This window comes from Achromobacter sp. JUb104, from assembly GCF_024806975.1.
In the GTDB taxonomy this organism is placed as follows: domain Bacteria; phylum Pseudomonadota; class Gammaproteobacteria; order Burkholderiales; family Burkholderiaceae_B; genus Achromobacter; species Achromobacter spanius.
Window position 1 is genome coordinate 55,610 of record NZ_JANUEY010000001.1, and the last position, 57,671, is coordinate 113,280.

The 57,671-nt window shown below is 64.3% G+C and carries 47 protein-coding genes (2 of these 47 running past the window's edge); 19 read left to right on the forward strand and 28 right to left on the reverse strand.

Features of this window, described 5'->3' with window-relative positions; all coding sequences use genetic code 11:
* Both M2361_RS00270 and M2361_RS00275 read right to left on the reverse strand, forming a co-directional pair.
* Positions 1–281, reverse strand: partial view of a response regulator gene (locus M2361_RS00270; RefSeq protein WP_259245686.1) — the 5' portion only. The gene continues 97 nt to the left of window position 1, outside the view; only the first 281 of its 378 coding nucleotides appear in the window; its start codon is at positions 279–281; the stop codon falls past the left edge of the window.
* Entirely contained in the window at positions 274–3,429 is a 3,156-nt protein-coding gene (locus tag M2361_RS00275) for a CheR family methyltransferase (RefSeq protein ID WP_259245687.1), read from the reverse strand. Before M2361_RS00275 ends, M2361_RS00270 begins: the two co-directional genes overlap by 8 nt.
* A gap of 246 nt (positions 3,430–3,675) precedes the next feature.
* Here M2361_RS00275 and M2361_RS00280 point away from each other — a divergent pair, with 246 nt between their 5' ends.
* The 4 genes from M2361_RS00280 (at position 3,676) to M2361_RS00295 (ending at position 5,746) form a co-directional block, all read left to right on the forward strand.
* A complete protein-coding gene (locus M2361_RS00280; RefSeq protein WP_259245688.1) occupies positions 3,676–3,858 on the forward strand; it encodes a hypothetical protein in 183 nt (60 codons plus the stop codon).
* Positions 3,859–3,908: 50 nt separating this feature from the next.
* Positions 3,909–4,295, forward strand: coding sequence for a hypothetical protein (locus M2361_RS00285; RefSeq protein ID WP_259245689.1), 387 nt, complete (start codon positions 3,909–3,911; stop codon positions 4,293–4,295).
* Between the two features lie 30 nt (positions 4,296–4,325).
* On the forward strand, positions 4,326–5,339 hold the full coding sequence (locus M2361_RS00290) for a chemotaxis protein CheB (protein ID WP_259245690.1): 1,014 nt from the start codon (positions 4,326–4,328) through the stop codon (positions 5,337–5,339).
* A gap of 74 nt (positions 5,340–5,413) precedes the next feature.
* A complete protein-coding gene (locus M2361_RS00295; protein ID WP_259245691.1) occupies positions 5,414–5,746 on the forward strand; it encodes a four-helix bundle copper-binding protein in 333 nt (110 codons plus the stop codon).
* Positions 5,747–6,078: 332 nt separating this feature from the next.
* On the opposite strand, the gene M2361_RS00300 is transcribed toward M2361_RS00295, so the two are convergent.
* Positions 6,079–7,050 carry a DUF2243 domain-containing protein gene (locus M2361_RS00300; protein ID WP_259245692.1) on the reverse strand — a complete coding sequence of 324 codons (972 nt, stop codon included), beginning with the start codon at positions 7,048–7,050 and terminating at the stop codon, positions 6,079–6,081.
* Positions 7,047–7,262, reverse strand: a complete 216-nt coding sequence (locus M2361_RS00305; protein ID WP_259245693.1) for a hypothetical protein — start codon at positions 7,260–7,262, stop codon at positions 7,047–7,049. The genes M2361_RS00300 and M2361_RS00305 overlap by 4 nt, the downstream gene beginning before the upstream one ends.
* Before the next feature lie 214 nt (positions 7,263–7,476).
* Here M2361_RS00305 and galU point away from each other — a divergent pair, with 214 nt between their 5' ends.
* Entirely contained in the window at positions 7,477–8,310 is an 834-nt protein-coding gene (gene galU / locus M2361_RS00310; RefSeq protein WP_259245694.1) for a UTP--glucose-1-phosphate uridylyltransferase GalU, read from the forward strand.
* Positions 8,311–8,383: 73 nt separating this feature from the next.
* On the opposite strand, the gene nadE is transcribed toward galU, so the two are convergent.
* Positions 8,384–9,262: an ammonia-dependent NAD(+) synthetase gene (gene nadE / locus M2361_RS00315; RefSeq protein WP_259245695.1), complete on the reverse strand. Its 879-nt coding sequence runs from the start codon at positions 9,260–9,262 to the stop codon at positions 8,384–8,386.
* 146 nt (positions 9,263–9,408) lie between these two features.
* Positions 9,409–9,642 (reverse strand): CrpP-related protein, encoded by a 234-nt coding sequence (locus tag M2361_RS00320; RefSeq protein ID WP_259245696.1) that lies wholly within the window; start codon positions 9,640–9,642, stop codon positions 9,409–9,411.
* Positions 9,643–9,851: 209 nt separating this feature from the next.
* Between M2361_RS00320 and M2361_RS00325 the strand changes: the two genes are divergently transcribed.
* On the forward strand, positions 9,852–10,043 hold the full coding sequence (locus tag M2361_RS00325; RefSeq protein ID WP_259245697.1) for a hypothetical protein: 192 nt from the start codon (positions 9,852–9,854) through the stop codon (positions 10,041–10,043).
* Between the two features lie 28 nt (positions 10,044–10,071).
* Here M2361_RS00325 and M2361_RS00330 read toward each other — a convergent pair whose 3' ends face one another.
* Positions 10,072–14,199, reverse strand: a complete 4,128-nt coding sequence (locus M2361_RS00330) for a CheR family methyltransferase (RefSeq protein ID WP_259245698.1) — start codon at positions 14,197–14,199, stop codon at positions 10,072–10,074.
* A gap of 132 nt (positions 14,200–14,331) precedes the next feature.
* Between M2361_RS00330 and M2361_RS00335 the strand changes: the two genes are divergently transcribed.
* Together M2361_RS00335 and M2361_RS00340 are read left to right on the forward strand one after the other, a co-directional pair.
* Positions 14,332–15,066, forward strand: a complete 735-nt coding sequence (locus tag M2361_RS00335; protein WP_259245699.1) for a PIG-L deacetylase family protein — start codon at positions 14,332–14,334, stop codon at positions 15,064–15,066.
* A 123-nt stretch (positions 15,067–15,189) separates the two neighbouring features.
* Entirely contained in the window at positions 15,190–15,420 is a 231-nt protein-coding gene (locus M2361_RS00340) for a hypothetical protein (protein WP_259245700.1), read from the forward strand.
* Between the two features lie 100 nt (positions 15,421–15,520).
* Here M2361_RS00340 and M2361_RS00345 read toward each other — a convergent pair whose 3' ends face one another.
* The 8 genes from M2361_RS00345 to M2361_RS00380 form a co-directional block, all read right to left on the reverse strand.
* Positions 15,521–15,796: a hypothetical protein gene (locus M2361_RS00345; RefSeq protein WP_259245701.1), complete on the reverse strand. Its 276-nt coding sequence runs from the start codon at positions 15,794–15,796 to the stop codon at positions 15,521–15,523.
* 142 nt (positions 15,797–15,938) lie between these two features.
* Entirely contained in the window at positions 15,939–17,900 is a 1,962-nt protein-coding gene (locus M2361_RS00350; RefSeq protein WP_259245702.1) for an ATP-binding protein, read from the reverse strand.
* The gene (locus tag M2361_RS00355; protein ID WP_259245703.1) at positions 17,810–18,493 is read right to left on the reverse strand and encodes a response regulator transcription factor; all 684 of its coding nucleotides are present in this window, start codon (positions 18,491–18,493) and stop codon (positions 17,810–17,812) included. Before M2361_RS00355 ends, M2361_RS00350 begins: the two co-directional genes overlap by 91 nt.
* Positions 18,494–18,655: 162 nt before the next feature.
* On the reverse strand, positions 18,656–21,073 hold the full coding sequence (locus tag M2361_RS00360; RefSeq protein WP_259245704.1) for a TonB-dependent receptor: 2,418 nt from the start codon (positions 21,071–21,073) through the stop codon (positions 18,656–18,658).
* Positions 21,074–21,234: 161 nt separating this feature from the next.
* Positions 21,235–22,287 carry a FecR family protein gene (locus M2361_RS00365; RefSeq protein WP_259245705.1) on the reverse strand — a complete coding sequence of 351 codons (1,053 nt, stop codon included), beginning with the start codon at positions 22,285–22,287 and terminating at the stop codon, positions 21,235–21,237.
* Positions 22,274–22,774 (reverse strand): RNA polymerase sigma factor, encoded by a 501-nt coding sequence (locus M2361_RS00370; RefSeq protein WP_100856905.1) that lies wholly within the window; start codon positions 22,772–22,774, stop codon positions 22,274–22,276. The genes M2361_RS00365 and M2361_RS00370 overlap by 14 nt, the downstream gene beginning before the upstream one ends.
* A gap of 117 nt (positions 22,775–22,891) precedes the next feature.
* Positions 22,892–23,227, reverse strand: a complete 336-nt coding sequence (locus tag M2361_RS00375) for an antibiotic biosynthesis monooxygenase (protein ID WP_259245706.1) — start codon at positions 23,225–23,227, stop codon at positions 22,892–22,894.
* Positions 23,228–23,248: 21 nt separating this feature from the next.
* Positions 23,249–24,745, reverse strand: a complete 1,497-nt coding sequence (locus M2361_RS00380; protein WP_259249201.1) for a PLP-dependent aminotransferase family protein — start codon at positions 24,743–24,745, stop codon at positions 23,249–23,251.
* Positions 24,746–24,851: 106 nt separating this feature from the next.
* On the opposite strand from M2361_RS00380, the gene M2361_RS00385 reads away from it, so the two are divergent.
* From M2361_RS00385 to M2361_RS00405, 5 genes are all read left to right on the forward strand, one after another.
* Positions 24,852–25,484: an FMN-binding negative transcriptional regulator gene (locus M2361_RS00385; protein WP_259245707.1), complete on the forward strand. Its 633-nt coding sequence runs from the start codon at positions 24,852–24,854 to the stop codon at positions 25,482–25,484.
* 109 nt (positions 25,485–25,593) lie between these two features.
* On the forward strand, positions 25,594–26,460 hold the full coding sequence (locus tag M2361_RS00390; protein ID WP_259249202.1) for a LysR family transcriptional regulator: 867 nt from the start codon (positions 25,594–25,596) through the stop codon (positions 26,458–26,460).
* 89 nt (positions 26,461–26,549) lie between these two features.
* Positions 26,550–27,323, forward strand: a complete 774-nt coding sequence (locus M2361_RS00395) for an aldolase (RefSeq protein WP_259245708.1) — start codon at positions 26,550–26,552, stop codon at positions 27,321–27,323.
* A 31-nt stretch (positions 27,324–27,354) separates the two neighbouring features.
* Positions 27,355–28,689: an MFS transporter gene (locus M2361_RS00400; protein ID WP_259245709.1), complete on the forward strand. Its 1,335-nt coding sequence runs from the start codon at positions 27,355–27,357 to the stop codon at positions 28,687–28,689.
* Positions 28,690–28,692: 3 nt separating this feature from the next.
* A complete protein-coding gene (locus M2361_RS00405) occupies positions 28,693–29,298 on the forward strand; it encodes a 2-hydroxychromene-2-carboxylate isomerase (protein WP_259245710.1) in 606 nt (201 codons plus the stop codon).
* Positions 29,299–29,307: 9 nt separating this feature from the next.
* Here the strand turns inward: M2361_RS00405 and M2361_RS00410 are convergent, their stop codons facing one another.
* From M2361_RS00410 to M2361_RS00420, 3 genes are read right to left on the reverse strand one after another with little or no spacing between them, the layout of a single operon-like run.
* Positions 29,308–30,507, reverse strand: a complete 1,200-nt coding sequence (locus tag M2361_RS00410; protein ID WP_259245711.1) for a PLP-dependent aspartate aminotransferase family protein — start codon at positions 30,505–30,507, stop codon at positions 29,308–29,310.
* A gap of 22 nt (positions 30,508–30,529) precedes the next feature.
* Complete coding sequence (locus M2361_RS00415; RefSeq protein WP_259245712.1) at positions 30,530–31,513, reverse strand: MDR family oxidoreductase; 984 nt, start codon at positions 31,511–31,513, stop codon at positions 30,530–30,532.
* A gap of 36 nt (positions 31,514–31,549) precedes the next feature.
* Positions 31,550–32,185: a TetR/AcrR family transcriptional regulator gene (locus M2361_RS00420; protein WP_259245713.1), complete on the reverse strand. Its 636-nt coding sequence runs from the start codon at positions 32,183–32,185 to the stop codon at positions 31,550–31,552.
* Positions 32,186–32,455: 270 nt separating this feature from the next.
* On the opposite strand from M2361_RS00420, the gene M2361_RS00425 reads away from it, so the two are divergent.
* The 6 genes from M2361_RS00425 (at position 32,456) to M2361_RS00450 (ending at position 37,429) form a co-directional block, all read left to right on the forward strand.
* Positions 32,456–33,436 (forward strand): tripartite tricarboxylate transporter substrate binding protein, encoded by a 981-nt coding sequence (locus M2361_RS00425; RefSeq protein ID WP_259245714.1) that lies wholly within the window; start codon positions 32,456–32,458, stop codon positions 33,434–33,436.
* A 50-nt stretch (positions 33,437–33,486) separates the two neighbouring features.
* Positions 33,487–34,695 (forward strand): acyl-CoA dehydrogenase family protein, encoded by a 1,209-nt coding sequence (locus M2361_RS00430; RefSeq protein WP_259245715.1) that lies wholly within the window; start codon positions 33,487–33,489, stop codon positions 34,693–34,695.
* 4 nt (positions 34,696–34,699) lie between these two features.
* Entirely contained in the window at positions 34,700–35,362 is a 663-nt protein-coding gene (locus M2361_RS00435; RefSeq protein WP_404976223.1) for a CoA transferase subunit A, read from the forward strand.
* On the forward strand, positions 35,359–36,051 hold the full coding sequence (locus M2361_RS00440; protein WP_259245717.1) for a 3-oxoacid CoA-transferase subunit B: 693 nt from the start codon (positions 35,359–35,361) through the stop codon (positions 36,049–36,051). The genes M2361_RS00435 and M2361_RS00440 overlap by 4 nt, the downstream gene beginning before the upstream one ends.
* Positions 36,052–36,188: 137 nt before the next feature.
* Positions 36,189–36,740 (forward strand): helix-turn-helix domain-containing protein, encoded by a 552-nt coding sequence (locus M2361_RS00445; protein WP_259245718.1) that lies wholly within the window; start codon positions 36,189–36,191, stop codon positions 36,738–36,740.
* Positions 36,741–36,805: 65 nt separating this feature from the next.
* On the forward strand, positions 36,806–37,429 hold the full coding sequence (locus M2361_RS00450) for a LysE family translocator (RefSeq protein ID WP_259245719.1): 624 nt from the start codon (positions 36,806–36,808) through the stop codon (positions 37,427–37,429).
* 53 nt (positions 37,430–37,482) lie between these two features.
* On the opposite strand, the gene M2361_RS00455 is transcribed toward M2361_RS00450, so the two are convergent.
* From M2361_RS00455 to M2361_RS00500, 10 genes are all read right to left on the reverse strand, one after another.
* Complete coding sequence (locus tag M2361_RS00455) at positions 37,483–37,842, reverse strand: VOC family protein (RefSeq protein WP_259245720.1); 360 nt, start codon at positions 37,840–37,842, stop codon at positions 37,483–37,485.
* A gap of 129 nt (positions 37,843–37,971) precedes the next feature.
* Positions 37,972–50,361, reverse strand: a complete 12,390-nt coding sequence (locus M2361_RS00460) for a filamentous haemagglutinin family protein (RefSeq protein WP_259245721.1) — start codon at positions 50,359–50,361, stop codon at positions 37,972–37,974.
* 143 nt (positions 50,362–50,504) lie between these two features.
* On the reverse strand, positions 50,505–51,485 hold the full coding sequence (locus M2361_RS00465; RefSeq protein ID WP_259245722.1) for a FecR domain-containing protein: 981 nt from the start codon (positions 51,483–51,485) through the stop codon (positions 50,505–50,507).
* Between the two features lie 105 nt (positions 51,486–51,590).
* A complete protein-coding gene (locus tag M2361_RS00470) occupies positions 51,591–52,106 on the reverse strand; it encodes a sigma-70 family RNA polymerase sigma factor (RefSeq protein WP_259245723.1) in 516 nt (171 codons plus the stop codon).
* Positions 52,103–52,756 carry an STN domain-containing protein gene (locus M2361_RS00475; RefSeq protein WP_259245724.1) on the reverse strand — a complete coding sequence of 218 codons (654 nt, stop codon included), beginning with the start codon at positions 52,754–52,756 and terminating at the stop codon, positions 52,103–52,105. The genes M2361_RS00470 and M2361_RS00475 overlap by 4 nt, the downstream gene beginning before the upstream one ends.
* 66 nt (positions 52,757–52,822) lie before the next feature.
* Complete coding sequence (locus M2361_RS00480) at positions 52,823–53,695, reverse strand: L,D-transpeptidase (RefSeq protein ID WP_259245725.1); 873 nt, start codon at positions 53,693–53,695, stop codon at positions 52,823–52,825.
* On the reverse strand, positions 53,695–54,795 hold the full coding sequence (locus tag M2361_RS00485) for an NAD(P)-dependent alcohol dehydrogenase (RefSeq protein WP_259245726.1): 1,101 nt from the start codon (positions 54,793–54,795) through the stop codon (positions 53,695–53,697). The genes M2361_RS00480 and M2361_RS00485 overlap by 1 nt, the downstream gene beginning before the upstream one ends.
* A gap of 170 nt (positions 54,796–54,965) precedes the next feature.
* Positions 54,966–55,970 carry a transketolase family protein gene (locus tag M2361_RS00490; protein ID WP_259245727.1) on the reverse strand — a complete coding sequence of 335 codons (1,005 nt, stop codon included), beginning with the start codon at positions 55,968–55,970 and terminating at the stop codon, positions 54,966–54,968.
* The gene (locus M2361_RS00495) at positions 55,967–56,821 is read right to left on the reverse strand and encodes a transketolase (RefSeq protein WP_259249203.1); all 855 of its coding nucleotides are present in this window, start codon (positions 56,819–56,821) and stop codon (positions 55,967–55,969) included. The genes M2361_RS00490 and M2361_RS00495 overlap by 4 nt, the downstream gene beginning before the upstream one ends.
* Before the next feature lie 31 nt (positions 56,822–56,852).
* Positions 56,853–57,671: the 3' portion of a TRAP transporter large permease gene (locus tag M2361_RS00500; protein ID WP_259245728.1), read on the reverse strand. 441 nt of this gene lie beyond the right edge of the window; 819 of the gene's 1,260 nt are visible here — the last part of the coding sequence; the start codon falls outside the window, past its right edge — the gene reads right to left on this strand; it ends in the stop codon at positions 56,853–56,855.

Consider the following 57,671-nt stretch of genomic DNA (forward strand, 5'->3'; position numbering starts at 1 on the left):
TCCACGCCAAAGCCCGTCAACAACACCACGTGTATCCCTTGCGCGGACAGCAGGTCGATCAAGGGGTAGGACAGCGTGCCATGCAAGTTGATGTCCACCACCGCGCAATTGAATTCCCCTGCGTGCGCGCTGGCGAAGTGCGTTGCTTCATTCAGCCAGCCGATTACCCCGACGATCGTGGCGCCGGCGTCTCGCATCGCTTCGGCCAGCGTTTCGGCAATGACGTATTCGTCTTCGACGATCAGCAAGCGGCACGCGGAAAGGGGAAGGGCATCAACCATGGTGATCGGCTGCCTCCGATGCGGCAGTGGCCCGAGGGGATGGGCGTAGCGGCACTTCGATGCGGCAGCGCAGGCCGTCCGGCTGAAAATCCATGGTGGTGCGTGCTTGCAGCGTGAAACCCAAGGCTTGTTCGATCAACTCGCGTCCGTAGCCCTTGCGCTGCGCGTCCGGGGCCGTGGGCAAGCCGGATTCCAGCCAGTCGATGACCAGCGTTTTCTCGTCGTCCTGCGTTTGCGTGTGCCAGTGCACCGCGAGTTCGCCGCCCGCGTGCTTCAAGGCACCGTGCTTGACGGCGTTGGTGCCCAGTTCGTGCAGCGCCAAGGCTAGCGACTGGCTGCATTCCGCGCTGATGAAGGTGGGCTCGCCTTGCACCGAGACATGCTGCCCGTGCCCCACCGCGTCCAGTTCGCGGCGCACGATTTCCGCGAAATCGATGGCCTCGGGTGAACCGTCGCTTAGCAATCCCTGCACTCGGCTCAGCGCCGACAGCCGGCTGTTCAGGCGATCAAACGGTTCGCCACGGCCCAGCGTGCGAAACGCAATGCTCTGCACCAGCGCCAGCAAATTGCGGGTGCGATGCTGGAGTTCGGCGATCAAGATGCGGTGCCGTTTTTCAGCCTGCGTGATCTGCGTGATGTCGATGAAGGTGACCACGACCCCATCCACGCGGTTGTTGGAATCGCGGTACGGCGCCAGGCGCAGCAAATATTGCTTGGCATCGTCGCTGCCGTCGATGCGGCGCTCAATGATGGTTTGCGCGCGGAACACCTCTTGGATGTCTTGCGCGAACGAGGGCAGCGGCACCCGGCTAGCCAGGTCGGTGATCGGGCGGCCGCGGTCGCTAGGCAAGATCCGGAAGACTTCACAGACGGGCGGCGTGAAGCTGCGGATGACCAGGTTGCCGTCCAGGAACAGCGTCGCGAAGGCGGTGCTATCAAACAGGTTGTGCAGGTCGCTGTTGCTGCGATCAAGCTCATCCACCTTGCCTTGCAGTTCCGCATTTACGGTGTGCAGCTCTTCGTTGAGCGACACCAGTTCTTCCTTGGATGCTTCCAATTCTTCGTTGGACGACTGCAACTCTTCGTTCACCGACACCAGTTCTTCATTCGACGACTTCAATTCCTCGAGCGCGGTTTCGTATTCTTCGATGGTCGATTGCAGGCGGTCGCGAGTTTCGCGCAGTTCGCTTTCGATCTGCTCGGCCATGCCCGTGTGCTTGGCATGCAGATAGATGTTTGCTTCTTCACGGCTGACCGGCGGGCCGTCATCAGCGAACAGCACCAGGAACAGGGGCTCGCCTTCGCGGTTGTCGAGCAGCGGGTCCACCGTCAGGCGCAGCAGTTGGACGCGGCCGTCGTCGCCCTCTATCGCTACGTTGCGGCGCGTGGCGGACGCACCGCTGGCCATGGCGTCGCTGAGCAAGGCACGCAGGTCCAGGCGCAGGTCTTTGCGGGCCAGCGCCAGGATCTGCCGCGTGGGCACGCCCGCGGCCGCTTCCAGGTACTTGCCGGTACGGCCGGAGTAATACACCACGTCGCCGTCTTTGTTGACCAGTACATGCGGCGGCGCATGCTGTCCCAGCACTTGCGAGTCGATGGATTGGCGCAGGCCGGCTGAGCTTGGCGGCACACGGCGTTGCAGCAAGTCCTGGGCGTTCGGGATGCCGGTGGAGGGCAAACTGAAATGGGGGCGAGGCCGAACGCCGATGTCGCTGCGGCGCTGGAAGATGCGGTGCTTTTTATCGACGGAGCCGAACATGTCGGAAAACTGCGTAGTGTTTTCCGACATGCCCAGGAACAGATAGCCGCCGCTGCGCAGCGCATAGTGGAACGTCGGGATGACCTGCTTTTGAATGTTGCCGCCGAAATAGATCAGCAGGTTGCGGCAGGACACCAGGTCAATACGGGAAAAGGGCGGATCGCGCAGCACGTTGTGCGGCGAAAAAATGCAGAGTTCCCGCACCTGCTTGCTGACGATATAGCTTTCGCCGTCGGCGATGAAGAAGCGCTCGCGTCGTTCGGGTGTCACGCTATCGAGCAATGCCGCCGGATAGCGCGCGGCCCGCGCGACGCTGAGCGCGCGTTCGTCGATATCGGTGGCGAACAACTGCACGCGCGGCGGCAGGTCCATCTTGTCCATCTGCTCGCGCAGCAGAATCGCCAGCGAATAGACCTCTTCGCCGGTGGCGCAACCGGGCACCCACACCCTGACGGTATCCGCCACGCCACGGCCTTCAAGCAACTGCGGGATGACTTGCTGCGAAAGGGCCTCGAAGGCATCGGGGTCGCGAAAGAAATCCGTCACGCTGATCAGCAGATCGCGGAACAGGGCGCCCGCTTCCTGCGGCGTCTGGCGCAGGAATTCAAGATAGCCCTCCAGCGTTTTGGACTGGTTCACTTTCATGCGGCGATGCACGCGGCGCATGAAGGTCTTGCTTTTATAGCCGCTGAAATCGTGGCCGGTCCGGGTCAGCAGCAGTTCGTAGATCTCTGCCTTGACGGCTTCCATTTCAGGGGGCAATGCGCTGCCGTCTTCTTCCGCGATTATGGTGCCGAAAGTGATGTCGAAATCAGTGTCCAACTGGGCAAGGCGGGCGCCCATGTCGGCGGCGGGCAGGGCAAAGTCGATAATGCCCGCGCTGATGGCGCTGCCGGGCATTTCGGCATAGGCAGGCCCCTTGCCGTTGGACGCTTGGGCCATGGTGATGCCGCCGTATTCCTTGATGGCTTTCAGCCCCAACGTGCCGTCGGAATCGCTGCCGGACAGGACGATGCCCACCGCGCGCTGGCCGTGGTCTTTGGCCAGCGAGGTAAAGAACTGGTCGATTGGCCGACGGCCCTTGCGGTGGCCGGAGGAGGGCATCACTTTGATCCGCCCTTCGCTAAGCGAAATATCCGTGTCTTCGCCCTGCACATAGACCTGGTTGATCTCGATGGGCATGTCGTCTTGCATGGTGAGCACCGGCAGGGACGTGTGCCGCGCGATGACCTCGGGCATATGGCTCTTACGGTCAGGCCCCAGGTGTGTCACCACAATAAAGGCCATGCCCGGAGATTGCGGAATTCCTGCGAAAAAATCCTCCAGCGCTTCAACGCCTCCGGCCGAGGCGCCGATACCTACGACATACGCAGTGCGGGGAAGAGTCATGGTAGTTGGAATGTGAGAAACCGAAATGATATTCGACGACCTTAGCATGGCGAATTGCGGGGTGTCCGCATCGGGAAAATTTACATACTTGTGCGGTGTTATGCGGGCGAAGCGGCGAAAAGCGCTGACTTCTACCGCTTTGAAACGTCCTGTTTCGGGAATGCTGCTTGCTGGGTGATGGACGTACACACCGGGGTTCATACCGGGGTTCACACTGAGGTTCACACCGTTCCAGGGAGCATTTCAATGAAGCCCAAAGACACTGCTAAACCCAACCCCTCGTCCGACGACACACCGCGCGAGGCGCAAGCCAGTCACGGCGACACGCAGAACCGCACCAAGAAAGAAGGCCACGTCACACAGATCGGCTCCGGGCAGGACCAGCAAAGCCAACGCAATCGTGGCCCGGGGGCTCGCGGCAAACCCTGATGCCGCGCGCAGCGCCGCGCGACAAGCAACATAGTGCTTGGGAGAACAACATGAGACATTCTCGGCAGGTATTGCCTTGCGCCGTGGCGCCGTTGCTGGCCCTGACCTTGGCGGCCGGTCTGACCTGGAGCGGCTCGGGGTTCGCGCAATCGGCCGGCGGCCCCGCCGGCCCGGCCGGGCCGGGCGGCCCGCCGCCTTCCGGCACACCCGCGCCCCAGGGGACGACGCCCGATAGCGGGGCGCCCGCGCCTTCGCGGGGCGACCCGTCCGGGCCTCCGCCCACCTTTCCGCAAGCCGCGCCAGGCGAAAAGCCCTCGCAGCCGGTGCAGGGCCAGGGCACCGTCAAGGGGTCCTCCGCCAACCCGGCGCCGGACGGCCGCATTCCGGGCGGCAAGGCTGGCTCGGGCGGGCACAAGACCAATGAATTTGGTCGGTAGCGGGGCATAGGATCCCAACATCGGGGGCACATGATGCAGAACCGAGACGTGGTGGTCGTGGCCGTTTCCACAGGTGGCCTGGCCGCGCTGGAGGAATTGCTGGGCGACCTTGACCCATCCTTGCCGGCGTCCGTATTCGTGGCCATGCATGTGGATGGCTACCGCAGCGTGTTGCCCACCCTGCTGAGGCGCCGCACCCGCTGGCGCGTGCAGCATGCCGTTGATGGTGAACCCTTTGCCCACGGCGTCGTCTATGTTGCGCCGCCGGACAGGCATCTGATCCTGCAGCACGACACCACGGTACTGACGCGCGGGCCCAAGGAAAACTTCACGCGGCCCGCGGCCGATCCGCTGTTTCGGTCGGCGGCCATGCATTATGGGGCGCGCGTGGTCGGTATCGTTCTGACCGGCCGTCTGGATGACGGCGCGGCGGGCTTGAAGTTGGTGAAGGCGTGCGGCGGTGTCGCCATCGTGCAGGACCCCGCCGACAGCGTTGCCCAGGACATGCCGGCCAACGCGATCGCGGCGGTGCCATCAGCGCTGGTGCTGCCTTTGCGGCAGATAGGGCAGGCGATGGCAAGCGCCGTCGAGGCCTCGATCCCGCTGAATTCCGTGGCAACGGGCAGCCCATCGGATATCTTGCGCGCCGAAGCCCGCATGACGGAAACCGGCCAATCGTCCGCGTCCGTGCTTGAGCGCATCGGGCATCAGGCCGGGCTGACTTGTCCCGAGTGCGGCGGCGCCATCTGGCGAGTCGACACGGGGCTGCCTGTTCGCTACCGCTGCCACACCGGGCACGCATTTTCGTCTGTATCGCTGCACGCCGCGCACGCGGAAAAGGTGGACGACGCCTTGTGGTCCGCCGCGCGCCTGCTGCGTGAACGCATCATCCTGGCCGGCGAGGAAATCGCGACTGGCGGCGCGTCCAGCGAAGCCACCATTCGGCTGCGCGGGGCGATGGGGCGGTGGGAGACGGCGTACCAGCAACTACGCGCCTTGGCCGCCTTGACGGATAGCCCCTTGGCGGACACCGACACGGTGTAGCCGGGTTTGGCGGCGGGCATGCGGATTGCGGCGCTGATTGGCCCGTTCCGGGTCACCCTCAAAGGAGATCAATGATGACCCCCACCAACCAAGACATGGAATCCTGCATTGATAGTTGCCTGGCTTGCTATCGCCGCTGCCTGCAAACGGCCGCGAACCACTGCCTGGAGGCAGGGGGCGAGCACGTCGCCCCCGAGCATTTCAGGCTGATGATGGCCTGTGCGGAAATCTGCCGCACGGCCGCGCATACGATGATGGTCGGCGTTGCGCAGCACACCCGTATCTGTGGCGCATGCGCGGAAGTATGCGCCGCCTGCGCGGACAGTTGCGAAGGCCTGGACGGCATGGAAGACTGCGCCGCGACCTGCCGCCGTTGCGCGGAAAGCTGCCGCAAGATGGCGGCGTAACGGTGCCCCGCGTGTTGGCTCGATGGCTTGCGCCCGGGTTCGCCCAGGCGCTGCCGGCCACCGCTCTGTTGTCGCTACCCCAATAACTGCGACGCCAGCCATAGGGTCAGAAGCAGGGTGCCGGCTACTGTCCAGAACACGACCGCCAACAGTAGCCCCAGCGACAGCCGGGTTGAGGTTGGAGCGCCGGTCATCGGCAGGTGCACGGCTTGGGAAGCGGGGGGAGTGATGGGGGAGTCCATGGCTGATCCTGTATCCGAAGACGTGTGTTGACGGAACCCGCCCACGCCATGCGGGTGATAGCGACACCAAGCGGCGCAAGCCGCCGTGCCTTACAGCAAGTGCCGTGCCCGACCGCGCCAGACAGCGGCCAAGGCAAGCCCCGACGACGCGCGCCCCGCCTTGGTCGTTAGGGGTATTGTGCGGTCCGACTCGACCAACCATGCCGAGCACCCGGCCGGCGCGGTCGCGCCGCTGACATACAACGCGCCCGCGCCAAATAGCGACACCAGCGTGGTACGGGGCGCGTCAGCCAGCACCCACACCCCGCCCGAGGCATCGGCCCACATGATGCGGGCCGGGGTTCCGTCCAGCGCCGCCAGCAGGCCGGCGGCGCTCGCGCCGGGCCGCAATACCACCACCGAGGTGTCCTGGGCTGGCGACGACAGCGGATAGAGGTTCAGCACGGCCGCTGTGGTGATGGCAACGGCCAGCACCACGGAAAGCCGGGAGGCCGGCTTGCTCGAACCGAGGCCGGAGCCGTTACCCGGGCCACTCCCCAAGCCGCTATCCGATCCGCCACCCGATCCGCTCCCTGAGTCCCCGCTGCCCGGCGGATTCGGCCGCCGCATCAGGAGGCCCGCCGCCAGGGGCAACACGCCGAACACGCCTACCCAGGCCAGCTCCCAGGGCAGGGGATCGGCCACGTCCATGCGCAGCCGGTGAATGCCGATCAACCAGTGCGAGAGCACGGCGTCAATCACGTGCCAGGCGCCAAATCCTACGAAGAAGCTGGCCAGCAACGCTCGGCGCGGCGGCGCCGACGCGCCACGCGACCGGTACAGGCTCCATAAGCCCGCAGCCGCCACGGCGTACATCAAGGCATGGAAGACGCCATCGGCCACCACCTGCACGCGCAGATCGCCGGCACGCCCACCCAGACCGGAAAGAAGGTGATGCCATTGCAAAATCTGATGCAGCAGGATGCCGTCAAAGAACCCGCCCATGCCAACGCCCAGCAGAAAACCCGCCCAGGGTCGGCGGCGCGGCAGGATGGCGGCGGTGCTCGCGGGCGCGGTGTTCATGTCGACTCCGGGTGCGAGGGCTTGGGCACCACGGTCGGCGCCTGCGCGTCGGGATCGACGATCGAGACCGTCTCGTTCGGATACTGCGCCTTGGCGGCTTGCACGGCCGCTTCGCAGGTGGGATACGCGCGGGCGTCCTGTTGCACGCCCAGCATCGCAATCCCGCGAAAGCTCCACATGCCGTCGGCGCGCTGAAAGGCTTCGATGATCATTTCGGATTCCTTGGTCGATGGCGCGGGCCGCCGCGTGCGCGACGGGCCGAGCCGCAAAGATTCGCCGCGCGGGCCCGGCAAGCAAATCGCCAGCAAGCAATTCGCGTTCCCGCCCGGTCATTCCACGAGGGAGCGCCTTCGCGCGGGCACGTCACTTGCTAATGCGACAGCACGACATCCGTCCTGGGCTGTCTTCCACTACAAGAGCCAAGCCATGCTTCCCATACGCAAAGCGGTATTTCCCGTCGCCGGCCTGGGCACACGCTTTCTTCCGGCCACGAAGGCCATGCCGAAAGAAATGCTGCCCATCGTCGACCGGCCCTTGATTCAATATGCCGTCGAAGAAGCCGTGGCGGCGGGCATTACTGAACTGATCTTTATCACCGGGCGCAACAAGCGCGCCATCGAAGACCATTTCGACCGAGTGCCGGAACTGGAACGTGACCTGGAACTGAAGAACAAGGGCGCGCTGCTGGACAGCGTGCGCAACGTTATCCCCGACTCGGTGAAATGCGTGTACACCCGCCAGCCCGCCGCATTGGGGCTGGGGCACGCGGTTCTGTGCGCCGCATCCATCGTTGGCGACGAGCCGTTTGCCGTGCTGCTGGCCGATGACCTGATCGACGCGGACACCCCTGTGATCGGCGAGATGATGAAGGTGGCGCGTGAATTCGACGGCAGCGTCCTGGCCGTGCAGCAAGTGCCGCGCAGTCAGACCAACCAGTACGGCATTGTGTCCGGCACACAGGCTTCGCAAGCGGTGATTCGGGTATCCGGAATGGTTGAAAAGCCGGACCCGGACGTGGCGCCGAGCGACCTGGCCGTCGTAGGACGCTACATTCTTGAGCCCCAGATTTTCGCCGCGTTGGAAGCCACCCAGCCTGGCGTGGGCGGCGAAATTCAGCTGACCGACGGCATCGCCGCCTTGCTGGAAGGCAGAAAGGTGTTCGGCTACGAATACGAAGGGGTGCGCTATGACTGCGGCAGCAAAGAAGGTTTTTACCGCGCCACCATGGAAATCGGTCGCAAGTATCACGGCATGAAATAGTCCGGGTCCGCCGGCGCGCGTTCACCAGGATCCGACGGGACCCGCCCTGCGGCGGGTCCGATTGCTTCAGGCGCTACTCGCCGCCGCAGCCGTTCGAGCCATTCGAACCGTTCGCGCCATCGGGTGCCGCGGGCGGCTGGCGCTTGTGCGCGGTGGCCCGGTATTGATCCAGTACCGTTTGCACCGCAGCGTCGCGGACCGGGCGCCCCTCAAGAAAGTCGTCAATCTCGTCATAACTGACGCCTAACGCCACCTCGTCGGGCAGGCCGGGGCGCATGGATTCCAGGTCGGCCGTGGGCGCCTTGGTGATCAGCTTGGCAGGTACACCCAGCACCACGCCAAGCGCGCGCACCCGGCGCTTGGTCAAGCCGCGCAGCGGCAGCAGGTCGGCCGCGCCGTCGCCATGCTTGGTAAAAAATCCCATCAAGGCTTCGGCCGCCTGGTCCGTGCCGATGACCAGGCAGTCCATCGCGCCCGCGATCGCGTACTGCGTCACCATGCGCTGGCGCGCCTTGATGTTGCCGGCCACGAAGTCTTCGGCGGCCGGGTCGCTGAAGATCAAGCCCGCCGCCGCCAGAGAGTCGCGCTGGGCATCCACTGCGGGTTTGATGTCGACCTGCATCACATGGTCTGCGCGGATGAAGTCCAGCGCGCGGCTGGCGTCTTCTTCATCGTGTTGTTGCCCATACGGCAGGCGCACCGCCACGAAGAATGCGCGGCGTCCTTTCAGGCGCAGGCGCTCGGTGGCTAGTTGCGCCATTCTTCCCGCCACCGTGGAATCCACGCCCCCGCTGATACCCAGCACATAGCCGGATTTACCTGTTGCCAATAAATAGTCTTCCAGGAATGCGATCCGGCTTTCAAGTTCAAGCCCCGAATTGAAACCTTCCTGAACGCCAAGGTCACACGCTATGGCGGCTTGCCGATCCTGCGTGTTGGTCTTCTGAGCCATGATCAGATCTCCCTCCACTGTTCCGAAGGGGGCAAACAAGCGTTCGCCCCGCACTTGAGGGGAGGCGTAGCAATTTCCGGACCTGAACGGGGGGATCGTCCTTTGGCAACCCACTAACGCAAAGGCAGCGGCTTCACCCTATGCCTTCAGTGAAGGGCCTGTGTGTCGTCGCGCGTGATGCTGGGCGGTTGGGAACGACCCAGCCAGCTTTCCACTTCGGCTTTCCAGCCCGCTTCCCAAGCCGCCACTTTTGCGCTCCATTGCGCGATGGGTTCGCCCGTATGGCCTGGCATTTCATGGGCCCGCAAGTAGGGGCAATCGAACAGGCTCCATCCGTTCCGGGCGGCCTGTGCACCCTGATCATGGATGTCGTTTTTCATTGAGGATTCCCCCGGTTGATGTGAGTAAAAAGTATGAGCGCAGAGGAGGGCTCCTGCAATAGTGTGTCAGTACTACCGGGTATAGCGTGGCGGAACCCCCTGGCGTTCGGCTTGGGCACGGCACGTGCTGGAGGCCTCGCATCAAGCACCGCATGGGGTGGTGGCGATCTGGCTGCGATAGCGGCCCATTCCTGTTGAGGGTGAGCCGTATGCGAGTCACCAACGAATGGTTGCAGCGATGGCAGACCGCGGGCGGTGGCCATAACCAGAAGCAGTTGGCGTTGCTGGGGGTGTCCTGGCCGCCGAAGTCCGACTGGCAGCAAGAGGTGGTGGCCAAGGAAATTCCGGACGATGTGGCGCGCGCCTTCCAGGTGCTGGCGGGCCTGCGGCAGGTGGACTGACGGCAAGCGCCGTCACCCCGCCTGACCCTCAAGCCTGTTCGCGCAGCCGCCGCACGATATCCAGCAGATTGTCCAGCGACACCGGCTTGCTGATGTGCGCGGTGTAGCCGGCCTGTAGCGCCTGGTTCATGTCGTCCTTCGACCCGAAGCCGGTCAGCGCGATGGCGGGCATGGCCAGGTCGGGATACTTTTCGCGCACGGCGCGAATCAGCGCATAGCCATCCATGCCGGGCATGCCGATATCGGACAGCAGCAGATCGAACGCGGAATTATCAAGCGCATCCAGCGCTTCCCGCCCGCTGCCCACCGCGGTGACGCAGGCCTCTTCCATGTCGAGCAGCTCGCGCATGATGTGAAGAATGTCTTCCGAGTCGTCGACGATCAGCACCTTCATGCCCTTCAACGGGCTGTCGCCGGGCAGCGCCAACTGCTGTTCCTCCTGTTGCGCGTGCGCCAAGGCCATGCGCACGGTGAAGCGGGCGCCGTGGCCCTGGCCATCGGAATGGGCTTGGATGGTGCCGCCGTGGGCCTTGACCAGTTCGCTTGCAACCGCCAGGCCGATGCCCAGGCCGGGGCTGGCCAGGTTGCGCTGGCGCACGTCCGCCTGGCTGAACATGTCGAACACCTTGCCCAGGAACGAGGGGTCGATGCCATGGCCGGTGTCAATCACATCCAGCCGCATGCGCGAGTCTTCCACCGCCAGCTTCAGCGTGACCGAGCCGCCGGGCGGCGTGAACTTGATGCCGTTGTTCAGCAGGTTCCAGATGATCTGTTCAACCCGCAGCGGGTCGGCGTTCAGGTGGATGGCCTGGTTGGCGTCAAACTCGCTGTGCAGCGTCAGGCCGGCCGCGCTGGCCACGGGGCGCAGCACGTCAAGAATATTCGTGGTGATGGCGGTGACGTCAAAAATCGACTGGTTCAACGCCAGTTTCCCGGTACGCACGCGCGACAGATCCAACAGGTCGTCGATGATGCGCGCCTGGCCTTTGACGGACCGTTGGATCAGGTCGGCCGAGCGCGCGGCGGCCGGCGAATTGCGCACGGCCGGGGTGCGCGCCAGCAGTTCGGCATTCAGTTGGATCAGGTTGAGCGGGTGCTTCAGTTCGTGCGACACCATGGCGAAGAACTCGTCTTTCAGCACGTTGTCGGCGCGGGCGCGGTCCAGGCGTGACTCTTGTTCCGCGTCGCGCAGCTTCAGGTCGGTGACGTCGCGCACGATCTTCGCGAACCCGCGTATGGTCGGGTCGTCCATGCGGTTGACGCCGCCCGTGCAGAAGATCAGGCCGCCGTCCTTGCGCCGATGCCAGCGCTCGTCGGGGGCATAGCCGATCTGCCTGGCGCGTTCCAGTTCCAGCTGCGGCCGGCCCGCCTGGATGTCGGCGTCGGTAAATATGATGGAGAACGACTTGCCGACCGCTTCGGCGCGGGTATAGCCGAACATGGTCTCGGCGCCGATGTTCCAGTTGGTGATCACGCCATCGTGGTCCAGCGTCAGGATGCCGAAGTCGCGCGCGCTTTCGGTCATCAGCTTCAGGTGCGCTTCGCCCAGGCGGACGCGGTCTTCCGCCTTGCGCCGGTCGGTGATGTCGATGAAGGTCAGCACCGCGCCTTCGATGCGGTGCTCGGCGCTACGGTAGGGCAGAAGCCGCGCCAGGTACCAGCGGTCGGCATCGCTACGCACCTCGCGTTCCACGGCGCGCAGCGATTCAAACACGCCGGCCGCGTCGCGCGCCAGGTCGGGGTAATCAAGCCGGTGCGTGATGTCCAGCAAGGACCGGCCCGCGTCGCTGGTAATGACGTTGAACACGTCGGCCGCGCGCGGCGTGAACCATTGGATGTGCATCTTGCGGTCGACAAACAGCGTGGCGATGTCGGTGGACGCAATCAGGTTTTGCAGGTCGTCATTGATCTTGGCCGTTTCGTCCACCTTGGCCTTGAGCTCGGCATTCACGGTGATCAGTTCTTCATTCACCGACTGCAATTCTTCCTTGCCCGTTTCCAGCTCTTCCGTGGCCGAGCGCAGCTCTTCATTGATGGCCTGCAACTCTTCGTTGGACGCCTTCAGTTCTTCGGTGGACGTTTGCGACTGCTCGATGGTCGTTTGCAACTGGTCCTTCGTGCCTTGCAGCTCGGCTTCCAATTGCGTCATTACAGCCGAGGCGCCCACGGTGGGCGCCACGCCTTCGGGGCTCATCACGTCTTCCACTTCGTCGAACAGCACCAACATATAGTCGTTGGACGTTTCCTCGTGGCGAAACGGCCGCACCACCATGTTGACGTAGGTCTGGCGCTCGCCGATCTTCATCTTCACGCGGCGCGCCTCGACGCTCTTGCGGGTATGCAGCGCCTGGAACATCGCGGTGCGCAATTCCATGCGCAGCTCGGGGTGGACCAGCGACGGCAGGTTGCGCGAGGGTTCGCCGCCCGCGTGGCGCAGGAACCGGCCCGCGCGTTCGGACATGTGCACGATGTCGCTTTCCGCGTCCACGATGACGCTGGGCGGCGCGTACATTTCCAGCGCGCGCTGATGGACCTCGGCGTACGAAATCTTGTTATGGCGGTTGCGCGCCATAGCGGCCGGGGCGGCGCTGGGGCGTTCAAAGGCATGGGCGGCCGGCAACGCGGGCACATTGCGAAGCTGGGTGGGCGTTTCCTTGGCCACGTAGATGCGATTGCGCTTGTCCACCACCTGGAACAGGCGCGGGCAGGCGTCGGCAGATTCCGAACTGCCCAGGAACAGGTAGCCGCCCGGCTTGAGGGCAAAGTGGAACATCTTCAGCACGTCTTGCTGTACGTCACGATCCAGGTAGATCAACAGGTTGCGGCAACTGACCAGGTCCAGCTTCGAAAAGGGCGGGTCGCGCAAGATGTTGTGGACGGCGAACAGCACGCGCTCGCGCACTTCCTTCTTGATGCGGTATTCGTTGTCTTGCCGCGAGAAATAGCCTTCCAGCAGGGGCTTCGGCACATCGGTTTCGATCGCCGTGGGGTAGCTGCCGGCGCGGCCCACGGCCAGCGCCGCTTCGTCGATATCCGTGGCAAACACCTGGATTTTCTGGTTTACCTTCAGCGCGTCGGCGCGAGCGCTCAGCAGCACGGCCAGCGAATAAGCCTCTTCGCCCGTGGAGCAGCCCGCCACCCAGGCGCGCAGGGGGCTGCCGGGGTTCTTCTGATGCCGCTCGAACAGCTTGCCCAGGGCAAAATTCTCCAGCGACGAGAAGGCGTCCTTGTCGCGAAAGAACTGCGTCACGCCGATCAGCATGTCGGACAGCAGCAGGGGCGTTTCCTCTGCCCGGTCTTGCAGCAGTTGCCAATACGCCCTCAGGGTAGACACTCCCGTCACCTGCATGCGGCGTTCGATGCGCCGCAAGACCGTCGCGGTCTTGTAGTGGCGAAAGTCATGCGCCGTGCGGGCGCGCAGCACGGTGAGGATGTCGCGTAGCGCGATGCGGTCTTCTTTGTCGGGATCCGCGCCCTGGGTGGATGCACCCGCCGCTTCCGCGTTGTTCTTCGCCAGGCGCGGCACGTGCATCGCCGACATATTGTCGGCAATCTGCTTGAGCCGCTCGGGCATGGCCGCTATCGGCAGGATGATGTCGACCATGCCCGTGGCGATGGCGCTGCGCGGCATGGCGTCGTGCTCGGCGTCGTCGGGCTGCTGGGCGAACGTGACGCCGCCTTGCTCCTTGATGCGCGCCAGCCCCAGCGACCCGTCCGACCCGCCGCCCGTCAGCACGATGCCGACCGCCCGGGTGGTGTGTACATCGGCCAGCGTGCGGAAGAACTCGTCGATGGCAACACGACTGCCCTGCGACGGTTGCGCCGGCTTGACGCTTAAATAGCCGTCATTCATGGCCAGCACCGAGGCGGGCGGAATGACATAAACGTGGTTGCACTGGATGCGCTGCGGGTGCGTTACCTGCACCACCGGCATGCCGGTCGCGGCTTGCAGGATCCTGTCCAGCACGCTTTCGTGGTCGGGCGATAAATGCACGATGACCACGAACGCCATCATCGGGTTGCTGGAGGTATGGGAAAAGAAATCCCGCAACGCTTCGATGCCTCCCGCCGAGGCACCCAGCCCCACAACGGGAAAGTGCAAATCACTGATGGCGACGCCCGGTTTGTTGTCGGGCACGAAGGGAGTGTTGGACATGGGATTCGGCTGGGCGATAGGCTGCGTTGCCTAGGATGATACAGCCGGAAAAAGCGTGCCGGGAGGGTTGCGCGTTCCGGGTATGTGACTTGCTGGAAGGCGTCTTGGTCCAGCCTGAATATTCTTGATTCCATGGCAGAAATTTTTGAATCCCGACGTGCCGTGTCCCGCCCCGCATCCTGCCCGTTAAGCCAGCACTTGCCCCTGATGGTCGTTTCGCCGCACCTGGACGACGCGGTATTCAGTTGCGGCAGCGTGTTGTCCCGCTGCCCGGGAAGCACTGTCGTGACCGTGTACACCGGCCTGCCCGACAATCCCGGCATGCTGACGAAATGGGATCGCGCCTGCGGCTTCGCCGATGCGGCAGCCGCCATGCGCGAGCGCGTCGAGGAGAACCGCCACGCGCTTGCCGCTATCGGCTGCAAAGGCCGGTCGCTAGGCTTGCTGGACTGCCAATACCTGGAATGTCCCGACGCCGCCATGCCCAGGCTGACCGAGTGCCTGCTGGCCACCTTGCACGACCTGGCTCACGGCGCGGTAGCGATTCCTTTGGGGGTGTTCCACGGTGACCACATCCGCGTCAGCGACGCGGCGTTGCTGATACGGGAAGCTTCGCCGGACGTGCCCTGGTTCTTGTACGAGGACGCGCCCCATCGCGCGCAACCGGGCGTGGTCCAACAGCGCCTGGTGCAACTGCAGGCGCGCGGCCTGATGCTTACGCCCGCCGGCTTTGCCGGCGATGTCGGGGACAAGGCTGACGCTATTGCCGCCTATGCCTCGCAGCTCAGGGGGTTCAACGGCATGCCCGCTGATCTGTTCCAGCCGGAGCGCTATTGGCGGCTTGGCGACAAAGGCGATTACGCGTAGGCACAGCGCACCGGCCATCCGCACGCGCGATCGTTGTCGTCCGCCGACCAGGCACAGGGTTTGCTGCGTGTTCGGACATGTGGCGCGACCCTCGCGCCCGCCATCGTCCGCAAGGAGTCCATGATGAGCACCAAACCGCATTCACACCAGGATGACCCCGCCGACGCCGCGCACAAACCGGTGCCGAAGGATGAGCGCACACTGGCCGGCCGCCCGGCGGACCCCAATCGCGCCGGCGCGGGTCGGCAGTTTCCGCCCGGCATGGACCCGGAAGACGTGTGGGATCCGGGCCGGTCCACGCCGGACGCCCCGCCGGTCGACAACCGATCCGGCACCTCGAAGAGCAAAAAGTGAAAGCCGTTGACGCGTTGAAGGCGTTCGCTATCCGCCAGCCCGGCTGGTTGTATGTCCAACTGGAACCGGAGCTGGCGGCTTGAGCGCTCTGCGGCAGGGCCTAGGCGCCAGGCTTGCCTGCCGGGTTCTGGGGCAGGCCTTTGGCGGGCTCGTTCACTTGCTCTTTCACCTGCTTTTCTGTCCTCCCGAAAGCGTCCCTGCCTTCCGGCGCCTGCTCACCGCCGGCCGGATAACCGGAATTCGTGGCTGGGTCGGGGTTCACGTCCCCTTGCGGCGGGCCATCCGCCACGGGCTGGCCGGTGGCGCCGACCTCGGCGCGGTCCACGTGCGGGGAGGGCGGCGGATTCGGGGCGGGGGCGGGCTTGGATTCGTTCATGATGGGCGACCCTTGTCGGTTGGCGCCGCGCGACATACGCGGCTTCGTCCGCCTTGCAGCAACTGCCATGCCTGATTCAGGGCGAATCAGGGCCACGAGCATTCGGCGCATTGTTCGGATTCCGCACCGCCGCCGAGCAAACCTAAGCCAGTTGCGCCGTGGCCGTGCGCAACGGCAGCACGGCGCTTAGCACGGTGCGGCCGGGCTCGGACACAATGTCCAAGCTGCCATGCACCCGAGCGATGCGGGCATGCATGCTGCGCATGCCCACGCTGACGCCGGCTTGCCGTACCGCCGCCACATCAAACCCCGCACCGTCGTCTTCAACACGCAGTTCCAGGCGGTCAGCGTCGGGCAGCAGCAGTTGCACCTGCACGCGGCGCGCGCGGCTGTGCTTGACCACATTGGTCAACGCTTCTTCCAGCAGGCGGGTCAGCGCCAGGCATTCAAGAGAAGAGGGCGGCGTGCGCCATTGCGGCGGAAACTGCCAGTGGGAATCCAGGCCCAATTCGTCGAACACCTGCACGAAGCGATGACGCAGCGGCGCGGCCCATTCCAGCGGGGTCGCGGGCACGGTGACGCCGCTGCTGGATCCGCTGTCGATGGTCTGGCGCAAGTCATCGCGCAGCAGCTTCAACATGGACAGAAACTGCTGGCCCTGCAAGGGCTTGTCGCCCTGTTCCACCATGGCCATCATCCGCACCAGCGAGCCGCCCAGCCCGTCATGCAGATCGTGCGCAATCTGCAAGCGCTCGTGCAGGCGGGTATTGGCCACCGCCAGGGTGTGTTCGCGTTCCAGCGTGGTGGCCAGTTCGCTGCGCGCCTGAAAGATGCCGTCGGCCAATTCCTGGTTGAAGCGTTCTATCTGCCGCACGTTGCGCGCATGGCGCAAGCCCAGGATGGCGGACATGCACAGCGTGACCACCACGCTGGTGTACGCCGTATAGGTCTGGCCGGACGAGATGAGCTTCATCATCACCAGCAGGTCGTGCACCATGACCACGCAAAAAATCACCAGGCAGGCGGCCAGCATCAGGTGTTCCGGGCGGCGTGTGCGCCAGGCGTGTACCGGGAATTGCAGGCAGTTGATGATGAAAATGGCGGCGGGGGTCAGCACGCCGATCGCTTGCACGGTGGCCAGCGCGCTGTCTGGCGCGAAGGCCAGCATGGCCAGCAGCGCGGCGCTCAGTATCCATAGCGCGCGCTCGGTGCGCGGCAGCGATTGTTTGCCAAAGCGCCAGGTGAACAGGCAGAAGCAGGCCACGTACAGCACCAACGCCATGGCGTTGGCGCGCGCCAACGACAAGGTGTTGGGCAGCGGCCAGGGGTTGGTCAGCAGCACATTGCTGATGAACAGCACCCAGAACAGCGACATCAGGGCATACCAGCCATAGGTGGTCTGTTCACGCCGCACCACCCAGATGCAGAAGAACAAGCCGCCCAGCACGGCGGACACCACCAGGTTCACGGTGTACAGCGAGCGGTTGAGCCACCAGATTTCTTCCTGTCTGGCCTGCATCGCTTGCGGGGTGCCCAGGCGCACGATGCCCAGCCCGGGTGTCTGTTGCGCAACGCCCACCACCCGCACCCACAGCGTGTTCACGCCGTCGTGCACGATGGCCTCGGGCAGGCGCCAGGTGCGCGGCATGTTCCAACTGCGCGTCAGCGGTTCGGTCAGTTGCGGGTCGCTCCAGATCAGGTCGTTATTGACGAACACTTCACCGGCCATGACCACGGATTCCAAGGTCAACCCCACCGGGCCGGGGCAGGGCCGCTGCCAGTCGATGCGATACCAGACGGATCCGCTGTAGCCGGGCCAGCGCTTGTTCCAGTCGTCGGGCAGCGTCACCGGCGCCCAGTCGGGGGATTCAGGCCGGCTGCCGTCGGCGGCGGCCCGCGCCGCCGTGATGGACATCACCTGCACCGCGCACGCCGCGGGCGCCGTCGCCCCGCTTGCGTCCTCGGCCAAGGCAGGCGCCGAGCACAGCGCCAGCCAGCAGGCAAGCAACCACCTCAGTCCAGCAAGCCACGCGAGCGCGCGGCGTGTACCGCCCGCGTGCGCGAGGAAACGGCCAGCTTGCGGTAGATGTGCTTGATATGGCATTCAACGGTGTAGCGCGACAGGAACAGTTGTTCGGCGATTTCGCGGTTGGCCAAACCTTCAGCCACCAGACGCAGGATCTGGCTTTCGCGGGGGCTTAGTATCTCACCGCTTGCCGTGCCGGTCTGCTCTGTTGGCCGGGGCCGCAACTCGTCGATGATGCGCCGTGCCACGAACGGGTCAATCGGCGCACCGCCCCGCAGCACACTGCGTAACGACAGCGCCACTTCCATGTCGTCCCGTTCTTTCAGCACATAGCCCGTGGCGCCGGCGCGCAAGGCCGCCAGAATCGCGTCTTCGGTACACCAGGCCGAGATGACCAGGATGGCCAGGCCGGGGTCGGCGGCGTGCATCTCGGCAATCAGGTCGATGCCGCTGCCGTCGGGCAAGCCCAGGTCCACCAGCGCCAGCGCAACGGGCTGGCTGGCCAGGCAGGCGCGCGCTTCGGCCAGGGAGCCCGCGAAGATCAGCGCGTCGGGCTGATAGCCCAGTTGCAGCAACAGGCCTTCGATCCGCCGGCAGACCAGCGGTTCGTCCTCCACCAGCAGCACGGGGGCGGGCAGCGTGAGTTCGGGGGCAAGCGGAGTGGCGGACATAGACGGGAAGGGGAAGAAGGCAGAATCGCCCGATTCTAGATTGTGATGGCTCGGTGTGTGTCCGGCTATCCCTTGAACTGGGTATTCCTGCCCTTGTATTTCCCTTCCGCGCTTGCCTTCCGTGGTTCGCTTCCGTAGTTCGCTTACCGCGCGGCGCCCAGATCAGTAATTGATCGAGGCCGACAACATATACGTCCGTCCCGCCGCGTTCGTCACGAACGAGCCGGATGCCAGCCAGTACTTCTTGTCCGCCACGTTCTCGACGTTAGCGCGGAACACGACGTCCTTGCCGGCGATGGTGGTGGCGTAGCGGGCGCCCAGGTCAAAGCGGGTGTAGCCCGGCAGGCGCAGCGTATTGGTGTTGTTGAGGTAGACGGACGAGGTGCGGATGGCGCGGCCGTTCAGGCTCAGACCCTGCACCCACGGCGTGTCCCAATCCAGGCCCAGGTTGTAGGTGCTGGCCGGCACGCCGGCGGGTCGGTTGCCCTGGCTGACGCCGCCCGGGGTCTTGGTGAGTTCGCTGTTGATGAAGGCCGCGCTTGCCATCAGGCGCAGGCCGGGGACGACTTCGCCGTAGCCCGTCAGTTCCAGGCCACGGTTGCGCTGTTCACCAAAGTAGCCGTAGACGTTGTTGTCGTCGGCCTGGCCAGCCGGGCGCGCAATCTGAAAGAGCGCAAGCGTGGTGGTGATGTTGCCATCCCAATCCACCTTGACGCCGGTTTCGTATTGCTTGGACTTGTACGGCGCCAGCACGGCGCCCCGGTTTTCGTAGGTGTCGCCCACGATCGTGCCGCGCGTCAGGCCTTGGGCCAGGTTGGCGTAGATCGACACGTTATGCAGCGGCTTGACCACGATGCCGCCGACGGGCGAGTTGGCGCTGGAACGGTAGCCGCTGGTGCGCGCGCCCGTGGTGGTGTTGAAGCTATCGACTTCAACCCGTTGGTGGCGAACGCCCGCCGTCAGCAGGATGCGATCGTCGATGAACGACAGCGTGTCGACAATGGCGAAGCTGGTCAGCGTGGTGTCCGACGCCTTTTGCGGGGTGAGGCGCACGGCGGGGCCGTCGGGGATATCGACCGGGTCATAAATATTGGAGGCCACAATGGCCGACCCGGTCGAATAGGCGTTGCCCGCCTCCTGCTTCAGGTAGGTGGCGCCCAGTGCCAGGCGGTGCTTGATGCCGCCGGTGCTGAAGCGGGCCGTCAAGCCGGCATCGCCGCTGCTCGTCTTCGAATACGAGTCGTAGTACGTCGTCATGACGTTGAAGTTGCCGTCCTCGTCCACCGACTGGCGCACGCCGGACGGGCTGACGGTCACCGGGAAGATCTGCCGCACCTTGCCGTCGCGATAGCCCGCCGCGATGTGGCCGGTGAGGTTGTCGGTGAAGTCATATTCCAGGCGCGACATGATGGTGCTGTCGCGTTGCGACAAGCGGGTGCCCGGGTAGAAGTTGATATCGCCATCCGGCGGCGAGGGCAGTTCCGTCACGTTGGGCTGCCAGCCGATCTGCGAGCGGAAGTTCTCGATCACGTCTTCCTGGTGAATGGCGTCGGCCGACCAGCGCAGGCGCGCGCCGCGATAGTCGATACCCAAGGCGCCCATGTCCAGGCCCTGCGTGCCGTCCTTCAACGTGGACTCACCGCCGCGCTTGACGCCATTGAAGCGCAGGCCCCAGGCATTGTCTTCGCCAAAGCGGCGGCCCAGGTCAAGCTGGCCGGTGAAGTTGGCCTTGCTGGCATAGCCCAGCGTGGCGCGCGCCAGCGGTTCGTCGTCGGCGCGCTTGGTCACCACGTTGATGGCGCCGCCGATGCTGCCGTTGGGCGGAATGCCGCGCATGAAGGCGCCGGGGCCTTTCAGTACTTCCACCCGCTCCAGGATCTGCACCGGCACGCGGCTGGACGACACCAGGCCATACAGGCCGTTCACGCTGACGTCGCCGCTGCCCACGGCAAAGCCGCGAATCTGGAAGTCTTCCCCAAAGCCACCGGCCGACGTCAGCGTGCGGACCGAGGCGTCGTTGACCACCACGTCGGCCAGCGTGCGGGCCTGCTGGTCATACAGCAATTCAGAGGTGTAGTTGACCGTGCTGAACGGCGAGTCCATCACGTCTTCGGAACCCAGCAGGCCCAGGCTGCCGCCCGTGGCAAGCTGCCCGCCCGTGTAGGGCGGGGCAAGTTCGCCCAGAATGCCGGCGGTGACCGTCACGGCTTCCAGTTGCACCGTGCCGCCTACGGGCTCGGTGCGCGACAAGGTCACGTTATTGCCATTGCGCGTGTACTGGATGCCCGTGCCTTGCAGCAGTTGACGCAGCGCCTCTTCAGGCGACAGATTGCCCGAGATGGCGCGCGCATTCTGGCCAGCCAGCACGTCCTGCGAATAAAAGATCTGCAAGGACGTCTGCGAACCCAACTGCAACAGCGCATCGCCCAAGGGCTGCGCGGGAATGTTGACGCTGACGGGCGCTTCCTGGGCCTGGACGGCGGGCGCCATGCCGAAGACAAGCGACAGTGAAAAGGCAAGCGCGCTGAGAACCACACGCGGCGGGACACGCAGAGCAGGTCGGGCAGAGACGGTATTCAAGATCAGTAGCTCGGTGAGAGGCACGCCAACCAGGCGTACCGGTTCTAAAGGAGGTAGGCGGGCGGCGTGGATGAATCCGCCCCTTCCTCTCTAGACGCACGAGCAGGCTTGAAACCGGAATGGGAATCGCTATTATTTTGTAATAGAGTTGTTACAAATCGTCAGCGCGCCAAAACGCGGACCCGGCCGTCCGGCAAGCGGTCCAGCGACACCGGTGCAATGGCGGGCAGGGCATCGATCATGGCCAGCGGGTCGTCCACGCTGAATACGCCCGAGATGCGGTAGGGCCCAAGCGCGGGCGCGTCCAGGCTGGCGGGCTGCATCAGGTAGCGGTTCATCTCGTTGATGACCGTGGCCAGCGGCACATTGTTGAAGATGATCTTGCCGCGCTGCCAGGCGGTCAGGTTGTCGACGTTGACCTGCGTGACCTCGCCTAGCGGACTGCCCGCGTAGGCAATAGCCTGTTGGCCCGCGCCCAGGCGGTGTTCGCTGTGGCGCCACCAGGGTCCGGATTCCAGCCGCACCGAACCGGATTCGACGCTGACCTGCAAGCTTTCGCTGTCGCGCCGCACGTTGAAGCGCGTGCCTGTCACGGTGACCTGCCCCACGCCGCCCTCCACCACGAAAGGCCGGGACGTGTCGTGTTGCACTTCAAAGAAGGCCTCGCCCTGCGCCAGTTCCACCCGGCGTTCGTTGGCGCCGAAGCGGGCGGCCAGGCGGGTGTCGCCGTTCAGGTGCAGGATGGATCCGTCGGGCAAGGTGACCTGCCGCCGTTCGCCCTTGCGGGTGGCGTAGTTCAGCCGCTTTTCGCCGCGGTCGAAGAGGTAGGGCGCGGCCAGCAGGCCCGCCGCAACGGGCAGCGCACAGGCCGCCACCATCCTCAAGCCGAAGCGCCGCCGCGATAGCGCGGGCGGTGGGGGCGCAACCTGCGTGGCTTGCATCAGGCCGCGCAGCCGCGCTTCAGGCAGGGACAGCACGGCGTCCCATTGGGCGGTCAGCTTTTGGTATTCATGTTCGTGCGCCGGGTTGGCGCTGCACCAGGCGGCGAACGCCTGCCGATCGGTTTCCGTGGTCTCGCCGGAATGCATGCGCGAGAACCACTGCGCCGCGTCGCTCGGATGCTCCAGCACGTCATCGCCGTGCGGGTCTTCATGCACAAGCGCGCGCATGTCGGGCGGGCGCGAGGCAGGGGAGCGGGAGTCAGAGAGGGGCATGGTGTTGCAGCCGATCGTTGATGTGACGCACGGAGCGAGTCATGTATTTTTCCACCATGCTGCGCGAGATGCCCATTTCCTGGGCTATCTCGGTGTGCGTCCATCCTTCCAGACGGCACCACAGATAAACCTGCCGGCACTTGGGCGGCAGGTCTTCCAACGCACGGGTCAGTTCGTCGGCCAGTTGCTGGAACCGGACGCCGTCGTCGGCCGGAGGCGTGGCGGGATGGTCGCCGCCGGGCACGTCATCCAGCGACGTGATGTCCAGCGTGTTGACGTGCCGATGCCGGCTGACCAGGCGGTTGGAGGTGCCACGGGACAGGTACGCGCGCGGGTCATAGATAGCCGCGACGTCGCCTTCCAGCATGCCAAGCACGGTGTCGTGCATGGCGTCTTCGCCATCCTCGTGCCCCCGCCCGCGCCATTTGCCGATCATCTCCGCGTAATGGGCGAGCCAGTCTTTCCTGGCCTTGGGAGGGTGGGACATGAGGAAGCGCTTGGACAAATAACAAAAAGTTATTGATTCTAATATGCATTTGCGTCTTTCGGCGATCCCCGGTCGGCATGGCGCTCACGAACAACGTGCACGCTCAAGGCTTGACGGCTAGGTCATCGGGATGCTCGTTTGATTCAAGGGATGTTCCATGCGCCCGTCGCCATGGAAGGTGACAACCTTGGCAATCACCACCTGATAGCCACGCAGCCAACGGCTTTGCTGCCGCTTCGCCTTAAGGTGGTCTTTGTGTTGCATCAGCGTCTGAAGCGCTTCCATCGTGCTCCAGTAATAGACGTTCGAGACCGCGCCAGTCGCGGGATTTTCCCAGGCTTCCTCGCCCAGGTAGCCGGGGATGGCCCTTGCGATGGCCGCGATGCTGTTGTCCAAGGCATGAAATTCATCGTCGTAGGCGCCAGGCAGAAAAGTGAAAGTCGAGGTGTACATGGTCGTCAGCAATAAAGTGGTCTACGCGCCTTGCTCAATGATCCGGGCAAGCTTGCGTGCGGCGGCAATCATCTGGTCTTGCGGGTATCCCCCAAAGCCCAGGATCAGCCCCTGCCGCTTGTCGGGGCTGCGATTCGAATAGGTGGGAGACAAGGCGCGGACGGCGACTCCCTGTTCGGCGGCCCGGCGGGCAATGGCCATATCGTCCAGTCCATCGTCCAGCCAGACCAGCAGATGCACGCCTTGTTCAATTGGCTGCACCCGGGCCAGGCGCGCGGGCAAGTGGGCCTGCAGGATCTGGACAAGCGTCGACCGGCTGTCCGCGTAGATCGACCGGATGCGCCGGATATGCCGGTCCAGGTGGCCTTCGGAGATGAAGGCGGCCAGTACATGCTGGTCTGCGGTGGCAGGATGCCGGTCCATCACAATCCTGGCGCCGCAAAACGCGGCGACCAAGTCCGATGGCGCAATCAGGTAGCCCAGCCTGAGAGAAGGGAAGAGGATCTTGCTGAAGGTGCCCAGGTAGATCACCCGGCGGCCATCCAGGCCCTGCAAGGCAGGGAAGGGATGCCCGGCGTAGCGAAGTTCGCTGTCGTAATCGTCCTCAACCACCCAGGCGTTTCTGGCCGCGGCCCAAGACAACAGGGCTTCGCGCCGAGCCATGCTCATCGGCATGCCAAGCGGATATTGATGCGAAGGTGTCACGAAGGCAACGCGCGCATTCGGCGCCTTGCGCAGGCCTTCTTCCACCATCAGCCCCTGTTCGTCCACCGGCAGCCTGACAATGCGATCGGGGCGCCCCGTGCTTTCCAGAATGGACGTGATGCCCAAGTAGGCGGGGTCTTCCACCCACGCCTGATCGCCGTCCCCCAGCAAGACCTGGCACGCAAGAAACAGCCCTTGCTGCGTGCCGGACGTGATGATGACCTGATCCGGCGTGCAGGCCACCGAGCGGGATTTTCGGACGTGGTCAGCGATGGCCTTGCGCAGCGCAAGCAGGCCCTGCGGGTCGGCGTAACCAGAGGGGCCGCCGGCGCTGGTGCCGCGTATGCGGTTGCCAAGCTTGCGCCAGGTATCATCCGGCGCCACCAGGCCGGCGGGCACCGAAATGGCAAAAGGCGCCGCTGGCAACGGAACCATGGCGGCCGCAATCCCGGCATAGCGCGCGGCCGTGGCAGGCAGGGGGCGCGCAGGCGCCGTGTCCGCCGCTGCCGGCCTGCTTGCGGCCGGGCCTGGATTCCGCTCGGTCAGCGTGATGGATACGGTGGTGTTGCCCCCCGCCCTGGATTCCAGATACCCCTCGGCAACCAATTGCTCGAAGGCCTCGACGACGGTGCCGCGTGCGATCTTGAGCGCGGCGGCCAACTGGCGGGTGGCGGGCACCGGCTCGCCCGGGCGCAGCGTGCCGGCACGGATCAACTGCCGCAACTGCTGCGCCAGTTGCTGGCTAAGCTGGCCTGCCTTGCGGTCGAGCGGAGACAGGACGGGCAGTTCGATGCTCTTGGAAGTACGCAAAATAGTGGTCTAAAGAAAAACCGTCAAACTGGATCTTACTGCTAGGCCAGATTGGGAGCATGCTGTGTGGCAATTGTCCCGATCCTTTGACTTGCCGAGGCCCTCCGCCATGTACGTACCCGAACACTTTGCCGTTCCCGATTCCGAATCTCTCTACAGCCTGATTCGGGCCCAGCCACTGGGGATGCTGGTTACCAATGGCCCGGAGGGCCTGGACGCCAATCATCTCCCCTTCGAGCTTGAGGTGGGCGAGCGCGCCGTCTTGCACGGCCACGTGGCACGCAACAACCCGGTGTGGCGCGAGGTCGCCGACGGCAGCGAAGTGCTGGTCGTGTTCCGCGCCGGGGACGCCTACATCTCGCCGAACTGGTATCCCAGCAAGCACGAGCAGCACAAGCAGGTGCCCACGTGGAATTACCAGGTCGTGCACGTGCATGGCCGCGTCACCATCAAGGACGACGAACGCTATGTGCGTGGCGTGGTCGCCCGCCTGACGCGCACGCACGAGGCGTCGCAGGAGAAACCGTGGAAGATGACCGACAGCGCGCCGGACTATATCGATGCGATGCTGAAGGCCATCGTTGGAATTCAAGTGGAGATAACTCGGGTCGTCGGCAAGGTCAAGCTGAGCCAGAATAAGGACAAGCGTGATATTGAATCCGCGGGTCAGGCGCTTGTTGCCAAGGGCAAGACCACCATCGGCGCGGCCATGCTGGCCTGTGCCGACCAGAAAACGCCGTAGCGAGCCCACGCTACCGACATCAAGGGAAGAACCTGCTGTGCCCAGATCAGACCGCCCATTCAAGGAGGCTTCAGAGCTTGAGCGTGGCGTTGGCGAGTCCGATCGCCGTCTGCGATATTTCTTGACGATCGCGGCGCTGGGTTCCATGTCGAAGGCGGCTGACGAGCTAGGCATTTCGCAACCCAGCCTGAGCCGGCAGATGGCGGCCCTGGAGGCCTATCTGGGCCGCCCCGTGTTTGACCGCAATGGACGCGGCATGGTGCTGAGCGAGGCGGGCAAAGCGTTGCATCGGGCGGTGGCGCCCGCGTTCCAACTGATAGACGACGCCATCGCAAAGGCCAGGGATGCAAGTTCCGTGGGACACGCATCGCTAAGGATCGCGGCGGTTCATACCCTGACTTACTACTTCCTGGGCGATCTCGTTTCGGCGGTGACCCACGAAGGGGGCGACGCGAACCTTCACCTTATGGCGCGAAGCTCTCCGGAGGTGGTCGATCTGGTGGCGTCGGGAAAGGCCGAGCTGGGCTTTGTCTATGACTCGGCGGTCGCCAGCCCCGGGCTGGTGTCCGTCGACTTGTTCGAAGACGAAATGTGCCTGATCGTCAGGCTGGACGACACGTCCTATGGCGACGTGGCCAACTTGTGGCAGACGCACCAACGCCTGGTTGCGTTTCCCGAACACTACGCGCTCAGGAAAATGCTTCAGCATTCGCGCCTGAACTATGTGGTGTCGGCCGAGACCGACACCGTCGACTCGGCATTGGAGCTGGTTTCCGCCGGCATCGGAAACTGCCTGTTGCCCTGCCGTATCCCTGATCGGCTGCTGCTGGATCACAAACTGAAGAAGGTTCCTATCACCGGCGGCACGCTTGCCCGGAAGGTGGTGGCCATCCACCGCGACGGTTACCCGCTATTCCCGCTGGCGGCGCTGACGCTGAACATTGCAAGGCGCCTTTCATCGCGCTCGATTGAATAGCTGATATAGCTTCAGACGCATCGACGGCGCCTTGTCGACTTCTCATACTCGCCCCATTGATTTGAATCAAACTTTCAAGGGGTTGATCCATGAGCGAAGAGCTCCGCAGCAAGGAATACTTCGACCAGCGCGCCACCCAAGAGATGGCGCAACATCTCAAGAGCCAGAACCGTCCGCTGAACGAAACGCTGGCATACGCCTGTCGGATACTGGCCATGACCGGCCAGGAAGCCGGGTTGGCGGGCCAGATCACGGCCCGATCCGACAAGCCGAATGCGTACTGGACGCTGCGCTTCGGCCTGGGCTTCGATGAAGCCACGCCCGACGACTTTGTCGAAGTGGATCAGGACCTGAACACCATTTCAGGCCACGGCATGGCCAACCCGGCCACCCGTTTTCATCTTTGGGTCTATCGCGACCGGCCGGACGTTCAATCGATCATCCATACGCATTCGCCTTGGGCGACCACGCTGGCAACGGCGCGTCAGCCGCTGGTCGTGGCCCAGATGGACATGGCTCCCTTGTTTGATGACTGCGCATTCCTGGGCGAATGGCCGGGTGTGCCGATTGCCGACCAGGAAGGCGTGCTCATCTCTGCCGCGTTGGGAAAAAAGAAGTCCATCCTGCTTGCGCATCACGGCTATCTCACTGCTGGCAACTCGGTGGAAGAAGCCACCTATCTGTCCGTCTATCTGGAGCGCGCGGCTCGGCTGCAAGTGCGCGCCCAGGCGTTCGGCCCCCTGACGCCGGTCGACCCGGTCTTGGCCAAAGAGGCGCATGACTACCTGCTCAAGCGCTCCATCGTGCAAGCCACATTCAACTACTGGTCTCGCCAGACCGACCGGCTTCCCGGCTTGAAGTAAGCCGGCGCCGCAAACCTGTCAGGAAAACAAAATGAACGACAAGAACACCCAATCCAATCAGGGTGGCAAGGGGAAGTCGCGCCAGCACGTTACGGCCGGCATTGCCAGCTTCATGGGAACCACTATCGAGTGGTACGACTATTTTCTGTACGGCACGGCCGCCGCGCTGATCTTCAACAAGATCTTCTTTCCCGCCTTTGACCCGATCACCGGCACCTTGGCGGCTTTTGCCACGTATTCGGTCGGGTTTTTCGCGCGGCCGTTGGGCGGTGTCATCTTCGGCCATTTCGGCGACCGCGTCGGACGCAAGTCGATGCTGTTGATCACGCTGTTTTTGATGGGCATCCCCACGATCCTCATCGGACTGATCCCGTCTTACGACAGCATTGGATATTGGGCAGCCGTGTTGCTCGTCTGCATGCGCTTCTTGCAGGGCATCGCCGTGGGGGGCGAGTGGGGCGGCGCGGTCCTGATGGCCGTGGAACATGCACCGGAAGGCAAGAAAGGGTTGTTCGGCAGCTTGCCGCAGGTTGGTGTGGCGCCGGGCCTGATCCTGTCGTCGCTGGCCATGGCGGCCGTGGCGCAGCTTCCGGAAGAAGATATGTTGTCCTGGGGCTGGCGCGTGCCGTTCCTGGCTAGCGTCGTACTGCTCTTGGTGGGCTGGTTCATCCGTGTGAAGGTAGCCGAATCCCCTGACTTCCAGCACATGGAAAGCAAAGGCGAAAAGGTCGACGTGCCTGCCAAGGTCGTGCTGAAGAAGTACCCGCGTGAAGTGCTGGCGGTGATCGGCGGCCGGCTTGCCGAGGTGACGTGGTTCTACACCGTGGTCACCTTTGCCCTGGCTTACGCAACAGGCAGCTTGGGCGTGCCGCGAGGCGTGATGCTGGACGCAACGATCTGGGGCGCGGCGGCCGCCCTGGTGACGATGCCGCTGTTCGGCATCCTGGGCGATCGGGTCGGCTATCGATGGGTGTTCATCCTGGGTTCGCTTGCCATCGTCCTGTTTGCACCGACCTTCTTTCAGCTGTTGCAGACGGGCCAGTCCGGCAACATCACGTGGGCAATGGTCATTGCGGTGGGGCTGATCTACGGTTGCCTGTACGGTCCACAGGGCAGCTTGTTTTCTTCGCAGTTTCCGCCAGAGGTCCGCTACAGCGGCATTTCGCTGGCCGTTCAAGTGTCCGGCGCCATCGGCGGCGGCTTGGCCCCCTTGATCGCAACCTCGCTGCTCGCCTATGCGAACGGCAGCCCCAAGTACATCGTCTGGTATCTGAGCGTGCTTGGCGTCATCGCCGCGGTCAGCGCCTTGTTCATGCACGGCCCCGAGCGCTTCAATAAAGCCCGTCAACCGGTTCCCATCGAGTAAGCCATGGCTGACACGATCGACTATTACTTCTGGATCAACTCCGACTGGGCCTATCTTGGGGCCGACCGGCTGGATGCCATTGCCGCGCGGAATGGGGTGATGATCAACTACCTGCCGGTTGATCTGCCCGACGTGTATCGCCGCACGGGCGGCGTGCTGCTCGGTCAGCGTTCGGCCGAGCGGCAAGCCTATCGCGTTGCTGAACTGAAGCGATGGTGCCGGGAATTGCGGATGCCGGTCAATCCGCAACCGAAGTACATGTGTCCTGACGGGGACCTGGCGTCCCGTCTGGTCATTGCCGCCTTGGAACTGCCCCGGCCCATCACCCCGCTGTACAAGGGCATTCTTCGCGCGGAATGGTGCGATGAGCAGGACATTTCCGATCCCGACGTGTTGCGCCGCATTCTTGAATCCCAGGACTACGACGCCGACGCACTGTTCAGTCGGGCCGCACAGCCTGATATCGAAAGCAGGTACCGCAAGAACACCGACGCGGCCGTTGCCGAAGGCGTGTTCGGCTCGCCCAGCTATGTGTACCTGGGCGAAGTGTTCTGGGGGCAGGATCGTCTTGAATTGCTGGAGAAGGCGATTCAGCTTGGGCGGGGCTGACACATGCGCTCAGGCCAGCGCTTGCTTCAGGTCATCAAGCAGGTCGTTGATATCTTCCAGGCCCACCGACAGCCGCACCAGTTCGGGGCTGACGCCCGGGCTCAGGCACAGGTTCGGATTGACCTTCTTGCGCGCCTCGACCATGCCCGCTGTGTGATAGATCAACGAGTCCGTGTCGCCAAGGCTGATGCCTCGGGCAATGATCTTCAGCTTGTCGATCATGGGGGCCACGCCATCAAAGCCGGCCTTCAGCTCGAACGAGACCATGCCGCTGCCCGCCGACATCTGCCGCAATGCAATTTCTTTATTGGCGAAGCTGTCCAGGAAGGGATAGATGACCTTGGACACCGCCGGGTGCGCTTCCAGCATGCGGGCGACAGCCAACGCGTTCTTGCTATGGCGTTCCATCCTGATGTCCAGCGTCTTCAAACCGCGCAGGACCAGAAAGCATGACATCGGCGAAGGCGTCGCGCCGGTCAGGTATTTGGCGCCCGTCGCGCGGATGGCCTCGATGGTGTCACGGCGGCCGATCGCCGCGCCGCCGAGTATGTCGCCGTGGCCATTCAGGTACTTCGTCAAGGAATGGATAACCAGGTCCGCGCCATGTTCGATGGGGCGCTGAAGCGCCGGCGACGCAAAGGTCGAATCCACAATCACCATGGCGCCGACGCGCTTGGCCGCTGCCGCAATCCGCTGGATATCCAGCACCTCGGAAGAGGGGTTGATCGGCGTTTCGAAGTACACGATCTTCGTGTTCGAACTGATCGCGGCTGCCGTGCCTTCGGCGGTACTGAGATCCGCGCGCCTGACCTTGACGCCGAACTTGGGCAAGCCCTCGTCCATCAGCGCGCCGGCCGTGTTGTAGATGGTGTGGTGAACCACGATCTCGTCGCCCGCGGACAGCAGCGTCAGCAAGGTGGACGCGATAGCGCCCATGCCCGAGGCCATCACGATGGCGGCTTCGGCGCCTTCAAGCGCGGCAAGTCGGTCTTCCAGCAACTTCTGCGTGGGATTCTGCTGCCTGCCATAGACGCAACGATCGCTGTCGCCTGAGAAAACCGCCTGGAACTCGGCGGTGGATTCAAAGGCGTAGGTCGACGTCAGAAAGATGGGCGGCGACACCGCGCCTTCGTGGTTCGCCGGGTCGTAGCCGTAGTGAATCGCCTTGGTGGCGAAGCGGACTTTACTGTCTGGCGCGTGCGCTTTCATGTGTGGATTCTTCTATGTCGGCTTACTGGTTGACGTCGACCACGACGCGCCCCTGAACTTTTCCAGCCATCAGGTCTTGCGCGGTTTGCATGGCATCGCCAAGCGTGATGTCGCGGCTGATGCTATCGATGATGGCCGTGGGAAGATCCGTCGCCAGACGATTCCAGGCGTGAATGCGTTCGCTGCGCGGCCGCGTCACGCTGTTGATGCCAAGCAGGCTGACGCCACGAAGAATGAAGGGGGCGACCGAGGCGGGAAGGTCCAGGCCCTGGGCCATGCCGCAGGCGGTGACCGCGCCGTCGGCTTTGATACTGGCGCACAGGTTGGCCAGGGTATGGCTACCGACGGAATCAATGCCCGCGGCCCAGCGTTCTTTCTGCAATGGCTTGCCCGGCGCGGAAAGCGTTGCGCGGTCAATGATCTCGGACGCGCCGAGCCGGCTCAGGTAGCCGGATTCGTCGGGGCGGCCAGTGGCGGCCACCACCCGGTATCCCAGCTTGTGCAGGATGGCGATGGCAAAGCTGCCCACGCCGCCATTGGCCCCCGTTACGACAACGTCTCCGGCATCCGGCCGGATGCCGGCCTTTTCCAACGCAATGACGCACAGCATCGCCGTGTAGCCGGCCGTGCCGATGGCCATCGCGTGACGGTTCGACATGCCGTCAGGAGCATGAATCAGCCAGTCCGCCTTGACGCGCGCGTATTGGGCCAGGCCGCCCCAGTGCTGCTCGCCCACCCCCCAGCCGTTAAGAATGACCCGCTGGCCGGGCGTGAAATCGGCGTGCTCGCTTTGTTCAACGACCCCGGCGAAATCGATGCCGGGCACCATGGGAAAGCTGCGCACGATGGGGCCTTTGCCGGTAATGGCCAGCGCATCCTTGTAGTTCAGCGTGCTGTAGTCGACTTTGACCAGTACGTCGCCCTGCGGGAGATCAGCTTGCGTCAGCGCTTGCACCGATGCGCGATAGCCCTGTTCGTCCTTCTCGATCAAGATGCCGTTAAACATGGTTGCTCCGTGATAAGGGTCTGAAAAGCGGTGGGGTCAGCGGGGAAGTCCCGCAAGAAACCCCTTGAGGAAGACGTCCATGGGTTCCGCCTTACGCATCATCTTGGCGCGCAGGACCGCGCCTTCCCAACCGATCCAGAAAAACGATGAAAGCGATTGGCAGTCGGCGCTGGCCGCGATGTCGCCGCGTTCCTGCGCGGCGGCCAGGCAGGTGGCGATGCGGGATTCCCAGGCGCCAAGAATCTGGTTCATGCAAGCCCGGTAGGGCTCGGGAAGCGCACCGACTTCCTGGCCGAAGTTGCCAATGAGGCAGCCCCGGGTATAGCCGTGGCGCGCCATCCCGTGCTTGGCGTCTTCAACAAAGTTCTGAAGCCGTTGCAAGGGAGCCGTCTGCCCATCAAGCAGCCAGCGGTCGAGCTTCTTGCGGAAGTACTCGTCGTACGCCTGCATGACGTGGTGGCCGAAATCTTCCTTGTTCTTGAAGTAGTGATAGAAGGACCCTTTCGGCACGGTGGCTCGCTTGAGGATGGCGTCCAGCCCCGTCGAGGTGAAGCCACGTTCGGTAAGCAATTCCATGCCGACACGAATCAGAAGGTCCCTTGTCTCCACCAAGAACAGCGAGGCGTCGGCGCGGGTGCGTCGGCCTGTGCGTGGGGGTGTTGTCGTTGTCATTTGCGAAGTATAGACCGATCGTTTTCTATTTCAAGTGCCCAGTTTTTGGATGCTTCCTGCATCGACAAGCACCTTCAAATTTCCTTTAAGTACCTGTATATAAGGCGAAAAAATCTATTTCATCCTTTCGGCACCGTACTTTAAAAGCGCCTTGAATCGATCTTTTCGGTGCGTCCCGGTAGTTTCCCTAATGACTCAAAGTGTCCAAAGGAACATACTTTGGCCACGGTCTTGGCGTTCCGATATGGGCCGGGAAACAAGGGGAAGTTCATGAAATATGGATTGTCACGGCTGTTGGCAGTTGGTTTTTGTGCACTTGCTGCGGGCGTCAGCCTGAGCGCGTCTGCCGGCGCGTATCCCAGCAAGCCCATCCGGCTGTTGGTTGGTTTTCCGCCGGGCGGACCCACGGACATCATTGCCCGCCTTATCGGCAAGGGGCTTTCTGAGCAACTGGGCCAGCCCGTGGTGGTTGAGAACCGGGGCGGTGCGGGGGGCGTGATTGCTGCGCGGGTGGTGGCGACATCGCCGCCGGACGGCTACACCTTGCTGGTCAGTGTCGAGTCATCGCAGACGCGGGGCGTTGCCCTGAACAAGTCGCTGCCCTATGACGCAGTGAAGGACTTTTCGTATGTGGGGAAGATCGCCAAGCAGCGGAATCTGCTTGTGGTGAACCCGCAGCTTCCGTTCGCTGATGTCAAAGGCCTGATCAGCTACGCGAAGGCCCACGCCGGGCAGCTCAATTACAGCGGCACCTATGGCGCCACTTCCCACATTGGCGGCGCCTTGTTCGATATGGACAACGCGGTCAAGATGACCTTCGTCAGTTATCCCGGTGGCGCGCAGCCCATTACGGACCTGATCGCCGGCGTGGTGCAGGTGGGCTTCTTCACCGAGGCAACGGTGGCCGCACATGTGAAAACCGGAAAGCTGAAGGCGCTGGCTATTGCCGCCCCGGAACGTTCGCCCGACTTTCCTGCGGTGCCGACCTTGACCGAGGCAGGCGCCAAGCCGATGGAGCTATCGCCCTGGTTCGGCTTGACCGGCCCGGCCGGCATGAGCCCCGAGGTGATGACGCGATTAAGCCAGACGGTTGCGGCGCTGGTGCAAGACAAGCAGTTCCAGGCGCAACTTGCCACGATAGGCGCCGTGCCCATCGTGGGGTCCACCCCGCAGTCGTTTCAGAAGGACATCGAACGCGAGATCGATTACTGGAAGAAGTTCGTGGTCGATGCGAATGTCCCGGTAAATTGAACCTGCAGGTTTGAGTCAACGAATTCAAGCAACCTATGGATGCTTCACCCATGACCAGTCTTAAAGGGACGCGCGGCTTCTTCGCGCAGATCGATGCGCTGCTGACGCCCGCCGAGCAGCAGATCGTGGCCCAGGCCAGTGACTTCTGCAGGCGGCGCATCGCCGCCGACACGATCGCCGCGTTCGGCGCGCATCAACCCTACTCGATCGCAATTCTTGAGGAATGGGCCGCGCTGGGGTTCCTGGCGTTGCAGGCTCCGCAATCGGTCGGCGGGTTCGACGCGTCGTTCCTGTGCAAGATCCGCTTGGCGCAAGAGGTCGCGCTTTACAGCTTTGCCACGGCGTTTTCGCTGAACAATCTGCAAGGCTCGGTCACGCGGGTCGCCCGGGCCGGATCGGCCAGACAGCAGCAGGCGTATCTGGCCGGACTTGTGCGCGGAGACTTGCTGGGTGCACCCGCACTGACTGAACCGCAGGCCGGCAGTGACCTTGGCGCCTTGGCGATGACCGCCAAAAGATGCGATTCAGGGTGGCTGCTTTCCGGCACGAAGACGTGGGTGACGAACGGGCAGATCGTCAACTTGCCGCTGGTCTTGGCCAGGCGGCTTGATTCGGCGGATGGGGAGGCCGGCATCGCCAGTTTCCTGGTCCACCTTGATGCGTCGGCAAGCACCTGCATCCGTCGGGAAATCCAGACCGTGGGCGGCAGTTCCTTCCGCGCCGCCGAGATTGAACTGCAAGAGCATTTCGTGCCGGACTGGGCGGAATTCGGCGTCCAGGACGATGCGTTCAAGGCCTCGATGGCCGCGATCAACGCGGCGCGGATCCACGTTGGGGCAATGTGCACGGCCACCCTGTATTCGGCGTTGGTCGAGACGGTGGCGTACTGCTCGGAAAGAACGGCCTTTGGCGAACCCTTGATCGAGCACCAGGGTTTGCGCTGGGAACTGGCCGAAGTGGCCACGCGCCTGGAAGCGGCCAATGCCCTGGTGGTGCTGGCAGCGCGCCACCTTAACGACGGCAACGCCGCCGTCACGCTTGCGGCCCAGGCCAAGAAATTTGCCGTCGATACCGCAATTTGGGGCGTCGACCAGTGCATGCGGTGCGTGGGGGCGGTGGGCACGACCAACACGATGCGCTTGTCGATGCATCAGGCCGAGCTGCGCTTTGCCGCCTACACGGACGGCACCGGCCAGTTGTTGCTTGATCGGGTGGGGAAGAACCTTGCCCGGGAATATTGCCGAACCAGACTAGGGTGACGATGTGAGAAACGTAGTGGTTGACGATGCCGGATCCGCCATCTCCGGATTGCAGGACGGGCACACGGTGATGGTGGGAGGATTCGGCGGGGCCGGTCTGCCCCGGCGCCTGATAGAAGCCGTGCTTGCTTCCGGCGTCCGCGACCTGACGGTCATTTCAAACAATGCCGGTTCAAGCGGAGTCGATCTGTCCGCCTGGTTCGAGGCGAAGATCGTTCGCAAGATTGTTTGCTCGTATCCCAGGGGCGCCACGACTTTCGCCGAGCAGTACCGAGCCGGCACTGTTGAGCTGGAATTGGTGCCGCAGGGCACGCTGGTCGAGCGAATTCGGGCGGGCGGCGCGGGCCTGGGCGGCTTTCTGAGCCCCGTCGGCGTCGGCACGCAATTCGAAAGCGGCAAGCAGAAGATAGAAGTCGGCGGCATTACGTACTTGCTTGAAGTGCCGTTGAAGGCGGACTTCGCGCTGCTGCGCGGGCGCGCGGCGGACACGATGGGCAATGTGGTCTACAACAAGACCGCTCGCAATCACCAGGCCGTCATGGCCACCGCCGCCGATACGGTGGTGGTGGAAGTCGGCGAGATCGTCGCCGCCGGCAGCCTGGATCCCGAAGCGATCATTACGCCCTGCATCTTTGTAGACAGGGTCTTTATGGCGGAGCGCACATGAACTGCCTGACGCGAGAGAACATGGCCCGGCTGGTAGCGACCCAACTGCCCGGAAACGCCTTCGTGAACCTGGGCATCGGCGCGCCTACGCTGATTGCCGATTATCTGCCGGAGGAATCGGGCGTCATTCTGCATAGCGAAAACGGAATATTGAACCTGGGTCCCAAGCCCGCGCCGGGCGAGGAAGACTACGACCTGATCAACGCAGGCAAAAGCCCTGTCACGATCAAAACCGGGGGCGCCTTCTTTGATTCCAGCATGGCATTCGCGATGATGCGCGGCGGGCATATCGATGTGGCCGTGCTTGGCGCATTTGAGGTGTCCGCCTCAGGGGACCTGGCCAACTGGAATACCGGGAAATCGGATGGCGCGCCGCCCGCCATCGGCGGGGCCATTGACTTGGCGGTGGGCGCCAAGCAGATCTGGGTCATGATGGACCACGTCACCAAGGACAATGCGCCGCGCCTGGTGGCGCAATGCACGCTGCCGCTGACGGCGGTGGGCGTTGTAAAGCGCGTCTTCACCAACTACGGCATCCTGTCCATCACGCCCGAAGGCCTTGCCGTCGAAGCGATGGTCAAGGGGCTGACGCGCGACGCGCTGCAAGGCATGACGGGCGCCGCGCTTCGGTTTCCCCGGGAACCTGGGGTAATCCATAGTGACGGCGCGGTCCATTGGGCAGGCGGCTGATCAGCACGGTGGGGCCATGAGGGGCGGGGAAGGCTCGCACAGGGAGAGCTTTCCCGAATCTGCATACAATCCCGAGGGACATTTCCTATCGCCGCCCGGCATGGCGGCTGCGATATCTCTTCCTCAAGGATTCCTTCGTGGCGCTGAAACTGAAGCTTCTTCGTGTGCAGGCGGGCCTGACCCTGGAGCAGTTGGCACAAGCCTGTGGCTTGACGCGAAGCTACATTTCCAAGGTGGAACGGGGGGTGTCCACCCCGTCGATCGAAACCGCGTTCAAGCTTGCCCATGCGCTGGGCGTCAACGTTGACCGCCTGTTCGGCAAGACCGAACAATTGGAAGAGTTTTCCATCGTGCGCGCCAAAGACGCCGACCCCGACGAAGCCAACGAATACCTGTCCTTGGTTGCCGGGGCAAACGGCAACCGCCTGATGCGCGCGTTTGTGATCCGGCCTGGTCAGTTCAATGGCGGGCGCGCGAAGAAGCGAATCCTGAGCCATCACGATGGCGAGGAAATTCTCTACGTGCTGGCGGGAAAGCTGGAACTGACCGTCGGGGAAAGGAAGGAAATCCTGGACGTGGGCGATTGCGTGCAGTTCAACTCTTCCATGCCGCACAAGCTGGTCTCGGTGGGTAAGAAGGAAGGGGTGGGGCTGATTGTCGTGACAAGCCGCGACCCGTTATTGCTGTAGGCTTACGGCCCGCCGCAGCGGCGCGCCTGGCCGCATGCCGATCAATCACGCAGTGAGTGGAAACCATGGAATATCTGCCTCAGTTGTTCACCCTTTCCGGCATCATTCTCCTGGCCTGCGCCAGCCCGGGGCCGGACTTCGTTGCCGTCACCTCCAACGCCTTGAATGATCGGCGATCCGGCATGTTCGTCGGCTTGGGCATTGCTTGCGCGGTGGTCGTCTGGGCCACCCTGGCAATTCTTGGGTTCGGCCTGCTGATCAGGGAACTGTTCTGGCTCTACGAGGCCATTCGCCTGGCCGGCGCGGCTTACCTGATCTACCTGGGCGCGCGCATGCTGATGGCTGCCTTCAAGGCGAAGAGCGGCGAGCCGCGCGTTCATGGCGTTGCACGCGTGGGGGCGCCGCAAGCATGGCGCCAGGGCTTCATGGTCGGGATCACCAATCCGAAAACGGCCACTTTCTTCGCCACGCTGTTCGTGACCGTACTGCCGGTCGGCGCACCCACCTGGGTGTATGTCAGCGTGGTTGCGCTGGTCGGCCTGATAACGGCCACCTGGCTCGGGGCGCTGGCCGCGTTCTTTTCGGTGGGCCGCGTCCGATCGGTCTATGCGCGGGTGAGCCGCGTGGTTGATGCCCTGATGGGCGCGGCGCTGGTGGGCTTGGGGATACGCCTGGCCAGCAGTCGTTAAGGTTGTTGAGGCACCTTAATGCTTGTTAACGCTCGTCATGGCGGGCGGCCTTGTTAACGATGACAGACCGCTTCCACGTTGTGCCCGTCAGGGCTGAAGACAAAGGCGGCGTAATAGTTGGGATGGTAGTGCGGCCGAATCCCCGGGGCGCCGTTGTCCCGGCCGCCCGCCGCCAGCGCCGCCTGATAGAAGGCGTCCACTTCCGCCCGCGTAGCCGCCGCAATGGCGATGTGCAATGGGGCCGTGACTGAACCGGTCGCGTATAGCCATAAAGACGGCTTCCCGTTCTTGCCCAAGCCAATGCTATTGGGGCCTTCCATCGCCAGACCGACGCCAAGCGGACCTAGCGCTTGCAGGAAAAAGTCGCGACTTTGATTGATGTCGCTGACGCCGAAACCGATGTGATCGAACATGGGAATCTCCGTTAGTGGCGCTCGTCATGCCGGAATTGCACTGTTGGCGGGCGAAGCGAAATCATTGTAGTGCTGGCGTCTATCCGCTGAACGCTGCCCGGGCGTAGCCGCTCCCATGTTTGAAGACGGCTACAGTCCGAACGCCCTCCTTTCCTCAGTGCTCAATTTTTCGAGTTGCGCGGACGTAAGCGCTCCGTCGCCGACGACCTGCACCATATTGTTTGGTCGATACGCCGAGGCGTTATCGACTCGGCTGTCCCGTTGGAGTGGTGGCGCGCCGTCAGATACCGGTTCCTGCCCAAAGCCCAGAATCTGCACGTTGATGATGGAGGGCTGGTTCTGACGCGCGCGGTCCTGGTTGCGTTGCACCGATTCCTGCGCGGCGTTGACTGCCGAGGTTGCCGCCGTGCTGGCTGACGTGAGCGCGCCGGTGTTGACGGCTGCGGCAAGCGGAATGCCGACGCTGTCTCCTTGCGTCTTGATGTTTGCGGCGTTCAGCACGGATTGCGCGGCAATATTGACGTTGCCCGACACGCGGATGCCGGCTTCCCCCGCGTCAATGGTGCCCAGCGGTGCGTAAAGGTCTACGTCGCCGGCGGGCACTTCCGCCAACGGCGCCAAGGTGGCTATGCCGGCGCCGCTGGACGGCGCGGCGGACGACAGCGTGATGTTGCCTACGCTGTCGTAGAGCCGGCGGGGCGGGGTGTAGACCACCGTGGTCTTGGAACCGCGCCCGGCGTTAATGTCGCCTTGCGCGGACCAGGCCAGGATGTCACCGCCGAAAGTCGTCATGACGCGGCTTTGTCCCAGCAGGATGCTGTCCTGCGCATACAGCTGGATGTTGCCGCTACCTTGGGTGAGCACCCCCGCGGTGGCGGGTGGCGCCGCGCCTTCCACTCCGTAGACCTGCGCGCCGCCCGGCGTCAAAACCTGGACGTTGCCGCCGCTGCGGGTTTGCAGGCCGGCACCCCCGTATAGAGTGACGCTGCCGTCGTAGCGTTGCGTCTGCCCCGTCGTGCTTTGGGACGGAAACAGCGCGGCAATGGCTTGCCGGCCGCGCAAATAGCTGCCTTCGCGCGGGCTGCTCCGGTCGTTGAATTCGCGGCCGCCGGCACGGAGTTCGGCGAAGTAGACCTGGCGTGCGAACACGCGCTGCTGCGCTGGCGGCAGCGCATCGAAAAAGGCACGGGCGTCGTCCATGCTGCCGGCAAATCCATAGGCCTGCGTCAGCCAAAGCAGCAGTTCGGCTTCATAGGTCTTGAAAGGCTTGCCTTGGTCGGTCAGCGGCAGGGCGGGATCGGCGCTGCCCGCATCGAGGTAGTGGCTTAGCAAGCCGGCGTAATCACCGCCCTGCGCACCCAGCCCGGCTTGCAGCACGATGCTGGCGCCTGGACGGGTATCGCCCGTCACCACTGGGCCCAGGCTGACGACCGCCGCCTTGTCTTCCATCAGGATGTTGCGGCCCGCGCTGATTTCCAGCGTGCCGGGGCCGGCAACGGTGAAGCTGCCGTAAAGGATGTCGCGGCCGGCTTGCACCACGGACACATCGTTCGCGTCACCATGCACGAAAAGATTGTCGGTGTATTGATACGGGATCGGGTCGGATATTGAATCGGCCGACCCTAGCGGGCTGCCGCTGCCGACGATGTCGCGGCCGGCGATCATGCGCACCGGGCCGCCCGCGGCATACCAGTCCGTGCCGGTCAGGACATTGCCGGTGTTCGCCAGCCGGATATGCCGGCCGCTGCTGACGCCGACAAGGTCGCCGTCCCTGGCATAAAAGCGCGAGGGCGCCATGACGCCCGACGTGGCGGCCGTCAACGGCCCGAAGGCGAACAATACGTTGTCCCGATAGGCGCCGTCGGGCGATAGGGTGGTGGGTCCCCAGATGATGCTGCTGCTGTGGGCGTCCTTCACCTTTCCGACAAAGGCCGGCCGGTCGATGGATGCCAACGCGCCAGGATCGGCGCTGGTGCGTCCAAAGGGGGCGTCGCCGCCATAAATGGATTGACCGGCCAGCAGGTCCAGGCGGGACAGGGCGCCGGGCGCGAGCGCGACCGGATTGTCGTACCGGATATCTCCTTGAGCGGCGACTGCTGAGAACTGCGAGGGGTAGATGACGATGCCATCGTTGTCGATGCCGGCCCTGAATACCGGCGCCACGTCGCCGCCCGCGCTGAACAGATCGATGGCGGTATTGGGCGTCCATAGTGAAAACCAACTGTTGGATCCGTAGACGCCCAGCGTGCCGTCGGCCTGCGTGTATGGCATGGACACGGGCAGGATGAAGCGGCCGGGGTCCCTGGCGGTCTGGACGGCGAGGGCGCCCAGGCTTTGCAGCTGGAATGCGCTGTCTCCCGGCGTCAGCGTCAACGCCCCCGCGGGCTCGTAGGTGCTGGCCTGGAAGCGGTCCAGCGCGCGCGTGTCGCGTGCCGCCCGAAGGTTGTAGATCGGGTCCATCCGGCCCATCGAGGCGGCTTGCAGCAGCGTCTGGCCGCGCAGGTTGGTGACCGCGCCCGAGGCTTCGTAGAAGCTGGGCAGCGCAGGGTTCAAGCTGCCGCCGACCCGCAGGATGATGTCGCCGCCACCGGTCAGCGCCAATGTGCCGTCGGCCATCACGCGGCCCGTGCTGGCCACGGCCAGCGTCAAGGCCTGGCTGCGCGGGTTGATCTGGCGTTCCTGGTAACTGATGGGGTGCGAGGTGATGATCCCGGCGTCGCCGCGCACGTCGATGTCCAGGTTGCCGCCGCCCAGCGTGCCGAAGCCGGTGAAGCCGCGCAATTCATCGGCTTGGTCTGGCGCGCTGGAGGTATAGGTGCCGAAGTTCAGCCACCATGCGGTGGGCTGTGCCTGGCCTATCGCCGCGTCGCCGCTGCCCTGGCGCCACAGCCAGTTTCCGACCAGGTCGGAGGAGTAGCCGGTCGAGCGGGTCAATGGCCGCCCGTACGAAGCCAGGGATGCCGTCATCAGATCGCCGGTCAGGCTGGTGCCGGCACGCAGCGTCACGTTGCCGCCGCCATCCGGATACCAGGCCCGGTAGACGCTTTGCGGACCGCCGTCCACAAAGGCTTCGAAGCCCTTGCTCGGGTCGCGCAGCACGGTGCCGTCGGGATTGATCAGGCGCGGCTGGTTATAGGGGTCGCCCGCGTAGGTGCCCGTGGATGACGTGCCCGCGGTGTAGACGCCGTACAGCGACTGCATGCGCAAGCTGCCGCCCGCCAGCAGATCCAGGTCGCCGGTGCCGGTACGCAGCACGCTGAAGCGCGGGGTGGCAGGCGCGGGGATGTAGTTGTTCGCGCCACTTGCGGCGCAGTATTCGGGGAGGTCGGCGCACAGGGCGCCGGCACTCGGATAGCCGAACATGTCGCGGGTGAAATCGTCGTCGATGACCTGCCCCACCAACTCCGGCATGCCGAGGTCGTCGGCGACCAACTGCGTCCAGACGAAGTTGCCGGGGCCATCAAAGCCATACATGCCGTAGTGGCTGTCGGCCAGCACCAGGTCCCCACGCTGAAGCCCGACCTTCGTGGCGTACTGCGTGATGCGTGTATCGGCCGCGCCCAGGTCAGCGCCGCCGGCAAGCCGCATAGACCACGATTGCGAACCTTCAGGCAGCATGGGCGCCACGGCCCACACCTGGCCCTGGGCCCCGTCGACCCGAGGGCGCAGATCCACGTACTCCACCCCGGGCTCCAGAACCACGTTAGTGCCCGACGGGATCAGCGCGCCGCGCGGCAGGGTGACCGCGGCGGCCAGGTTAGCGTTGGCGGGCAGGGGAATGCCGGCAGGCCAGGTGACGGCGCCAACGAAGGCTCTGCTCGATAAGTGCGTGCCTGCCCCTAAGGCCATGCCGGGGGGCAGCGTCAGCGCTTGGTGCAGTACGGTGCCGGCTGCGTGCGCCACCGTACCGTCCGGGTTGAAGATGGGTGCCGATAGCACGGTGCCGGCGGGAAGTATCAACTCCAGGGCCAATGGGGCAGTGACGGGCAATACGGAATGTTCGGCAAGCATGCCGCCTTGCAGCATCAAGTCGTAATTCAGTATGGCGCCGACCGGGAACGCAGTACCGGCGGCCAGCACCACGCCGGCGTGGGGCGTGATCATGTCGCCACCGGTGAAGTCCCGGCCCGGCAGCAGGCGCCAGCCGTTCACGTCCTGCTTGACCTCCGGAGGCGGCGCGAAGCCGTCGTTGATGCTGCCGTGGATCTGCAGGTCCCCACCGGCACGGATGACCAGATTGCCCACTTCCCCCGAGCCGTAGACGCCCGGTCGCAGCGGCGTATGCGGGTTCAGGCTGGCATAGCGGAAGCCGGACAGGTCCAGATCGCCTTGCACCACCAGGTTGCCGTCCGCGGTGGCGCTGCGGATCTCGACGCCGGGGCGCAGGTGCAGGGCGTCGCCATAGGCGAGCAGGCCGGCCAGCTTGCCGTTGATCAGGTTGCCGTTGGACCGGGCCCGGTCGATGAAGTCGACGCTGTCGTCGTGCAGACGGTTCAGGTAGGCCTGGTCGATGACCTGGTAGGGCTTGCCGTCCGCCGTGGTTTCGGTCCCGGGTGTTGCGTCCGTATAGACCCAGACCCCGTTGACCGCGATGCTGCGCGCGCCGCGGATGTCCAACGGCCCGCGCGCATCGATGTTAATGTCGCCGCCGGTCGCGCCGCCCAGACGTGGCGCATTCAGCGCCAGCGTGCCTCGCGGCAGGCCGTCGTTGCGAGGCGCGTCCGTGCCGGCGCGCAAATCAATGACCGCGCCTGCGTCCATCCGCAACAGGCCATTGCCCGAATTCAGTTCCACGATGGCGCGGTTGGGCGCGTCAATGATCTTGCCGTAGCTGTCCACGCGCAGTGTTGTGCTGTGCGCATCCAGTGCGGCGGTGGGCGCCAGGTGCAGGCCATCGCGCGCGGCCAGTCGGATGCTGCCGACACCGTCGCCACTGGCATCAATGCGGCCGGTCACGGTCAGGCTGCCGGCATCGACCGAAATATTCACATTCCGGGCGCGTACCTCGTCGCCGATGGCAAGGTTGCCGCGCTTGAGCTGAAGGCTGCGACCGCCGAAGACCTGGCCCTCGTTCAGGCGTTGGTTCAGCGCCGCGAAGTCCACTTGCTGCGCTCGGATATCCACTTCGCCGAAGGCGTAGGGGACCAGGGTGCCGCCCGCGTCATACCTGCCCGAAGCCATGCCCAGGATGCGGCCTTGCAGGTCCACGCGGCCGGCGTCGTCGGCCAGCGCCACGGCGGTCAGGCGCCCGGCTCGGTTGTATTGGGCGGAGACATCGATGATGCTGCCCGCCGCTTGCGTGATGTCGCCTTGCCGGCTGTGGAGGCTGACGTCGCCACCCCAGCTGTATTTTGTGATGTCGTCGAACGGTACGGGCCGGCCAGCTACGTCCAGATGCGCGCCAGGGCCCAAAATCAAGGCGTTGTCCGCGCTTGCGCTCAGCTTGCCCGTGGGCAGGGCGATGCGGCCGTTGATGTTCAAGGTGCCCGCGTCCAGCGCCAGTTCCGCGCCCAGTCCGCGCGCGTCGGGGGCGGCTGCGCCTGCAACTGCCGGCGGCGCGCTGACGTTGATCGCGGCGCCCGCCTTGATTCGATTGATGGAACCGGATTCACCCGTCAGAAGGGGAGCCTCCAGATTCAGGGTGCCGCCGCTGTAGCGCCAGCCGGAGGCGGCATCGAAGGCCCCTCGGGACTGGTACACGCCCAGGCTGCCTTGATGATTGGCGGTGATGCGGTCGCTGGCGCTCAGGTTGACGTTGGCAAAACCCAAGGCCAGACGGGCATTGTCCAGTTCGCCCAGCGGCTGGGTGTAGGGGCCGTAGCCGAATTCGATGCGCTCGGCCTGGATATTCAGCGTGCCGCTGCCGGTGCCCGCCCCGTTATCGATCACGCCGACGGGCGGCGTGACCGATCCGTTCCAGATCAGGTTGCCCGCGCGCAGCGTGGCCACGTCGCCCGCCTGGCCATAGCCGTAGATGGCCGGGGCCGTCAGCGCCAGCGTTTGCAGGCGCGATTTGCCGGTGGCGGGATCGGTCGTGTCCAGCGTGACGGTTTCGAAGAAGTTGAACGAGTCGCTGACGGCCAGGGTCAGCATCTCGAGCGCCGGCGCGCCAAAGCGCTGGTCGCCGGCCATCAGGCGATTCAGCAGCGTCTGGTCCAGGCTAAGCCCTGCGCCAAGCGCGCCGCGCGTGGCTGCGGCCGCCAGGGCCTGTTCGCTGCCGGCGTTGACGGAGCCCACGGCCAGCGTGAGGTAGCGTGCGCCGTAGCCGGCGGCACTACCCAGTTCGAAGGTCTTGTTGGTGACGGCGGCCAGCGTGCCCTCGGTATACAACAGGGATTCACCGATGCAGGTAGTGCCGCAGACGCCTATGCGGATAGGGCCGGCGCCTTTGGGTTCCTGGTCCGCAGTGGGCGGAAGCATGTTGATCCAGCCGTTGGACAAGGCCAGGAAACTGCTGGAGGATGCCCCATAGGTGTAGCCGGCAGTGGAATCAAAAGGCGCTTTGCCGCGGCCGATGGTGTTGATGGATGCCCCGCGTTCCACGGTGATGCCGGTGGTCAGGCCGCTGGTCACCAGGAAGACTTCGGCCGCCGAGAGCGATGCGCCCTCGCGCAGGACCACTGAGTTGAAGTGGGTGCGGGCGTAGCCGAAGTCGACGGTATTGCTGTTGTTGGCATAGTCCACATTGGGGACGGCGCCCAGCACGAGGCGGGGCGCGCCCAGCGCGCTGAGCTGGCCGGAATCCAGGGATAAGCCCTCGAAGCCCGCACTGCGCCCCGCGCCCGGGGCGGTGATCTCAAGATGCCCTGCTTTGTCATTGCTGGACGAGACGGCGAACGTGCCGCCGTAGCCGGCTGTGGCGGCGGAAAAGTCGACCTGACCCGCAAACGAAAAGGCCTGGCCCTCGGCGCCGCCCGCCAGATAAGCCCGCAATGTGCGCGCGTCCGCGGGCAGCATGGCGCGCGGAACGCCGCGGCGCACGCCGTCGGCCTGCACGAAGGCTGCGTAGTCCATCTCGTTGTATTGCGAGTACTGGCGCAGGACGTCGCCGGACGTGACCAACAACTGTTGGGGCGCCGCCGTGGCGAGGTTCGTGCCGGCCGTACCGACGTTGCCCGCGATGGACCAGGAGCCGTTGCGCAGCGGTATCGCGCCCGAAGCGGGGGCGCCCGACGCCAGGCCGTTGACCTCCACGCGGAACGCGCCCGGCATCAGGGCATAGGTGGAGGGCATCAACGTATAGGTGCCGGCGGGCAGGCCGGGCACGCCGTTTCCGATCGTGACTTGTTGCCCGATTTGCGGCAAGGTCTGGTGTCCGTCGGGCGTGGTCGGCGCCACGGGAGCCTGCATGCCGGGCACCAGCGCGTAGACGGGATTGGTGGCCAGACCCGGCAGGGTGAAGCCCGCGCCCTTGGCGTTGATCTGCACCAGCGGGTTGAATCGGGCGTCGGTGGAGCCGCCCCGTCCCGTCACAAAGCCGGCCCCCAGCAAGCGGCCGCCGCCGGAAAGGTCCAGCATGGCGTTGCCGTCCACCCGAACCTCTTCGCCAGCCAGCTGGATGCCGCTGCTCAATTCGCCGCCGATCGTGGCGGCGCCTGCGCCGTTCAACACGATACTCTGCCCGGCGTATTGATAGGTCACGCCGTCGACGGTGCCGCCATAGGGCATGACCAGCCCCCGGCCACTGACGGACGTGACGCTGCCTGGCAGCAGATTGACGCGGGAGGTGGTGCCGGTGGTATCCGCGACCCCCACTTCCAGCATTCCGAGCGGCGCGCGCACCACGCCGCCCTGGTCGATGATGTCGGCGGCTAAGCGCAGCTTGCCGAACGCGCTGTACGGAAGCGGGGGAAGGGCGTCGCTATTGCGGCGGATGGTAAGCGTGCGGTCCGCTTCGTAGCCGATGACGCCGTCGCGCATGCCGTTCGGACCGGCCACGATCCGCGTCACCGCTCCCGTGTCCGGATAGATCTGCGCGGCGGTCAGGCTGAGATTGCCCGGGGCAGCAAGCTGCGTGGTGTAGGGCTGGTTCGCCAGCGCGACCTGCGTGCCCCGGCCGCCCAGCACACGGATGTCGCTCTGGCTGCGCAGGTCGGTTTGCGTGAAACCCGTGCCGACATAGCTGACATCGCCGTTCGGCGCCTGTTGCGTGGTCAGCGCGCCCAGCTGTACCAGGTCGCGGATATCGATGAAGCCGGCATCCGTGATGAAGGTGGATTCGCTGACGCGAGTGGAGGGGGGACGCGAGGATGTCGGGCGCGTGTACAAGTCGGGCGCGCCGTTGTCGGTGGCCCCGGCCAGCATCACATAGGGGGCGGCCAGCTGCACCCGGGCAGTTGAGGGTGCGGCTTCCGTCATGTTGAGCGACGTGCTGAACAGGCGCAGGCTTTGACCCATGCGCAGGTCGACGTCGCCCGCGAAGCTGATGGCGCCATTGCTCAGCAGGTTCAGACTGCCGAAACCCCCGTCCTCCACTTGCGCGACACTGAGGGCGCCGCGCCCATAGACCAGCGCGTCGGCGGCGGCCTCCGGGTCGGCAAAGCCGGCAAGGTCGTCGGGCAGGGCCTGTTGCGACAGGAGCAGGTCGCGTCCTTGGTTCACGCGGGGGGTCATCGCCGCTGTGCGATAGACCGGCGCATCCAGGCCGATAGACAAGGTACCGCCGGGCGCGCCGGCCCCGCCCGCAAGGGCGGTCATGCGGCCATCCAGGTACAGACCGTTGCCGGAACCGAGAGTGATGCTGCCGCCAGCGCCGGCCAACATCGTCGGCGCACCGTTGACCAGTACCGTGGCGGCGCTGCCCGACGCCTCCAGGCGGCTGCCGGGCCGCGAGACGATGAACAGGTCGGGCGATGGGGCGACGCCCAGCGACACGTTCACCTGGCCGCCCACTACGATGCTGCCGCCGTCCTGCACGCGGCCGTATGCCTGGCCGTTGTGATTGAAGGCGGTGGCGGCGCGGCCCGCGACGTCCAGCACGGCCGTTTCGCCCAACCAAATGGATCGGCCATGCCCGGCCGCGATGGCGTCGTCCGTCGAACCAGGCCGTATTGCCTGGACAGTGATGGCGCCGCCCCACGCATTGAATGTGCCATTGAGGGTGATCTGCCCGACGCCGGTCAGATCGATCTTTTGCCCCGGATCCACCTCGACGAGGGCTCCGCTGCCCACGCGCAGAACCGTGGTCGCCAGATCGGCGGCGGTCGACAACTGGGACCCCGCTTGCAGTACCAGGCTGGCGCCCTTGCGTTGCGTCAGATGGCTTTCAACCGGATTTTCCTGGTAGAGCTCGGGCGTGAAGGTTTGCAAGGCCTGCGACTTGTCCAGGATGGCGCGTATGCCGGAAGCATGGCGCTGGACCGGCATCGTGACCCGCACTTGCGCCCCGTCCGCGACCTCCAGACCATGGAAACCGATCACTTCGTATTGCGAGAACCCCATGCTGAAGGCCTCGTCGGACAGGACGGATTCTTTGCTTTCCGTCGCGTCGGCGATTGATGCGGCCGCCTGGCCCGCCGCTATGATGCGCACCTTGTCGGCCTGCAAGGTCAGCTTGCCGCCGCCATCCACGCCCTGTGCCCCAATCGTTCCTTCGTGCCTGAGCGCGGCGTCAAAGCCCGCCGCCAGGGTGACGTCGCCACCCTTGCCGCCAAGGGTCTTGCCATTGGCCAGCACGGCTCCGCCGCCCGACACGTCCAAGGCGCTGCCCGCGGCCAGCGTAACGCCCTGGGTGCTACGCAGCGATACGCTGCCACCCCGGCGATAGGCCAGCGCACCGGAAGCGGCGGGGTTGGCAAGCAGATTGGTCCACAGGCCGCCGGTGTCCAATACCGCGCCTGCCGAGACCGCCACGCCCGTGGGCCGGTCAGCGGGTGCGAGCACTGGCGTGTCTTCGTTGCGGCCGTTGGCGTTCCACTGCTTGATGAGGTTGCCGGCCAGAATCCGCCCGCCCGCCGCGCTGATGCCGGCGTTGATGTCGACCTGGGGCGCATACAGGACCACGGTTGCGCCTGGCGTCGCGCGCAAAGCCTGATCCACCGCGATCCGCTCGGTCCCGGCCAGCCGGATGGCGCCGAGATTGGCGGCGTTGAGCCAGGCCGCGTCCAGCCGGATCTCGTCGTCGCCCGCGTCGCCCGAGCCTGCCGTCACCTGCTTGGCGACACCGCCCAGCGTCCAGGCCAGCATGTTGGCGTCGGCGTCGAAGATCGGCGTATAGCTTCCGACAGTCAATTGCGCGCGGCGCGCGACGGCCGTTTGCGATTGGTAGTAGCCGTCAATGTCCCCTTGCGGCGCCTCGACCTGACGCGCGCCCTGGTAAACCTCGCCCGTCAAGGTGCCCGCCAGTTGGGCGGCACCGGTGGAGACGATCAGTTGGCCCGCATCGCGGCCCACCGTATAGCCGTCTTCAAAGCGCGTTTTTGGGGCGAGCAACGGGTTGTAGAACCTGCGCGTGGCCTTGTCGCCCCAGCGTGCATGGGTCTGTTCATATCCCTGATACAGGCCGGTGTAGAGCAGGTCGCCGGGCGCGCGCGAGACTTCGTACAAGCGGCCGTCGGCGCCGCGCAGCCAGCTTTGGCGGATATTGCCGGCTTGCACGTCCAGCGTGCCGCCTGACAGATTGATGTCGGAGCCGGCCTTCGTAACCAGTTCGCCTCCTGTGAAGGTGGCGGTGCCGCCTTGCGCCAGCCATTCGCCGGCCCCACGTTCGCTGGTGGCCAGGTAGCCGCCCACTTCCAGCAGGCCGCCGCTGGTGTACCAGCGGTCGCCGCTGGAACCGTTTGCCCCGCCGGCAACCTTCACCAGGGTGCGGCGGTCCACCCAGACGTCGCTGTTGTTCAGTAGCTTGCTGTCGCGGTTGACCGGTGCGTCGCGCTGTTCGTTGCCCTGCACGTTGATTTGCAGGTTGTTCGATTCCATCGACACGTTGACGCCGATGGCGCCCGACACATCCAATTCGGCGCCGCTTTCCAGCACGGCCTGCCGCTTGGCTGAAACGACGATCTGCCCGCCGGTGGCCAAGGTGGTCGAGCCGCCCTGGAAAGACGCCAGGTCGCCCGTCACCACCTCGATGCGCGACAGATCCATGCGGTCGGCGACCGTGCTCAGGTTGTCGAAGGCGCCGGTGGGCTTGTTGGTGGCGGAGCCGTCCAGTGTCTTGATCGCGGCTTGGCGCTGGCTGTCCAGGCCGGTCACGGCCGAGGCCTCCAGCAGCACGGCGGTGACGCTGCCCGCGCCCAACGTCACGCTGCCTGTCGCATCGCTGCTTCGGTTCAGCAGGTGAATGGCGCCGCGCGCGCCGATATCGGTGGTGGCGACCAGCACCCCGTCCTGGCGCACGGCATGGCCAGTCATCGTGATGTCGCCGACAGGCGCGCTGATCAGGCCGGTGTTGCGAACCTGGCCTGCCTTGCTGTCGGTTTTAAGCGTGGCGCTGATTTCGACGCCCGTGGTGGTAGACCTGGGGTTGCCGTCGGTGCCGTAGCCTCGGCGAATAACGAAGTTGTCGCCCGCTGCCAGCACGGACTGGCCGCGCGGCGTGGTCAGCGCGCCGGCGTTGTGGACGTCGCTGCCCAGCAGCAGCACGTAGCCGCCGCCCTTGGTCGCGGTCGTGGGGACGGCGGTGTCGATGCGCGCGCCCGCCTGCACCAGCACGCCGCCCAACGCGTCCTTGAACGTGGGCTGCGTGCCGTCCGTGTCAACGAACAGGCCTTTTTCGCGGAATTGCCCGTCGGTGATGGTGGCGGCCGCGGCGACCAGGTTGCGGGCGTTGACCTGGCTGGCGCCGCCGAAGATCACGCCGTTCTGATTCACCACCAGCACGGTGCCGTCGGCCTTGATCGCACCCTGGATCTGGCTGGGCTTGGCGCTGGCGCCCACGACGCGGTTCAGCACCGCATCGTTGGCGTCCTGCTTGAACTGCACGGTGGTATTGCGGCCGACGTTGAAGGTGTCCCAGTTAAGGATCGCGCGCGGCTGCGTCTGTTCGATCGTGACGGTATGCCTGCCGCCGCTTGACGAAGAGGTCGCGGCCTTGGCGCCTTCCCACTTGGCCAGCTCGCCCCGCGCCTCCCATAATCCGCCTTCGGTCCTGCCTTCCGGCACGTCGGAGCCGTTGGCCGCGGCGGCCGCGCGCGCGGCCGCCTGCGCGGCCTGCTGGGCGGCGACCGCAGCTGCGGCACGGTTCAAGTTGTTCAGCGACTTCTGCAATTGCTGGCGCGATTGGGCTTGTTGCCTGGCCGCATTGCCGATGCCCGCCATGCTGCCGTCCGGCATGCGGCCCGTGCGTTGGGCGGTTGACTGGACCGCATTCTTGTCCGCGAACCAGCCGGGGCTGAACGCGCGCGTCTGGGCCTGCGCCACGCTGCTGGCGCTTCCCGCGATCGCCAAGGCCGCCAAGGCCTGCGATAACGGGCTCAGATGCCAGGAGGGTGCGCCGCCAGGTTGGCGCGAACCCGTAGGGGCGGGGATGTGGTGCGGGCGGGATGTGGCGACAGGCGTAGCGGACGTAGACGAAGACATGGCGTGATTCAAGGATGTCGATGAAGGGCGGCAGTGACATGGCCACCGTGCCCGCTTACTTATCTAGTCGAACGACATCTCGGGATTCGGCATGGAAATCCCATGAATCTTTTGTGACAGGCGTCAGGCCTGCGCAGACCGTCTTAGCTCAAGAACACCACATCGCCCACGCGACGCACCGACACGCCGTACAACTGCTGGATCTGCGCAATGGCCTGGTCCAGGTTCTTCACCTCGTAGCGCGCGCTCAGTCGATGCCGCGCCAGCGCTTCGTTCATCAGCACCACACGACCAGGCCGATATCGGTTGATTTCGTCTACCGCCAGGTTCAGCGGCAAGTCATGAAAACTGACAATGCCTCCGCGCCAATCCGACACTGTCTGGGTGAAGACGGTCGGTGCGCCGAGCGAGTCGGCGTCGTAGCTGACCTGCTGCCCCGCTGCCAGCAGCATCGTGGCTTTCGGATGCGTCAATTCGACCTGGCCACTGTTGCAGCGCAGGTGAATACGGTCGTCATGCAAGCGGCGCACCTCGATGTCTCCGGTGGCCAGGCGCATGCGCGCCGCCCCGGCGAGCACCGCGCAGGGTTGACTTCTTGCGGCGCGGATCGCGGCTTCGCCTGACACAAGCTCAATGCGCGGCTCGGCGCCCTGAGTCGACACGTTGATGCTGGTCTGTGTGTTCAGATCCAGCTCAAGGCGCTGGCCCGCGAACGCAATACTGCGTTGTTCCCCCGTGACGGTGCGATAGTCAGCATTGGCTTGCGCCCATGACGGCCACAGGCCAAAAGGTGGCCGCACCAGTGCGACTGCCGCCATGCTGGCGAAGGCGCCGGCGCCTCCCGCCAGGAACCACCTTCTGCTTGGCTTGGCCGGAGTCGAGCGGGTCGGGGCGGGCGCTGGGTTACACGCCTTGTAGGCCTGCGCGATGTGGCCCAGTTCCCTCCAGGCGCGCGCGGCGTTTACCCAGGCGCGCTCGTGCGCCGCGCTTTGGGCGCGCCATGCCTTGAAAGCGTCGCCGTCCTGCGTGGTGGGCGCATTGGTCGCCAGAATGCGCGCCCAGGCATGGGCCTCGCGCTCAATGGCGGGGTCGGGAACAATGCCTGGGTCAAGGTTGGAATCCATGGGTTGAGTCGCTTGCGCGGCGCTGTTTGCGCCGTTCTGATATCTAGACGTTTTCACGAAGCCGGAACGGAACTCCTTCGGAGCGAAATGAACACTTTCTTGCAATTATTCCTCCGTCCGCGCCATCGCCCGTACGCAATGCTCGTGCGCGGTCTGTAGTTCACGCCCGACCAAGCGCACCGATATGCCCCAGCGCTTGGCCAGATCGGGCCGCGACAGGCCATCCACGCGCGCGGCAAGCAAGATATCGCGCTGACGCGGCGTCAGCGCGTCCAGCGCCTTGAACATCTGCGCCAAATCCGAGCGTGATTGCATCACCGCGTCCGGCCCGGGGCTGGCGTCCGCGACGTCGAAAAATTCAATCACCTCGCTTTCGCTGAGCAGCCGCACATCGTGCCGGATGCGGTCGATGGCCACGTGCACGGCCGTGTTGACCAGATAGGACTGCGGGTGGCGAATGGCATCCAGGTCGTCGCGCACGGACAAGCGCATATAGGCATCGTGCAGCGCGTCGCCCGCCAGGTCGGACGCACCGCCCAGTCGGCGGGATACCTGATGCTTGATGGCGTCGTAGCGCTCGGCGATCAGGCGCCGAAGCGCGGCCAAACCGGCACCGCTCATGGCACGCAGCCGCCATAGCGGCGTGCAGCCTCGGGCGTGATCAGCAGGGTTGCGGGCAGCCCGAATCCGGGCGGCGGGGCGCCGATGGGCAGGCCGGCGAGCGTCTCGCGCAAGGCTGCCTCCATCTCGGGTCGGCCCGTGGCGTGGACCACGACATCCGACATGGCGTGCAGGTGATCCAGATTCACACGTAACGCGACGCGGTAGTCTCCCGTGGCCAAGTCCGGGCGGGCGCAGAGCGCCGCGAGCACCCGGGTCTGGAGCAGACCATAGAATTGCTGTCGGGCGGCTTGCGAAATGGGTGGCACTGGGGCGGGCGGGGTGCGCGTCCGGGGGCTCAGCAGCAGGGCTTTCGGAGCGGTGTAATGAGGCCGCAGCTCTGTACCCGCCAGCATCCTCGTCAGCGCCTCGCTGGCGGTATAGCGGCCGGTCAACGCCGGCGCAATTTTTCCCGCCGTCTGGCCACTGTCATACAGCACGGAGTCTCCGGTCAACTGACTATATCGTTGCAAAGCATCATGTAGCGGCTGACGCGGCCAGTCGAGGTCGTAGGCCGACACAGGATCACTAACGGTCGGGATCTGGGCAGCCGCGGGTACAGACGAGGCAATGACCGCTCCGGCGGCCAAAGTCGCTAGTATTTTCTGCATGTGCCTCAGGCCTATGTGCACGTCGGCGGCGAATGAGCGCACATGCTAAGGCGCGGCGATGACAATTTAGTTACTTCGACCTGGCGAATTTTTCAGATTGATCAAGCGTCGAGGCGACCAGTCCGGGCGGGTGCGACGCTCCGTGTCGACGACAATCAGATAGCGCCCCGCGCCGTATGTCGGTGTTCTTTGTGCGCGCAATACCCAGGGCTGGATGCCTAAATCCGCGGCGAGTTCGTACTCGGCATCCAGCAGGCCAAGACGGTCGATAAATTCGTTTAGCGTCGCCGGGATACGAATGCAGCCCTTGGACTGCGGAGTGCCAAGCTTTGCCTCGAGCAAATAGGGGTCGGTCGCGTGCATCTGCAAACGCATCGTAGCGATGCGCTCCGCGCCCCAGCCTTGGCGGGCGTCCTGCCATCCAAAGTCGTAAACGCGCATGCCCTTCACGCCATAGCCGAGGATTCCGTTCGCATTTTTAATGCCCTCGGCGCGGTAGTCAGGGTTACCCAAGGTATGGGGAAACACGCCGGTCGGCGTCTCAAAATGGTCGAACGTGCCGACTTGCCCGGTAGAGGCGGGGGATGCGCCGATATACAGGGGCGGCGCAACAGGGTGCAACCAATATACGAATACCGCCTGCACGTAGATGTTTCGGTCGGCGATGACGACGTATTGAGGCGCCAACAAGGAGAGGCCGGCGGACACCAGCGCATGGTTGGCCAGTTCTCCGTAACGGACACGTTCGGCATCCGGCAACGCAAGCCTAGGCGACACTTCCCGGTTATATGCGGAGGCTACGTCGGCCGGTTGCAGTGCCCCCTGGCCGTGCGCCAGGGCGGCAACGAAAAGCCAGGCCATCGAGAAGATGGCGCGATGCCTGCGCCGCCGTCTGGAAAGAACCGCAGCGCCGGAGGAAAGCGTTCGGCCACGTTGCATCAGAACGGCCGAATAGCCACTTTCAACACGTTGTCTCGCTGGTTCGCGAACAGGTCGTAGGCCTGCGCGATGTCGTCAAGGCCGAAGCGGTGCGTGACCATCTTCGTCAGGTCCAGCCGCCCGGACTGCAGAACATTCATCAGGCGTCGCATGCGCTCCTTGCCGCCAGGGCAAAGCGCCGTGTTTATCTTGTGATCGCCCAAGCCCGCGGCGAAAGCCGAAACCGGTATTGTCAGGTCGCTTGAATAGACGCCGAGGCTGGACAAGGTGCCCCCGGGTTTCAGGACACGCAACGCAGACTCGAATGTGCTCTGCTGCCCCAGGGCTTCAATCGCGGAGTCGACGCCCTTGCCGCCTGTCAGCCGCAAGATTTCCTCAACGACATCGCACTCGTGAAAATTCAGGACGACATCGGCGCCCCAGGCCTGCGCCATCGCCAGCCGCTGCGCGTTTCCATCCACCCCAATGATGGTGGTGGCGCCCAACAACCTGGCGCCGGCCGTGGCGCAGAGCCCTATCGGCCCCTGCGCAAATACCGCCACCGTATCGCCGATTCGGATGTTGGCGTTCTCGGCGCCTTTAAAGCCGGTGGACATGATGTCCGGGCACATGAGCACCTGCTCGTCGCTCAGCGCATCCGGCACCGGCGCAAGATTGGCCTCGGCATCCGGGACCAACAGGTACTCCGCCTGGGCGCCATCTATCATGTTGCCAAATCGCCATCCCGCCGTGGCGCGGTACCCATGGCATCCGCACATGCCCATACCGACCAGGTAGGTGCCGTCCTGCGAGGGCGCGCCATCTTGAGCCGCATAGGAGTTGAAGCTTGGGCAGATCGCGCCGGCAATCACGCGCTGGCCTTCGGTGTAGCCGCGTACCGCGGTTCCGAGCTTTTCGATGACACCGACGGGTTCGTGGCCGATCGTCAGGCCGTTTTCCACCGGGTATTCACCCTTGACGATATGAATATCGGTTCCGCAGATGGTGGTGGTGGTAATCCGCATCAAGGCGTCATTGGGCCCCACGTCAGGAATGGGCTTTTCACGTATTTCGACACGGTTCGGGCCCGCGAATACGGCGGCTTTCATCTTGGCAGTCATACCGGTCTCCACGGAAGCGGCGCCGATGGCGTGTACGTCCACAACCAGTACCGCATGGCATAGGGAAGTTCTGGAAGCTTAGTCCTTCAGGGCGCCCGCCAATTGACCAAAGTCAACTATCCGGTTTAGTCCAACCCCCCCCGGCCCAAGCCGCCGCCCACCCCCATCCCTTACTTCAGCCAGTTCTTCAAGCGATTCGATAGCGCTTCCGTGCTGATACCGTAGCGATCATGAAGCGTGGGTAATGCCCCCGCGTCGAGGAACGCGTCGGGCAGACCCGCCAGGCGGAAGCGAGCGGGTTGCACGCCGTTTTGCAGCAGCGAGCTTGCTACCGTTTCGCCCAAGCCACCCACTACTGAATGATTTTCGGCAACGACCACCAGGCGCGGCTTGCGCTGCACCTCGGCGTGGATGGTGGCTTCGTCCAGCGGCTTTATGGTTGGGCAATGCAACACGGCTACGCCAATGTTGTCTTGCTTTAGCGCATTCGCCACTTCAAGCGCGCGCATGGTCATGAAGCCGCTGGAGATGATGAGAACGTCGTCGCCGTCCACCAAGCGCTTCGCTTTACCCAGTTCAAACTGGTAATCGTATTCGTCCAGCACCAGCGGCACGTGCCCGCGAAGCAGGCGCATATAGACGGGGCCGTTGTGGGCTGCGATTTGAGGCACCGCTTGTTCGATGTCGAGAGAATCGCAAGGGTCAACGATGGTCAGGCCAGGGATGCCACGCATCATGGCCAGGTCTTCGGTCGCCTGATGGCTGGGACCATACCCGGTAGTCAGTCCGGGCAAGGCGCAGCACATCTTCACATTGAGGTTTTCCTCGGCAATCACCTGGTGAATGAAATCGTAGGCACGGCGTGTGCCGAACACGGCATAAGTGGTGGCAAACGGAATGAGTCCTTCCTTGGCGATACCGCCGGCCGCACCCATGAGCAGTTGTTCCGCCATCCCCATCTGATAGAAGCGATCAGGATAGGCTTGTGCAAATAAATGCAGGTCGGTGTACTTCGCCAGATCGGCGGTCATTCCCACGATTTCCGGCCGATCCCTGGCCAGCTCCACCAGTGCTTTTCCAAATGGTGCGGTCACCACCCGCTGGCCCTCGCCGGCGATGGACGCAATCATGGCTGAAGTGGTCAGACGTGGCTTTTTCTCGATAACCGTGTTCATGCGGAAATTCCTTCGGGCGCGGATTGGTCCAGGACAGCCAGGGCTTGCTGCCATTCAGGTGGGTCGACCCGGATAAAGTGATTCTTGTCGCGGGTTTCAAGGAATGGCACGCCCTTGCCCATAAGCGTGTCAAAGAGGATGACGCGCGGCTTGGCGTCCTTCAGATTGCGCGCCTTCTCAAAGGCGTCGAACACGGCGGCCAGGTCGTTGCCGTCAACCCTCTGCACATGCCAGCCAAACGCAGCCCATTTATCCGTCAAGGGTTCGAAGCCTAAAACCTTGCCCGATGGCCCGTCAGCCTGCTGGTTATTGATGTCAACCAGGCAGATCAGGTTATCAAGCTGGTGATGCGCGGCCGACATGGCGGCCTCCCAGGTAGAACCTTCATCAAGCTCGCCATCACTCATGGAGTTGTAGACAAAGGCGGGATTCCGCTTTTGCTTCAGACCCAGGGCCATGCCCACGCCTATCACCAAGCCCTGGCCCAGCGATCCGCCGGACATTTCCATTCCCGGTGTGTACGTTGCCATGCCGCTCATGGGCAGGCGACTGTCGTCGCTACCGTAGGTGTCGAGCTCGTCTTCTTCAATGATCCTGGCTTCTATCAAAGCCGCGTAGTGCGCAATGGCGTAATGGCCATGCGAAAGCAGGAAACGGTCACGGCCTTCCCACGCGGGATCTTCCGGTTTGAATTTGAGTGCGTGGCCGTAAGCCACGGCCAGAACATCGGCCCAGCCGAGGGCTTGGCCGATGTAGCCTTGCCCTTGGACTTCGCCCATGCGCAGAGCGTAGCGGCGGATTCGATAGGCGCAGCGCGCCAAGGTGGATAGCGTTTCGGCAGAAGTCGTCATGAACATTCCCGATAGAAAAATGAAGTTGTCATCAGTGCAGGATGGACGCCGGAACGTAGGAAACCAGCGCCAGCACCAGGAAGGCCACAAGATAGAAAGGGCCCAGCTCGCGCACCGTCTGGCCAACCTTGACCTTTGCCAGCGCGCTGGTTATGAATAGCGTCGTGCCGACCGGTGGGGTGTAGAGACCGATGGCAAGATTCACGACCATCATGATTCCCAGCTGTGTGAGGTCCATGCCGATGCTCTGCGCCAGCGGCAGGAACACGGGCGTCAACAAGAGCACCGCGGCAGGCAGATCGATGAACATGCCAACGAAGAGCATCATCACGTTCATGGTGAAGATGATCAGCCAGGATTCGTGCACGTTCTGGGTGACCCAGTTGGCGACTCCCGACGGCATTTGGTCATACGTGAGCAGCCAGCCGATGGCGGAAGAGGCCATGATCACCAGCAGCACGACACCCGTGGCCAGTCCGGCACTTACCACCGCGTCATTGAGGCGCTTCCAGGATAAGTCGCGGTAGAACACTGCCGAAACAGCGGCGGCGTACAACGTGGACAAGACCGCGACCTCGGTGGGCGTCGCGATGCCAAACCGCAGGAAAAGCACGATCAGTACCGGCAACAGCAGCGCGGGCGAGGCGTATAGCAAATGCGTACGAAACGCCGACCACACGATGGGAGTCGTATCGCGAGGGAAGTTGCGGCGCCGCCCGACCCACCAGCACATGAACATGAAACCGCCGCACATCAGCATGCCGGGCAGGATGCCGGCGACGAACAGCGCCGCGATGGAGGCATTGGCGGTCAGGGCGAACAGAATCAATGGGATGGAAGGCGGGATCAG

Bases quoted from the DNA above. Each gene is read 5' to 3' on its own strand.
- M2361_RS00275 (WP_259245687.1), bottom strand. From the start codon at position 3,429: ATGACTCTTCCCCGCACTGCGTATGTCGTAGGTATCGGCGCCTCGGCC.
- M2361_RS00280 (WP_259245688.1), top strand. From the start codon at position 3,676: ATGAAGCCCAAAGACACTGCTAAACCCAACCCCTCGTCCGACGACACA.
- M2361_RS00285 (WP_259245689.1), top strand. From the start codon at position 3,909: ATGAGACATTCTCGGCAGGTATTGCCTTGCGCCGTGGCGCCGTTGCTG.
- M2361_RS00290 (WP_259245690.1), top strand. From the start codon at position 4,326: ATGATGCAGAACCGAGACGTGGTGGTCGTGGCCGTTTCCACAGGTGGC.
- M2361_RS00295 (WP_259245691.1), top strand. From the start codon at position 5,414: ATGACCCCCACCAACCAAGACATGGAATCCTGCATTGATAGTTGCCTG.
- M2361_RS00300 (WP_259245692.1), bottom strand. From the start codon at position 7,050: ATGAACACCGCGCCCGCGAGCACCGCCGCCATCCTGCCGCGCCGCCGA.
- M2361_RS00305 (WP_259245693.1), bottom strand. From the start codon at position 7,262: ATGATCATCGAAGCCTTTCAGCGCGCCGACGGCATGTGGAGCTTTCGC.
- galU (WP_259245694.1), top strand. From the start codon at position 7,477: ATGCTTCCCATACGCAAAGCGGTATTTCCCGTCGCCGGCCTGGGCACA.
- nadE (WP_259245695.1), bottom strand. From the start codon at position 9,262: ATGGCTCAGAAGACCAACACGCAGGATCGGCAAGCCGCCATAGCGTGT.
- M2361_RS00320 (WP_259245696.1), bottom strand. From the start codon at position 9,642: ATGAAAAACGACATCCATGATCAGGGTGCACAGGCCGCCCGGAACGGA.
- M2361_RS00325 (WP_259245697.1), top strand. From the start codon at position 9,852: ATGCGAGTCACCAACGAATGGTTGCAGCGATGGCAGACCGCGGGCGGT.
- M2361_RS00330 (WP_259245698.1), bottom strand. From the start codon at position 14,199: ATGTCCAACACTCCCTTCGTGCCCGACAACAAACCGGGCGTCGCCATC.
- M2361_RS00335 (WP_259245699.1), top strand. From the start codon at position 14,332: ATGGCAGAAATTTTTGAATCCCGACGTGCCGTGTCCCGCCCCGCATCC.
- M2361_RS00340 (WP_259245700.1), top strand. From the start codon at position 15,190: ATGAGCACCAAACCGCATTCACACCAGGATGACCCCGCCGACGCCGCG.
- M2361_RS00345 (WP_259245701.1), bottom strand. From the start codon at position 15,796: ATGAACGAATCCAAGCCCGCCCCCGCCCCGAATCCGCCGCCCTCCCCG.
- M2361_RS00350 (WP_259245702.1), bottom strand. From the start codon at position 17,900: ATGCCATATCAAGCACATCTACCGCAAGCTGGCCGTTTCCTCGCGCAC.
- M2361_RS00355 (WP_259245703.1), bottom strand. From the start codon at position 18,493: ATGTCCGCCACTCCGCTTGCCCCCGAACTCACGCTGCCCGCCCCCGTG.
- M2361_RS00365 (WP_259245705.1), bottom strand. From the start codon at position 22,287: ATGCCCCTCTCTGACTCCCGCTCCCCTGCCTCGCGCCCGCCCGACATG.
- M2361_RS00370 (WP_100856905.1), bottom strand. From the start codon at position 22,774: ATGTCCCACCCTCCCAAGGCCAGGAAAGACTGGCTCGCCCATTACGCG.
- M2361_RS00375 (WP_259245706.1), bottom strand. From the start codon at position 23,227: ATGTACACCTCGACTTTCACTTTTCTGCCTGGCGCCTACGACGATGAA.
- M2361_RS00385 (WP_259245707.1), top strand. From the start codon at position 24,852: ATGTACGTACCCGAACACTTTGCCGTTCCCGATTCCGAATCTCTCTAC.
- M2361_RS00395 (WP_259245708.1), top strand. From the start codon at position 26,550: ATGAGCGAAGAGCTCCGCAGCAAGGAATACTTCGACCAGCGCGCCACC.
- M2361_RS00400 (WP_259245709.1), top strand. From the start codon at position 27,355: ATGAACGACAAGAACACCCAATCCAATCAGGGTGGCAAGGGGAAGTCG.
- M2361_RS00405 (WP_259245710.1), top strand. From the start codon at position 28,693: ATGGCTGACACGATCGACTATTACTTCTGGATCAACTCCGACTGGGCC.
- M2361_RS00410 (WP_259245711.1), bottom strand. From the start codon at position 30,507: ATGAAAGCGCACGCGCCAGACAGTAAAGTCCGCTTCGCCACCAAGGCG.
- M2361_RS00415 (WP_259245712.1), bottom strand. From the start codon at position 31,513: ATGTTTAACGGCATCTTGATCGAGAAGGACGAACAGGGCTATCGCGCA.
- M2361_RS00420 (WP_259245713.1), bottom strand. From the start codon at position 32,185: ATGACAACGACAACACCCCCACGCACAGGCCGACGCACCCGCGCCGAC.
- M2361_RS00425 (WP_259245714.1), top strand. From the start codon at position 32,456: ATGAAATATGGATTGTCACGGCTGTTGGCAGTTGGTTTTTGTGCACTT.
- M2361_RS00430 (WP_259245715.1), top strand. From the start codon at position 33,487: ATGACCAGTCTTAAAGGGACGCGCGGCTTCTTCGCGCAGATCGATGCG.
- M2361_RS00440 (WP_259245717.1), top strand. From the start codon at position 35,359: ATGAACTGCCTGACGCGAGAGAACATGGCCCGGCTGGTAGCGACCCAA.
- M2361_RS00450 (WP_259245719.1), top strand. From the start codon at position 36,806: ATGGAATATCTGCCTCAGTTGTTCACCCTTTCCGGCATCATTCTCCTG.
- M2361_RS00455 (WP_259245720.1), bottom strand. From the start codon at position 37,842: ATGTTCGATCACATCGGTTTCGGCGTCAGCGACATCAATCAAAGTCGC.
- M2361_RS00460 (WP_259245721.1), bottom strand. From the start codon at position 50,361: ATGTCTTCGTCTACGTCCGCTACGCCTGTCGCCACATCCCGCCCGCAC.
- M2361_RS00465 (WP_259245722.1), bottom strand. From the start codon at position 51,485: ATGGATTCCAACCTTGACCCAGGCATTGTTCCCGACCCCGCCATTGAG.
- M2361_RS00470 (WP_259245723.1), bottom strand. From the start codon at position 52,106: ATGAGCGGTGCCGGTTTGGCCGCGCTTCGGCGCCTGATCGCCGAGCGC.
- M2361_RS00475 (WP_259245724.1), bottom strand. From the start codon at position 52,756: ATGCAGAAAATACTAGCGACTTTGGCCGCCGGAGCGGTCATTGCCTCG.
- M2361_RS00480 (WP_259245725.1), bottom strand. From the start codon at position 53,695: ATGCAACGTGGCCGAACGCTTTCCTCCGGCGCTGCGGTTCTTTCCAGA.
- M2361_RS00485 (WP_259245726.1), bottom strand. From the start codon at position 54,795: ATGACTGCCAAGATGAAAGCCGCCGTATTCGCGGGCCCGAACCGTGTC.
- M2361_RS00490 (WP_259245727.1), bottom strand. From the start codon at position 55,970: ATGAACACGGTTATCGAGAAAAAGCCACGTCTGACCACTTCAGCCATG.
- M2361_RS00495 (WP_259249203.1), bottom strand. From the start codon at position 56,821: ATGACGACTTCTGCCGAAACGCTATCCACCTTGGCGCGCTGCGCCTAT.